Here is a 57,671-nt window from a genome sequence, read left to right on the forward strand (position 1 = left end):
GGCGGTGGCGCAGCGTTTCGCCGGGCTTGGCAGGGGCCGGAAGCCGTCCTCTGCGTCGCAACTCGGGGGCAATCAGCGTTGCGTAATCATCGAGCGTTTCCGAGCTGTGATACTGACGCAGATTGATGCCATCGATCCCGTCTTCATCGAGCCAGGTCTCGAGCGCATCGACAATTTGTTCAGGCGTGCCAACGGCAAAGAACCGTCCTTCATCAAAGCTTGCAATCTGTTCCAGCGCGGCGCCCACGGTCTGCTCCGTGCCGAAGCGACGGCCCATATTGCCGAGGCTGCGCCCGCTTTGTTCCAGAGCCTGACCGATCGTGATCGAGGGGTCGAATTGTCTCAGATCGAGCTCCGACTGAGCATGAACGAGCGCGCCTTCGACACTGTAATAAGCGCGATACCGGGCGAGTTTGGCCTGAGCTTCTTCCTCGGTTCGTCCCACAATCAATCCGGCCATGACGTAGAATTTCAGCTCGGCAGGATCACGACCATGCGCTGCCGCTGCGTCTCGTGTCCGCGCTATGTGAGACCGGACTTCTTCCTGCGTGCGCCCGCCGATGAAAACCGCTTCGGCATGGCGGGCCGCCGTCTGCAATCCGCGCGCGGAGCCGGTCGCCTGAAACAGGACGGGTGTGCGTTGGGGGGTGGGCTGAACGAGATGCGGCCCTTCGACGCGGAAATGCGTCCCCTCATGGTTGATGTGCCGCACCCGGGCCGGATCGGTGAAGCGGTCTGAGTCTCGGTCCTGAATGATGGCGTCTTCGTGCCAGCTCCCTTCCCAAAGCTTGTAGAGCACGTCGAGATATTCATCGGCGCGGTCATAGCGGCTGTCATGTTCGAGCTCGCCATCGAGGCCGAAATTACGGGCCGCGTTGGGCAGATAGGAGGTGACGACATTCCACCCCACGCGCCCGTTTGTCAGCAGGTCGAGCGTGCTCATCCGGCGCGCAAAAGCGAAGGGAGGCTCGTAGGTGGTCGAAAAAGTCGCCGCAAAACCGAGCGTCTCGGTCACGGCGGCCATCGCCGGGATCAGCGAAAGAGGATCGAGATTGGGTATTTGCAGACCCAGACGCAGTGACGCGTCGAGGCCACCGAAACGGTCATAGATCCCGATCACGTCGGCCAGAAAAATAGCGTCGATCCCGGCATCTTCGGCCCGTCGGGCCAGATCCAGCCAGAAGCCCATTTCACCGAAACGATGGCGGGTATTGCCTTCCTCGCGCCACATGCCGTGCACGATATGGCTCACACAGGCCATCTCGAAGAGGTTCACGTGGAGTGTTTTTTTGCGGCTGTCGGGCGCGAGGAGAGGGTCATGCGGCTTGGTCCGTGTGGCGGGCCTCGGCCAGGCGGCGCAGTCCATCGCGATACGGCGTCCACAGACGGGTACCGTTCAGCGCGACATCGCCAAGTTCGCGCTGACGCTGGGCGGCGGGATTATGCGAGGCGAGCGTGCGGGCATTGCGCCAATGGCGGTCGAGATCCAGTGATTCCGAGGTGGCGGAGGCGCCTCCGACTTCGAAGAGCGTCGTTGCGGCTTCGAGTGTCTGTTGGGTAATGATCTGCTGCGCCTTGAAGATCTCCTCCTGCGCGCTTTCGATGGCGTCGTCGTCATGCGCTCCTGAGAGGAAGAGCGGCTCAATGGTCTCGAGCGCTCTTGCCCCCTGATCGGCCAGAACCGCTGTGGAATAGGCGAGGGACGACAGACGTCCGACGACGGTCTGAACAATCGGATCGTGTCTCTGGCTGACTTTCCCCGGGACGCCGAAGACTCGCTCACGCGGACGGACGAAGCTCAGCGCATCCTGCAGCACGGCTTGGGCAATCCCGGCCAGGGTCGTGTTATGGAATTGCTGGTAATAGGCCCCGAGGAAAGGCTGGCTCGGCGGGGTATCTCCGGGTGCACGCTCCACGATCTGTTCGGGTGAGAGGGCGACCTGCTCGAAGAGTGTCGTGCCGCTTCCGGTCAGGCGTTGGCCGAAACCATCCCAATCGTCCAGCCGTGTGACACCCGGCGCAGTGGCGGGAACGAGAACCCGAACCCGGTCGCTCCCGAAAATTGCCCAGACGATGATCCAGTCAGCATAGAGCGTCCCGGTGGAATAATATTTCCGCCCGTTTAGGACGAGTCCTTGAGCGCCTTGTGTCACTTCGGTGGTGACGCTCGTTTCATTGGCACGTTCCGCCATGGCGGCACCAAATACCGAGCCCTCGCGGATGAGCTTTTCCCAGCGAGCGGCCTCCGGCAGTCGCGCGCGCAGCGTTTCGACGAAAGCAAAATGAGCCCGGAAAATCTGCGGGATATTCGAGTCTGCGCTGGCCAGATTGCGTAGCAGGCGGAAGGCTTCCGTAAGACCGAGCCCGAGCCCCCCGGATTTTTGATCGAGCCGTAACCGGCCGAACCCGGCTCTGGCGAGACCCGAAACAGCCTCATGAGGAAGGCGTCTCTCGCGGTCGCGAAGCGCGGCGTCACGCGCAATTATGCTAAACGATTCTGTGAAATCCATGAGTCTAATTTCCATGAAGATTATGGACACAAGACGATTTCACATCGTCCGACTGTTGTTATTTTTTTATAACAGAACCATTGCGCTGATGTGTCAACAAAGAATGTCGTTGATTATAAATAACAACGAAAAATTATAGTTTAATACGGTCATGCGTCCCAACTGCTCTCGGCGTCTCCCGACCGTGCTGTTGGGTTAGGCAGTTTCCGGCTTTGCTGAGCAGGTCTAGAAGGAGCGGAGCATTCTGCGACGGGAAGAGGGAAGCGATATGGCGGGCGAGGCATATCTCGAAGGGTGGAAAGCCGCGATCAGTCGCGATACCGGCGCGCTTTATCTCGCAATTGTCGAGGCCATTGCTCATTCCATCCGCAAGGGAGAGGTGCAGGAAGGCGAGAAGCTTCCCCCGCAACGGGTGATTGCCGCCCGGCTGGGGACAAATCTGAGCACCGTGACCCGAGCGATTGCCGAAGCGCAGAAGCGTGGTCTGCTCGACGCAACGATTGGGCGCGGTACCTTCGTCAAGCTCAATGCCGGTGAGGGATCCTGGCGTCAGACCAGCGCGAGCGTCATCGACCTGACGATGAATTCCCCTCCCATGCCGCGCGATCCCGGCCTGCAGGAAATGATCCAGGGCGAGATCGCCTCCATCTTTCGTCAGCAGGACGCGCAATCGCTCATGTCTTACCGCGTGACCGGCGGGACGCAGCAGGATCGTCTTCTTGGTCTGCAATGGCTCATGCCGGTTCTGGGCAGAAGACGCGCGAGCGAGGTGCTGATCGTGCCCGGAGCTCAGGTGGCGCTGTCTGCGATCATGAGTTCTCTGGTGCGGCCGGGCGAGGCGATTGTGACCGATCAGCTCACTTATCCCGGCATGCGCGCGATCGCCGCACAGTTTGGATATGTTCTGCTCGGCGTGGATCAGGATCAGGAGGGAATGATCCCCGAAGCGCTGGACGAGATTTGTGCCCGACATCGCCCGAGAGTGCTGTACTGCACGCCGACCCTGCAGAACCCGACCACAGCGACCTGGTCTGTCGCGCGACGCGAGGCCATTCTGGCCATCGCGCGTCGCCATCAGATCCAGGTGGTTGAGGACGATCCTTATAGTCTGTTGCTTAAAACACCGCCGCCCACACTCGCCATGCTGGACCCGACACGGGTGATTTACGTCGCGACCCTGTCAAAGGTGCTGAGCCCCGGCTTGCGCACGGCCTATATCGTGCTGCCCGGAGCAGAAATGACCCGGCGGATTACGTCGGGGATACGGGCGATCTGTCTGGCCAAGGCAGGCATTCTCGACGCGTTGGTGTCACGCTGGATCGATACGGGTCTTGCGCAGCAATGTCTGCGGGATATTCGGGAGGAATTGACGCAGCGCCATCTCGTCTTGCGCCAGATCATGGGCGCAAGAGTGCCGGACAGCACTCCCAGCCCCCATGTCTGGCTGTCTTTGCCCGAATGGTGGAGCAGCGCCGATTTTGTGGCTTTCGCCCGCAAACAGGGTCTGGCTCTCGTACCGAGCTCAGTCTTCGCTGTCAGCGGCGACCCTCCAGCGGCGATCAGAATGGCATTGGGGAGTGCCCCCGATGTGACGGAGCTGAAGGACTCACTTATCAATCTGCGCTCTGTGCTCGATTACAGACCGGCAGAGGGATTTTCCGACATTGTCTGAAGGCGGAAGCATCGCGCCTCTGCAGGAGCGGTTAAAGCTCGGCACGTCAGCGAGAAACGCATGAGGATATCATTCACGAAAACGAGAGGAGAAATCGAAGCCAGAACAAGGGATTAGAGGGGGGAACCCTTATTGTATGGTCTGAATAAATAAATTGTATGGCATAATATCTCAATTTCTGGGCGATCTTCTGATTATGAACTCATTGTATGGTTATTTATCCCAGACAATTTCTTGCAGTTTCGATCAAGACTTACCATAAAAGGCTCATAGTCCTTCCATGGCTCGATGAGAGGTCTGTTATCTGGCTTCGCGAGCGATTGGGCGGCACTGTATTTTTGATAGGGGCGAAGCGGCTTTTCGCGAGGCCGCTGATGCTTCTCTAACGGAGAGTCAGAATGAACGCAGAACTCGCCAGCCTGTCTTCGGCAGCGCAGGAACAAGCGGCACAGCGACGTTTGCGTTATCGCATGATCGCAATGGTTGTGGGCGTCCTGATGTTCCATGTCTGTCTGGCCTGGGCAGTCGCCGGAACGTCGATCGATCTGGATGACCATTTTCACACGAATTACTGGGCTCTTGGGGGCACCCTGTTCTGGGCAATGTACGCTGTCTACAATATGAGCGTCTCCTGAAAGAAGCTCAGCCCGTTCGGATCAGGATATCGAACGGGATCGTCCCGTTCAGATGAGCGAGTGAGAACGGGCTTCCTTCGACCGAGATGTTTTTATGGACGAGGCTCTTCCACGATCCAAAAGCGGAGAGCGTCGTTTCCGTCCATCCCAAATGGGTTGTGATGAGGGCATCGTCTGGTGCCAGGCTCAGCGTCAAACGGGGCGCGACGATCAGACAGGAGCCGTTGAGGCTCCTCCGCTCGAAGGCCACCACATGCTCTGCAAGAGGGCCTTGAGTCTTGCAGGGAACATAACGCCCGGCGTCGAACAATTCGGGGTTGGACAGACGGAACGTCAACACGCGCTCAATCAGCGCCTGTCTGCCGCGCCCTGATTTCCAGTCACCAATGCTCTCCAGAATGGATTGCCGTGCTTCAGAGTGCTCGCCCTTCGTTGAGTGCTGAGCGGCTGGGTCGAAAATCCTCCTTGCGTCTTGTTGAGAGAGATCCGGGGCACCTGGCTGGTCATCCACAAGAGCGCCTGTGCCAGGCTGTTCAACGCCGCAGCGTTGTCGAGGCGCGTGACATAGGCAGAAAGATCGCTCTGGAGCGGGCCCGTGATGAATTTTCCGGCAAAGCCGAGACAGGCCGCCTCATAGCTTTCGTCCGGACTGGCCCAGTTCGTGTGCTGATCAGCATCGCGCAATGCGCTGAGAAGAGACCTGTTGAAGCGTTCAGCGTAGCCGGTCCTACCGCTCTCCTCGAGCGACCAGGAAGCAATCAGGCTTTGGAAAATGCGATACGCATCAGCCGAAACAGGTGAAGGCCCGTGCGATGTGATCGTCAGGAACGTTCTTGTCTGCTCTAGCCATTGCTGTGCCTTGAGAGGCCATTCCGCTTCGGGCTCGCTGAGCACCATGAGGCGGCCCCGCTCGGTCTCCCCCCACTCCGTATCCGGCGTAGCGATGCGGAGAAGCGCCTGCGGATGGGTGGCCTGACGCGCTTCATTCGACTTGTGAAAATCAGCAATCCCTGCCGAGAAGCGACCGGGGTGACCTCCAGTCCCGTTATGCGACAGAAGGCGGCTGTACCGCGCGAGGGCCGTTTCCGCTTCTTCGGCGAGCTGCGTGGTCAGGCTCTCGAAGCGTTCCAAAATATTCTGTCGCTCGGGCGTGTCGATGCGTGCGTCGGCCAGATACTGACAGATACGGCCCATGGCGGCGAGTTGGTCACCCCTCAAAAGAGGCTGGGCGGCAAGGTGGGCCCGGTCGATGGCACGGAAATCGGCACCTGAATCGCCACCATCGGCAAAATAGCTGCGCGTCACCGGAAACACGGCCAGAATGGCACGCAGCGCCGGATCGAGATCGCGATCGGCCGCCCTCCCATTCGATTTGAAGTCGGATGCGAGCAAAGTCCTGAGAGTCTCAAATTCCTTAGCGAACCGCGTATCGAGCGCCTCCAGTCGCGTGGCACGCTCGATTTCCCCAAACGTAGCCTGTCCGAGGCTAGACCAAAGGGCCGAAACTGGCGCCTCACCGTCCGGATGGTGCAGCACAAGGCTGACCTGCTCCAGAAAGTCATGCCCCGTCGTGCCTGTAACTGGCCATTCGAGCGGCAGAATCTCGTCCTGCGCGAGAGACTTCTCAATGAAGAGAGGCGCCTGACTTTGAAGGTGGGAAGGCCGCTCGCGTCGCAGAGAGTCGAGTTTGGCCCGCATACGGGTGCAATATTCAGCAGGCCGTGTCAGGCGATCGATCCTGTCGACCTGCGTCCCGTCGATCAGTCCCTCGCGATAAAGCTCGAAGATAAAACCATGCACATCGTCAAAGACCGGACGACGGTCCATCTTCAGGGTGACCAGAGCAGACGCACCGGAATGGTCCAGTCGCCTTCGATGAGCTGATAATGCTGTGCAGCGAGAAAGGTCTCGAGATGTGACCGTCCCTCCGTTGTTCCGGGGTCCAGAAGCGTTACGTCAGGAGCAATCGAGGCACGGTCTGTCGCAGATGACTCACAATTTGAATCGGTCTGCGGAGGGGAGGGGCAATTCAGCTCTCCCCAAAGCGCCTCTTCGCTCTCAGATGAAACGGGGTAACGTTGGTCGCCATAGCGAATTTCTACATGACCGGTCTCGTCGAGACCGAGCTTGAGGGCGCCACAACGGATGGCGGCATCAAGCGGGCTTGTGAGAACGGGCAGGAGGACCTTCTCGGACTGGCCCGGCGTGGCGGCGCTCCAGACGATATCGAAATATTGGGCATAGGCACTGCGTTTTCCCTGCCGCAAAACGTTCCTCCACCAGCCATTTCCGGGACTGATGTTCATGGCGTCAGGCGCGACAGTGAGGATCAGCCCCATTCTCTCTTGTCTGAGGGCGTGCACAAAACGACGCAGCCCGTCCAAACCGCCGAGATCAGGATCGATATGGGTGAAATCGACGATGCCTCGGCTTTTGTGAGAGTCGGAAGCAGATGGCAGAAGGGAGGACGCGATGACATGGCTGATGCCCAGCTTCCTCAGGTGAGGAATATAAGGAATTGCCTGATCCAGAGTGAAGCCGCGGTGAAACTGCAAGCGAAGCGTGGCTGACAGGGGGAGGGGATTCATGCGCAAAACTCCAGACCGGCGGCAGGACTGCCAGAGGGAGTTTTTTCTAGAGCGCAGCGTGCTTCAGGGCCATAGCAAGGTCGGTCCGTTTTCATGATCCTGCCTGCATTGTGATCGAAGGAGTTTTACGTGGATCGAGGGACGTAAGGGCTTGTGCTGCTTGTGTCGAAGCCGCCCGGATCAGACCGGCATGTCCCTGTTATTCGCGATGGCTTCCATCGAGAGATAGGAGGTCACGGTGTCGAGTTCGACCTTGCTGATCAGAGTCTGATAAATGCCATCGAAGGCATTCATGTCCTTGGCGACAATCTTGAGCATGTAGTCGTAATCGCCCGCCAGGCGGTGAAAATCGACAATGTGCGGAATCGAGAGCACGGCCTCACGGAACTGGCTCAGCCAGTCATGGGAGTGAAAGCGCGTACGCACCATCACAAAGACGGTCACGCCCAACCCCACAGCCTCGTGCGAGAGGCGCAGCGTTTCGCCAAGAATGACACCATTGGCCCGGAGGATCGTCAGGCGTCTCCAGCAGGCGTTCTGGGAGAGCCCGACCTTGTCTGCCAGCTCGCGCTGCGAAAGCGAGGCATCGTTTTGCAGAGCACGGAGAATGGCTTTATCGATATGATCCATAAAATTCATAAAAACAGATCACATGATAGAACGATAGCACATTTTGTGCAGGAAATAGGAGAAGTTTTCCCAGATTGATCGCTCTATCCTGATGTCAGCATCACGAGGAGACGCATACGATGATCGATCCTGATACCTGTCTGGCCGATTTTGCCCGTACTCTGGGCGGACCCGGGGGGATCGAGGCGCTTCGTAAGGGGGTCATCGGGGAGGGCGTGCCCGTATCCGGGCCCTTTGGCGATCACCCTCTGCTCTACGCCGATTATGTCGCGTCAGGGCGGGCTCTACAGCAGATCGAGAGCTTCATGCTCACTCAGGTTCTGCCCTATTACGCCAATAGCCATACTCAGGCTTCTTTTTGCGGACGGATGATGACGCGACTGCGTGCGTCAGCACGCGCGCAGATCGCAAGGCTTTGTCAGGCTCCGGCTGGGTACAGCGTTGTTTTCACAGGGTCAGGGGCGACAGCCGGGATCAACAGGCTGGTCAGCCTCATGGGCGTTACGAAGGCGGTTGAAGACGGTCAGACACCGCTTGTCGTCATCGGGCCGTATGAACATCATTCCAACATTCTGCCCTGGCGCGAGAGCGGTGCAGAAATCATCGAGATCGACGAGGGGCCAGAAGGCGGACCCGATCTCGCGATGCTGGAGCGCGTGCTGAACGAGGTCGAGCCGGGCCGACTGGTCGTCGGGGCGTTCTCGGCTGCGTCCAACGTCACCGGCATTCTGAGTGATGTCGATGCAGTTTCCCGCCTGCTCAATGCCCATGGGGCGCGCTCGGTATGGGATTATGCCGGGGGCGGTCCCTATCTCGCCATCGAAATGGCAGCTGGCACACCAGAGCAGAAAGACGCTGTTGTGATCTCGTCGCACAAGTTTCTGGGTGGTCCCGGAGCATCGGGTGTGATGATCGTGCGCGACGCCGCGGTCGCCATTACCCGACCCAGCCAGCCGGGCGGCGGTACCGTGCGCTTTGTCTCGCCCTGGGGACATGATTATTCTGATCGTCTGAGTGATCGTGAAGAAGCCGGCACACCCAATGTCGTTGGCGATATACGGGCGGCGCTGGTTTTTCTGGTTAAAGAGGCGATCGGGCAGGACTTCATGGATCAGCGCCATGCAACGCTGCGTCAGCGTGCGCTTTCTGCGTGGCGGGACGTGCCTGAAATCGACCTGATCGGTGCGTCCGGCAAGAGTCCGGCTTTGCCGATATTTTCCATGCGTATTCGCGATCGCCAGCGCGGCGGCTATCTGCACCAGCAGCTCTTCACCCGTCTGCTTTCCGATTGCTATGGCATTCAGGCGCGTGGCGGATGTGCGTGCGCAGGGCCTTACGCCCATCGTCTGCTCTCGATCGACGCGCCCGCTTCGGCCCTGATGCGTCAGGCGATCCTCTCAGGCAATGAGATCGAAAAGCCGGGATGGACGCGGCTCAATTTCAGCGTTCTCATGGATGACGAAAAAGTCGGACGGGTGATCGACGCCGTCTCGACCTTGCGCGTCAGCCTTACCCGATGGCCGATTTCTACCGTTGCGATGAACAGACGGCGCGCTTCGAGGCTCTCTCGGCCTGAGGCGTCGTTAGGCGTCCTCTTCTGTCTCGTTCTGCGCGATCTGAAAGGCGCCTGCATTGAGTTTCGATGCCGCCTGATGGCCGAGCGAGACAGCGCCAAGGCAAAGAAGAGCCGAGAGCGCGATATTCAGCGCCGCCCGTCCCCACGCATCCGCCCGAAGCAGATCGAGCGTTTGCAGGCTGAAGGACGAGAAGGTGGTGTACCCGCCGCAGATGCCGACCATCACGAACAGGCGTGTATTCTCCGAAACCGGAAAGCGCCCGTGAGCAAGGGTCAGCGTGCCGAAGAACCCGATGACGAAAGATCCCAGCGTGTTGATGGCCAGGATCGTGCCCCACGGCATGGTGCGGCTGTAAGGCGCGGTCGCGACAGTCACGAGATAGCGCGCCAGAGTGCCCAGGGCGCCGCCGAGCATGACGACAAGACAGGTAGCAAAAGACATCGAAAGAGGGCACTCCAGCCGGTTCAGAGATAGTCCGGACTTATAGCAAGGCGGTTTCGCGCGGCATAACCTTCTTGAGGCGATAAAGCGCCAGTGTCTCGATCGTGGCACCGGCTCCGGTCGCCTCGAGCTTGAGGAAGGTGAGCGGGTTGGCGGGGAAGATCAGTGCTGTCCCGACCGACAGGCCGTTATTGGCAAATACTTCGAGCGTGCAGGCATCGAGAACGAGCCTGAGATCGAAATGCCGGTCTTCCGGGTTGAGCACCGTGGAGAATTGACCGGTGAAGAAGGGCTGCTTGAAGCCGTTCAGATCACCCCGATCAATCCAGAGCTGACCGCTAAAGGCATCGAACCCGATCGTGAGACTCTCACCCTGATCATTGCCGAACACGATTACAAAACGCCCCGTACGCCCCTTGTCGCCCAAAGGAAGGTCCGGGTTCATCTGATCGACGGTGACGCTCAGGGCGAGCTCAAAAGCTGTGCCCATCGGCAGCTGGACAGTGGCACTGGCCCCGGCCGCCAGTTTTGGACAGGTGAACGCAATGGGGGCCTCGCGCAGGGTTTCGAGCCCTCTCGGTGCCTGTGCAAGACGCAGCCAGCCCGCAGCGTCATGACGCAAGGTCATGTTTCGTGGCAGCGTCATGCAGCCGCGCCAGCTTTGAGTGGGCAGCTCCTGACAATATTGCCAGTTGCTAAGCCAGGAGATGGCGACGGCTTCCTTGCCCGGCATGTTCTCGAAGCACTGCAACGCGTACGCATCTTTGGCAAAATCGATCAGGCCGATCACAGTGTCGTCCGGCGTAAAACGGCTGCCATCGAAACTGCCGACAAAATATTGCGTCGTGCTGCCGCCCGTCGGGCTGCCGGGATTGACTGAGATGAAGAGGACCCAGCGTGACCCGCCGCCTTCGACGGGAATCTCGATCAGATTGGGGCACTCATAATCGACACCGAAAATTCCTGAGGGGCCGAAATCGCTGAGATGGGTCCAGCGTTGCAGATCGATCGAGGCATAAAAGGCGATCTTGTGCAGGCGCGCCTTGGCCACGACCATGACCCATTGCCCGGTTGGTTCGTGGAAAATGACCTTCGGATCGCGGAAAGAATTGCTGCTGATATCCAGCACTGGATTATGCGCGACATCCTTGAAGCTTTTGCCGCCGTCATTGCTGATCGCAAGATGCTGGGTCTGCTTCTTGGGCGTGGCACGTGTGTAAAGCGCAGCAAGTCCGCCTTTGTCGGAGGGGAACAGCCCTGAGCTGTTTCGACCATCCATGACGGCGCACCCGGTATAGACCTCGCCTTCCGTCGTCTCGTTGATGGCGATGGGCTGGTCTTCCCATGTGAGCAGATCCTGGCTTGTCGCGTGCCCCCAATGCACATGACCTGCGTAAGGCGCGAAGGGGTCGTACTGATAATAAAGGTGGAAGGTTTTACCGTCATAAACGAGTCCGCAAGGGTCGTTCATGAAGCCATGTTCGGGCGTGTAGTGAAGGATCGGGCGATAAAACGCATCGGCACGCGTGCGGATAACCGCATGGGCTGTGGCACCCGGCTGATCGGCAGGGGAGGGGTGGGAGGCATTCGGCTCGGCTTTACGGTCCGGCTCTGGAGCACGCGGCGCCACCACAGGGCCGGGCTCGGATGCACGGGCGGCCGCCAGGCTCGCGATGCCACCGCCTGTGACGATGAACGAGGCAAGCGCCTTGCGTCGGCTTAGACCTGGGACGGCACTTGGTTTCTCTGCCATGGGGCGCTTCCTCTTTGTCTCTGACGATTGATGCGAGAACCGCATTGTCAGAGGCAGGTATGACGAATCTCAACAGTTAACCCAACCTGAGTATGTGACGAGGGAGCCTGATGAAGGCTTTCGCACAGGTCGGATTATTCCTGGGGGTCTAAACCCGCATCGATAGGGCAAGGTTCAACTCAAGCGATAAAGTCGGGTCGATCCGTCAAACTGGGATGGCCGGGCGGCCGTCCCGCTGCCATGAGCTCTAAGGCAATGAGACGAATAGTCCGTTGATGAGACGTGAGGTGCAGGAAGGGGCCGCTTATGCGGCACGACGCATCTCATAGCCGTGTCCACCGATAAGAAGATCTCTCAATATTGTTAAGCTGGACTCATAAAACGTTATGTTATCAAGGATTTTGTTATAATTCAGGAGGAGTGATCAGGCTTTTTCTGGATTGAAAGAGAAAATTTTCTGGATGAGATGCACGACTAGAGCGTCAGGGCGAGTAATACGCCTGACAATTCCCGAGGATTTTAAAGAAAAGGACTGACATCTTCCATGACGGCTCTCCCGGAACGCTTTTCTCTTGTCGGCAAATGCGCGGTTGTCACTGGTGCGTCGCGCGGGCTCGGTGTGACACTCTGTGAGGTCCTGAGTCAGGCGGGTGCCGATATCGTGGCTGTCGCGCGAGATGAGTCCTTGTTGACCGAAACGCAGGCCATCGTGACGAAGAACGGTCGACGCTGTCTGCCCATTGCCGCCGATCTTCTGGATGCTGCGGCCGCTGACCGGGTGAAAGAACGGATCCAGAGTGAAGTTGGATCGCCGACCATCCTCGTCAATAATGCGGGGATGACCATCCCGAAATTGCTGGTCGATCAAACTGTCGAGGAATGGGACGCAATCCTTAATCTCAATTTGCGTGCTCCCTGGCTCATGGCGCGTGCGCTCGCGCCGGGCATGATGGCAGCCGGTGGCGGCAAAATTATCAATATCAGTTCCATGACAAGCTCAGTGGCATTGACCGAACATGGGGCCTATCTGGCCTCCAAAGCAGGGCTCAATGGGCTGACCAAAGTCATGACCGCGGAATGGGGCCCCATAATATTCAGGCCAATGCCGTCTGCCCCACGATTGTCTGGACTCCGATGGGCGAACGCGTCTGGAGCGAGGGAGACAAGCTCAAGCGCTTTGTCGAAAAAATCCCTGCCGGGCGCGTCGCGACGCCCGAAGAGGTTGTCGATCTGGTGCTTTATCTCGCTTCTCCTGCCTCCGGCATGGTCAATGGACAGGAGATCTTCGTCGATGGTGGTTACACGGCTCTCTAAACGACGCAGTCGAGGTTTCTAAAACCGGGCGGCTGAAGCTCTCGATCGAGAGCGTCAGTCCGTTTCGGTACTGCTCATAATTTTTTGCCCGGTAGAAAACTTGCCAGCATCTCCTTCGCTGAACCACGAATGACGTTCAGCAACTCTGGTTCGGTCGGCAGGGAAGAGAGAAAAGCCTTCGCCTGTTGTAGGGTGATATGAGGCGGCAGGGGCGGCACATCGGGATCGGTGCGCGCTTCCAGAATGACCGGACGATCCGCGCTAAGGGCTTCGTCCCACGCTCCGGCAACCTGATCGGGTTGGTCGACCAGAATACCTTTCAGATCGAGCAACTCAGCATATTTGTGATACGGAAAATCAGGGATGGATTGGGTTGCCGTTGTTTTGCCCTTGCCCAGCTGCACGCGCTCTTCCCATGTCACCTGATTCAGATCCTGATTATTCAGGACAAGCACGATCAGCCTGGGGTTTTCCCATTGCTTCCAGTATTTGGAGATCGTGATCATGACGTTCAGCCCGTTCATCTGCATCGCGCCATCGCCCATGCAGGCAATGACCGTGCGTTCGGGAAACGCCATCTTGGCAGCAACAGCATAAGGTGTTCCCGCACCGAGCGAGGCCAGACCGCCCGAAAGCGACGCTTTCATACCGCGACGGATTTTCAGATCACGGGCAAACCAGTTGGCGACCGAGCCTGAATCGGCGGTGATGATCGCGTTGTCAGGCAGGCGGGAGGAGAGCTCCCAGAAAACGCGTTGTGGGTTGACCGGGTTGGCGTCTGTCATGGCGCGTGCTTCCAGCACTTTCCACCAGGCCGCGACTTCCTTCTCGATTTTCTGCTGCCAGCTGCGATCGCTTTTGCGTTCGATCAGCGGAATGAGGGCGCGCAGGGTCGCCGCGCTATCCCCTTGCAGGCACAGCTCCATCGGGTATCGAAGGGACAGACTGGCCGGATCGATATCGATCTGTATGCCGCGCGCCTGGCCCGGTTCGGGCAGGAATTCGCTATAGGGAAAAGCCGAACCGACCATCAGAAACGTGTCGCAGCCCTTCATCAGGTCCCAGGATGGCTTGGTGCCCAGCAGACCGAGCGAACCTGTGACGAAAGGCAGATCGTCAGGCACGGCAGCCTTGCCAAGAAGGGCTTTGGCAATGCCAGCGCCAAGCAGATCGGCAAGTTCAATCAGGTCGTCAGTAGCTTCGAGAGCGCCAGCTCCGGCGAGGATAGCGATTTTCTTGCCCGAGTTCAGGATATCAGCGGCGGCTTGCAGACCGTCTTTTTCGGGTATCTTGCTGATGAGCGTCTCGCCGATACCGGTATGGGTATAGCCGTGGGCCACAGGCCCGTCCTTATAGGGAAGAAGTTGCAGGTCGTTGGGCACGATCACAATGGTTGGTGCGCGCTTGTCGCGTGCAATCCGAACCGCACGATCGATGGCATGCCGTATTTGCGAGGGTTCGGAGACGGTGACGATATACTCCGAACCGACATCCTTGCAGAGCGACTGTAAATCGACTTCCTGCTGATAATTTGCGCCGATACTGCTCCGCGCCTGCTGACCCATGATGGCAACCACGCCAACATGATCCAGCTTGGCGTCGTAAAGCCCGTTCAGGAGATGAATGGCACCCGGTCCCGATGTGGCGAAACACAGACCGACCTGACCAGTGAATTTAGCATGGGCAGACGCCATGAACGCCGCCATTTCTTCATGACGGACCTGCACATATTCGAGACGTCCCGCATCGATCTCGCGTTGAAGCGCCACATCGATCCCGCCCGCGCCGTCTCCGGGATAGCCATAGGCCCGTTTCAGACCCCATTCCTGAAGGCGTTTCCACATGAACTCGCTGACATTCATGGACATGGCGTCAATGCTCCGATGTGTGACGATCTGATGCGGAAACGCCTCACCGGCCGGGAATGTTCGATTCCAGCGGCGGTAAAATTATCTTTTGTCCATGAAGTGGCATGAGCACTGGCGCTTCAGCTAGGCTCTGTCTGCGCTCGAAGCTCTGACCGGGCCGCGTGTGCAGCTTCACCTTAACGTGACTTAATCGGGAGCAGGCAAAGCCATCGGAAGGCCGTTCTGATCGCGATGGCAAGTGCCTTGCACAATTCTTACGTGGAGCTTCCTGATGTCCATGACGGCCAAGCGGCGTCTGCACGACGTTTATCAACTGACCGATTTCGAAACTGCCGTTAGGCGTTATCTGCCCAAGGCGGTCTTCGAATATATCCGCAACGGTGCGGGTAACGAGTTCAGTCTGCGTCGGAACCGGACGATCTTCGAGCGCTTTCTCTGGCGGCCTTACCGGTTGCGTGACGTGTCTCCCATCAGGACGAAGGTGACGCTGTTCGGCGAGGAATATGACCAACCTTTGGGTTTGCGCCAACGGGTGGCGCAGCCATGGCCCGTTTCGATGCCGACCGCCTCGAAGCGGCTGCTGCCCGCCGTCATAATCTGTTTTACGCTCTCTCGGCCAATTCACTGACGCCGCTCGAAGACGTTATCAGGATCAATCCCCGCACCTGGTTTGCAGCCTATTTGCCGAGCGATCTCGACGTGATCGACGGCATGATTGATCGCGTCCAGAAGGCTGGATATCCGGTGTTTCTGATAACATGCGATGTGCCGGTTCCTGCGCAGCGTCTTGCGGAGACGCGTGCCGGATATTCCATGCCCATTCGTCCCAACTTGCGCTCGATCATGGGGGCCATACGTCACCCTGGTTGGACTCTGGGCACGTTGGGACGCACCGTTTTGCGCGACCGCAATCCAAAGATCGTGAATATTCGGCCAAAGGGAGGGCCGGGCCTGTTTTCCAGTGAGATCGCCTCAGTTGGAGGATCTCCTCATTTCACCTGGGACCATATCCGTCATATCCGCGCGCGGTGGAAGGGCAAGCTGGTCCTGAAGGGCATTTTGCGTCCTGAAGATGCGGCTGAAGCGGCGCGCATCGGTGTGGACGGTATTGTCGTCTCCGATCATGGCGCACGCCTGCTTGAGTCTTCTGTCACACCGCTTGAGACATTGAAGGAGATCAAGCAAAGCTCGGGCGCGATGAGTGTCATGATCGATAGCGGGTTCCGTTGTGGCGGTGACGTGCTCAAGGCCATTGCATTGGGCGCTGACGCGGTGATGCTGGGCCGTCCTTTTCTGCAAGCCTGTGCCCTTGCAGGAAGAGCCGGGCTCGACAGAGCCGTCGCTATTCTCAAGACGGAAATCGGTCGCGATCTGGGGTTGCTGGGCGTGACGGATCTCAATGAACTCGATCTTTCTTTCCTCAAAGATCTGCGCGCTCCGGATCTTGCGGAATGATGTTCTGATCAGATCTGTTCGATGTGAGACATCCGTCTCATGTCCTGCGGCAGCGTCATGCTGCTGACCTCTGAACGAAAGGATGGCTGATGAACGCAACCGAACGCGGAATCCGGGAACAGTTCTCTTTCTGGAGGGCTTTATCCAGTCCCCGCATCTCGCCCCGTACAGGCGAGATGCATGTCGTCATTGGATGTGGGACATCGATGCATGTCGGTGAAAGTATCGCCTGTGCCCTGAATGAAGCCGGGTTCGCGGCACGGGCCGTGCCCGGGAACGAATGGACGAGGCGCTCGAGCTCCTATGTGCCGTCAGACATGAAGACGCGGCTTATTGCCCTCTCACGCAGCGGAGAATCTTCCGAAACGGTCGCTGCCTCTGTGCTTCGCCGGCACTCGGATCAGGAAGTGCTGGCAATCACCTGCTCTCCGGGGAGCACGCTGACGCGCCTCGTCTCCGAAGTGATTGCGGCAGAGACTCATCCTGAGGAAGGAATCATCCTTACAGCGTCAGCCAGTCTCATGCTCATGGCGGGGTTGCGTTACGCGGGCGTTGAGATCGGTCCTGCCAGCATCACGGCGGCGGAAATCCTGCTTGACGCTGCGGAGACGGCGCTTGTTGCCCTTTACCGCGGACAGTCTCACTTCGTTTTTCTGGGCGGCGGCGCATTTCACGGGGTTGCACGCGAAGGGGCTCTGAAAATGAAGGAGATGAGCCTGTGTCAGAGCGAGGCCCATCATCCGCTCGAATATCGCCACGGGCCGGTCAGCATCATCGACGAGCACTCCTTCGTGGTCATGCTTTACCATCCGGATACACGTGAAGAAGAGGCACAGCTTTCTCAGGAACTCATGGATAAAGGCGCTGTCGTCCTTGGGCTCGGTGGCCCCGGGACGGTTTCCCTCGCCGTAGAGGGAGAGGTAGGAGCCGGTCCGCTGATCTGTCTGCCGGTGCTTCAGCTTCTGGGAGAGCATGTGGCTCGCGCCAAGGGGATCGATACGCAGACTCCCCGTCATCTGGCGAAGGTCGTCACGTTCAGTCATTGAGCAGTGAGGACGCGTATTGGTCCTTACGCTGGGCAGGATATCGCCGTCAGCTCGTCATAAAAGCTGTGTCATCGCAAGATATGCCTGTCTGAAAGGGAGCTCTTTGCGTGGGTTTGCGTTGCTCACGAGGGCTTCTGGATCCTGCAGAAACTCGGCCCTTGGAGAAATGTATCATGACGATCGAATTCTACGTCCTTGCGGGCCTCGTTCTTCTCGCGCTCTTTAATATCCTGTGGGCCGGAGCTGCCAAGACGCAGCAATATGGAAAGGGCTGGAATGTCGGTGCGCGTGACGGCCAGATGCCAGAGCTCAAGCCATTTCCGGCGCGACTGGCCCGGGCGCAGACCAATCTTTTCGAGACACTTCCCCTCTTTGTTGCGGCTCTTCTGGGCGCGCTCGTGGCTGGGCATCAGGGATGGAAGACAGAATGGGGCAGCAGCATCTATCTCGCTGCCCGCGTTATCTATCTCCCGCTTTATGCCGCGGGTATTCCTGTCATTCGCTCTGTCGTCTTCATGATCTCTCTTATTGGGCTCCTCCTCACGACCTGGGCTCTCGTTGCTGCGTGAGAGGCTGAATTGGTCTTTTCACTTTCTCTCTGAAACGCCGTCTGAAAAGGGACGCCGCGATAGTGCTCAGCTTTCGTGGCTCTCTGCTCCCGTCACCGCCTCAACGGGACCGGTTTTGCGCGTGCACGGCGTCACCCAGAACTGTTTTTCATTGTCCGACCAAAATACTGTGATGATATCGGGCATGGTTGAGCGGTGTTCTTTGGATAATGGTCTCTGTTCGATCAAGAGCAGAAGCTTTTGTCATAAAACGTTATGTGATTGATTTAACAGGTCGTTTATAGCTGCCCGCAGTCCGTTCAGTTCAGAGATTTATCGAACCAATGCGCGTGCGCCAGCTTACGACCTTGATGCTGCTCTGCAGCGTCACGATTCCTGTTTCCGCTCTTGCAGCAGGCCAGTCGGATGATATTGCGGCATTGAGGCGCGAGATGCTGGAAATGCGCGCGCAGATGCAGGGTCAGATCACCGATCTGAAGCGTGAGCTCGGCAAGGAACGCGCGATGCGTCGCAAGTTCGAGCTGGCACAGGCGCATCCGACCGGGACTGAACCAGCTCGAAATGGACACGCCTCTCGTCGATCTGCCACACAGTCTCAGGATATTTCGGCGTTGCGAGCGGGATCGAAAACGCCTCCCGCAAGGGAGGGCAGTATTCCGGCTCTCCCAAGACTGAGCTTGCCAGTGCGTCGACTAGGCCGGACACGGGGCGTGTTTCTGACCAGGGAAAGGCATCGCCTCGAACACCGTCAGAGCCGTCTTCCTCTGCACCGGTCCAGCTCGCCTCGGCATCGCCGTCGCATGAGGGCAAGCCATCGAACCCACAGGTGGGCTACGACACGCAGTCAATCCCGCCCCCCGATCACGGTCTCAACCTCTCCTTTGCGGATTTCAAAAGGGCGACACGGACGGCAGAAACTGTCGATGTCGGGGGTATCAGGATCGGCTTTCCGGCAGGGCGCCCAACCATCGCATCGAGTGATGGGCTCTACGCTTTTTCAGTCGGCCTCGTCATGCATCTCGATATCGGCGGATTTCCCTCCTCCGGGGGCAGTGCCGAGGGACAAACGGGCCGTTTTCCGAAAATGAACGAAAATGCCCGCCGTCTTCGCCTGCCGCTGACCTGGCGCTACGGCAATCTATTGGCGAACCTGACCCCGGAATGGGGAAGTACGGTCGATGGGACGGCCGGACTCTATGAAGCCAATATCGTCTATAGCGGTATCCATAATTCACAGTTCACCGTTGGGTATTACCAGCCTCGCGTGACCATGCAGGATTCTGAATCGTCGAACGGTTTCATTCTCATGGAGCGTGCCTCGATCTCCGAAGTCGTGCGTCAGATCGCGGCAGGGGATACGAGGCTGAGTCTCGGTGGTCGAACGCATCAGAATCGTTGGTATCTGGGTGCCTATCTGACGGGGCAGACCTATGGTGATCGCACCAACAATCCGACGGTATCGGATAGTCAGCTGGGCGGGTTGATCCGTGTGGCCGGGCGACCGGTTGCAACCAAAGATGTCGATCTGCATGTCGGCGTCTCGTCCACAATGTCGTTCAAGCGTAACCAAACCTCGCAGGGCCGGGTGCTCTCGCTCTCTGATCGTCCAGAGACGCGTCTGACCAATGAGCGACTGGTGTCCAGCGGGACGCTGTTGAATATAGGCAAGGTCTGGGCTGTCGGGCCGGAACTTGCGCTGCGTTACGACAAGGCGCTGCTTCAGGCGGAATATTATCATATCGGGGTCGACCGGAACGATGATGCGCGCAGCACGGGCCCGGCCCCCAATCTGGGCTTCGATGGCTATTACGTTGCCGGTAGCTACACGCTGTTTGGTCAGGCTCGTCGGTATAGCCCCAAGGACGCCGCTTTTCAGCGCCGGCGCCGAAAGAGAATTTCGATTTCTGGAATAATCAGTGGGGTGCGCTTGAAATCGTCGGACGCTGGAGCGTCATGGATTTCAACAGCAACATCATCAAGGACACATCAGCCACTGTGACCGGCGGTGTACGGGGTGGCGTCCAGACGGTGTGGTCTGGCGGTCTGAACTGGTACATCAACCGTCACTTCCGCATGCAGCTGGAATATAGCCACATCAACGCCACCCGCTCTCAAACTGTCGGCAGCGTCAATTCGAAAGGTCGATCGGTGAACGCGCTTGGCAGCCGTATTCAGGCTGCGTTCTAGGGCGAGGAATTACGCAGCCGGGTTTGTGTCGCTGCCTCTTGGCCTAGTCTGTGGCGAGGGTAGGGGAGATCCGGTCAGCTAGCTGCTCAAAAAGTTTTTGCAGCAGGGCTGTCTTGGCTGCGTCATCGGTCACGCTGCCCTTCACGCTGATCTGGGTGCGCCCCTGACGTGCAGGGTGGGATTCCTCGCGTGGCAAGTCGGTCCATGAGGCGACAAGGGCCGCCTCTCCCTGCTGTGTCAGATCCATGCGCTCGATCGTGACGCTCAGTCGCGAGGCTGGTGTGTCCAGAGGCAGATAGCCTGTGATCATGCGGTGGGGATTGTCTTGCGACAGCCGCGCCACAATGAGGTCTGTCGCTGATTGCGACAGGCGGCTGGCCCATCGACTATTGCTGCTGCGTGTCAGGGCACTGCCATCGCGGGTAAGAATATCCTGAGTGTCGAGATAATCCGGCAACGACAGGCGCGGCACATAGGTGACTGGCGCATCCTGCTGAGATGCCGTGATCTCGGTCGCTGACGGAGCGAGAGTATAAAAGCGCACAGGGGCGGAGGCACAGGCTGAGAGCAGTCCCAGAGGTATTCCCAGAGCGAGCGCAGAAAAGAGCGGGCGCGTTCTCATTGGCGGCGTCCTGTCAGCAGAAGTTGCGGATTGCGTTCGATGTCATTGGCAAAACCGCGCATGGCCGCGGCGGCTGCGGCGATATCGCGCAAGCTGGCATCGAGATTGGCCCGATCGATCGAGCGTGATGACGTCATGCCTTGCAGGTTGACCATCGTCTTGTTGGCACTCGCCATGGTCTCGCGGCTGGTCAGCAGCAGCGAGCGGAGCTCTTCTCCGCGTGTCGAAAGCTGGTTCGTCCCGGTGATGGCGAGCTGATCGATGCTTTGCAACGTGTGCAGAAGCTGAGGCTGAAGCGCGGTGATCATCTCATGAGCAGCGTCGATGGCGGCACGGCTGTGATCCGACGTCTGTTGCAGACTATCTGCCAGCATGGGCAGTCGCTGATCGAGCGTCTCGGATAAATGGCGGACGACAGCCAGGGTCTCCGCGGCGTTGTCGCTGATCTGGCGCAAAGGCAGATGGGTGAGCGTATTCGTCATGGCCTGGATGGACGATTGTCGTGTCGGGATTTCCAGCCGGTCGGTCAGCGTCGGGTGAAGCATCGCGGGGGAGCCGGGGGACATATCGAGATCGATCTGTGAGGTCCCGGTGACGAAGCTCTTGAGATTGATTTCCCCACGAAGCCCATGCGCAACCAGTTCACCCAGTTCGGGGACGTGGCCATGCTTTTCGCCCGCAACGAGAATATCGTTCTGCCGCACTGTGACATAGACAGGGATATAGGCTTCCCGGTCTTTCGGGTCGTATTCGATGGCAATGCGATCGACCGCGCCAACCTGCACGCCACGAAAATTGACGGGTGCTCCGACAGACAGGCCGTTCGTCGAGCCACGAAAGATCAGGACGGCTTTTTCGGTCTGGGTGAAGGGATGAAAATTGCCAAAAAAGACGAAGGCACTCACCAGGAGCGCGAGCCCTCCCAGAACGAACGCACCGACAAGCGCCTGTCTGTTCATGATGCCTGTCCTTCTTCGTTGCGTTGTCTGTTCATAAAGGCGCGAACCTGTGGGTCGGTACTGTGATCGCGCAAAGCGCGGGGTGAGCCATGAGCGATGGGGCGTTTGGTGATGGCGTCGAGAAAGATACCGTCATCAGCGATTGAAAACAGGCTGGGAAGCTCATGGCTGACAATGACGATGGTTGCTCCCAGACCGTCGCGCAGGTTGAGGATCAAATCGTCCAGACGCGCTGACGTGATCGGATCGAGACCTGCTGAAGGCTCGTCGAAGAACAGGATGTCGGGGTCGAGGGCAAGGGCCCGCGCCAGTCCGGCACGTTTGCGCATCCCGCCGCTGATCTCCGAAGGCGTGAGATTGATTGCGTCACTCAGCCCGACAAGAGCGAGCTTGAGTTCCACCAGACGCTGAATCGCGCGGGCATCGAGCTTTGTGAACATCTGCAGCGGTAACGCGACATTCTCGCCGACAGTCATCGAGCTCCACAACGCGCCGCTCTGAAACAGCACGCCAAAGCGGTGATTGATCTCGGTACGCTCGGCATCTGTACCCGCCCAGTAATCGTCTCTGCCGACATGGAAGCTGCCCCGACTGGGGCGGAGCAACCCGATCATGCTCTTGAGCAATGTCGATTTGCCGCAGCCCGATCCACCCATGACGGCAAAGATGCTGCCGCGTTTTACCGAAAGAGAGATGTCGGACTGAATCACTTTGGGCCCGAAGGCCAGGGTCACGTCCGTCATGCTCATGATGGGACCGTCTGTCATGAGGTCAGATCCCGATACTATTGGCGATGATGGCGAAAATCGCGTCGAGCGCGATTACCCCGACGATGCCGATGACGACGGCGCGGGTGGCTGCAATGCCGACATCGGCGGCAGAACGGCCTGCCCTGAGGCCGATGCGACAACTCGTCAATCCGATGAAGGCTCCGAAAACAAGGCTCTTGATAAAGCCGAAAATGAACTGACTGATTCCGAAGGCAATGACGGTCTGGTGAAAATAGCCCAGGCTCGTGATGTCGAGCATCGAGATGGCGACGATATAGCCGCCCAGCATGCCGATTAGACACCCATACAGGTAGAGAAACGGCATGGTGATGACGAGGGAGAGGACAGCGGGCAGGATGAGGTAAGACGACACCGAAATGCCGAAAACCTTCAGGGCGTCGATCTCCTCATTGCCCTGCATGGTCGAGATGCGGGCTGCATAAGCGCCTCCCGTGCGACCGGCCATGATGATAGCCGTCATGACAGGAGCCATTTCCCGCACGGTCGCGATGCCGACAAGGCTCGCGACATAGATGCCAGCGGCGAATTTCTGAAGCTGGACAGCGCCGACGAAGGCAAGAATGGCGCCGATCAGAAAATTGACGACGCCGACAATGAGAAGGGCAGAAGGCCCGGCATTGAAAAGGTCAGAAAAGAGATCGCTGCTGCGAAGACCTCCCCTGCGAAAGATTGCCTGGTAGCAGGCACGCGCCGTGTGCCCGGCCAGCTCTGCGATGGTGCCGATCTCGGCGAGGGTGGCGATGGATTTAATGCCCACACGCTCGAGAAAAGAGTGGCGTGTTCCCTTCATAGGCGCAGTCGGCGCTTGCCTGTCCGGAAGCAGGTCGAGCAGCTGCTGCATCGGATGAGGGAGCGCATGCGCCTCGAATTCTCTGCCTTCGCGATCGCACCAGCGTCTGACATCCCAGAGAAACCCGATCAGCCCTGTGTCCCATCGTGTCACGTCAGCAGCGTTGCATGTCACGTTGTCGAAAGACCCGGCGTGAAGAAGGGCATCTCCGGAGAAAACAGGAAGCGCGGTATTCTGCCCAAGCCATACGCCTGTGAGGACCAGACAGGCCGTATTTCCCTCCGAGACCACCTCCCATTGGGGCGACGCGTCGATTTCCGCGCTGCCCGCCGAGGCTTTCGTCTCTGTCAGGACCACGGGGCGTTCCTTGGTTTTAATGCCATCATGACGCGGCATTCTGGTCGCAACGGCGCCCTGTTGCAAGGAGACGCGCTTTCACCTCTGTGCACAAAGCGGGTTTCGCCCGGCGGAGAGGACCACAAAGGAGGCTTCTTGCCTGCAGGCCGCTTGTCCAGAGCGAAGGTCACAACCGCTTCATGACGTCGTTACACGCTGGGCGTCAGCGACCATCCAGATAGAATTCGATTGGCACCGTCAGTGTCAGAGTGGCGCCGGCGATCGTGTCGGGTGGCTCGGGCAGGGGCTCGGCACGATGGATCAGCGCCAGCGTTTCATCGTCAAGCAGCGCGTATCCTGTTGGACGCACGAGCTTGGCGGAAAGCACATGGCCTTTGCGGTCCATGGTAAAGCGCAGCATCACCGTGCCCTCCTGATGATCGGCCTGGGCAGCGGACGGGTAACGCTTGAATCGCTCCAGTCGGGCAAGAAGTGTGCCCTGCCAGCTCGCCTTGGCTTCCGACGCTTCACGCGCCGAGGGAGCGCCCTTGGCGGAAGTTGCCGACACGGCTGATGGCGGCGCGTCCGACGGGGGCGGTGCCGTATTGGCTGTCGACTGTGTCGGCACGGGCGGTGGCGGATGCTTTTCCACGGGAGGCGTTGGCGCAACCTTGCGATGCACCGGCGTGATCTTGATTTTTTTCGGCACGGGGATCGGTGGCAATGCCGCCGGGGAGGGGGGCGCCATCACCTCGGGTGGTTTTTCCGGTGCGGGAAGTTCAGGGGGCGAAATCTGCGGGGGGCCGGGAGGCCGCTCCTGAGGGGAGGACGCGATGCTCGCAGGCTCTGGTGCCAGATCGATGGCAATGGCGGCAGGAGGAGGCGAGTAGGGAGGGGGCGAGCTCGCTGGCATTTTGGCCACCAGCCAAAGGCCACCAGCGGCGAGGAGCGCAATGAACGCGGACGACCATCCGCCCAGCCGCAGACGCCGCCTGGCCTCCAGCTGCAGATGCAGCTGATAGGCTTCTCTAAACGAGAGAGCTTCGCTTTGTAGCGTTGCTCCCTGAGCAGGAGGCCGGGCAGAAATGGCGGTGGAGCGGAGGTCTCTGGCGGTCACGGTGCGTCGCCCTCCTCCTGCCCCTGCAGATTGACCAGAGCGACCTTCAGAAAACCGGCTTTGCGCAGGAGATCCATGGTCTTCATCAACGTCTCGTAATCGACCGTCTTATCCGCACGGAGAAAGAGACGTTCGTCCTTGTGCCCGTTGGTCAGGGTCATCAGCCGTGCCGGAAGCGCGTCATTGCTGACATCGTCTTCGCCAAGCGCGAGAGAATGATCGGCTTTCACGGTGACAAAGATCGGATTGGCCGGGCGCGGTGCGGGCTTCTCGGTCGAAGAGGGCAGATCGACCGGCACGTTCACGGTGCTTAGCGGTGCCGTGACCATGAAGATGACCAGCAGAACGAGCATCACGTCGATGAGCGGCGTGACGTTCAGCTCGTGGGCGTCGAGTGCGGTTTCATCCGCATGGCGCATGCGTAGTGCCATGGTCAGCGTCCGGTCTGATCGGCGCGATGGGTGGCAAAACGCAGGACCTGACCGCTATTGCCCTGCACATGCAGGCGGCTCAGATCGCGTGAGACGAGGCGCAGGATCAGCGCGGTAAGATCACCGACCTGAGCCTTGCATCCAAGGCACTGACGGGACAGGTAATTATAGATGACGACGGCCGGAATGGCGGCGACGAGACCCAGGGCAGTCGCCAGAAGCGCTTCGGCAATACCGGGGGCAACGACGGCCAGACTCGTGGCTTTGGTTGCGGCGATCCCGGTGAAGGAGGTCATGATTCCCCAGACCGTGCCGAACAGACCGACGAAGGGAGACGTTGCTCCGATCGTGGCCAGAATGCCGGTGCCCCGCATCAGATGACGACCTTCGGCGGCTTCAAGCCGCTCGAGATGCAGCATGATGCGCTCTTTGAGACCCTCCCGGTCTTCAAGAATTTCGGCAGAGCGTGTCCACTCATTAGAGGCCGCCAGCAACAATGCCTTGACGATACCGATATCCGGGCAGAGCTCATGTGCAGCCGAGAGAGAGGGTGCGTCTTCGAGCGTGAGCTCCGTTTTGGCCAGAGCGCGTTTCACGCGCTGCATCTCCACAACCTTGGCGATGAAGAGAACCCAGCTGATGACGCAGGCGATGATCAGAATCATCATCACAAAGCGCACGACGGGACCGGCGCCGAGGAACATTTCCCAAGGCGTAAAGGGAAGGGAGGCGAGATCGCCAGCCGGCGTGGCCATGGGGCTCTCCTGTTTCGCAATAAGGCGAGGCTAAGGCGGCCGTTTTGAGGGCGCCTGGTTCTTTGTTACGGGGTGTAACGACACGATCAGAGTGTGTTAATCAGATTCATTCTCAATTACAAGAAAACGATTCCTGAGGAGAACGCCGATGCTGGTCCACATTCCCAACGTTCTGACGCCCGAGGAGCTGCGCTACTGTCGGGAGACGCTCGAAAGGGCGGCGTGGCTCGATGGCAAGGTGACCGCCGGGCAGCAGTCGGCCAAGGCCAAAAACAACCTTCAGGTTCCGCAGGACTCGGAGACGTCACGAGAGCTCGGTGAAATTGTCCTGCGCGCGCTGGGCAGAAACCCTGTCTTTAACAGTGCAGCCCTGCCGCTTCGGGTCTTCCCCCCGCTGTTCAACAGATATGACGTCGGAATGGGGTTTGGCGCGCATGTCGATAATGCGATCCGTCCCATTCCCGAAAGCGGCTTTCGGATCAGGACCGATGTGTCTTCAACACTCTTCATCACGGGTCCTGACGAATATGATGGCGGTGAGCTGGTCATTCAGGACACTTATGGCGAGCAGAGAGTGAAGCTGCCCGCAGGCGATATGGTAGTCTATCCGTCCACCAGCCTTCATCGCGTAAGCGACGTGACGCGCGGCAGTCGCTGGGCCTCGTTTTTCTGGACCCAGTCGATGGTGCGTGACGACACCAGACGCGCCCTGCTCTATGATTTCGATCTCTCGATCATAGAGACACGCAAATCCCTGCCGGACGACCATCCGGGCGTGTTGGGTCTGACGTCGACCTACCACAACCTGCTTCGTCAATGGGCCGAGCTCTGATCGAGATGGACCTAATGGATTAGGTGCTGGCCCCGGGGAGGGGGTTGCCTGTAGATCGTGGCGTTGAGTTCAGGATTACAGGGTGCGCGCCATGTCTGCTTCTTCGCCACGCACGCGTTTGCGGTTCGGTCTGCTGGCCTTGCCCTTCGGCGCCGTCTTGCTGCCGATGCCATTTCTTTATGGACTGTCGTTCCGCCTTCTAGGGGTGCCTGTCGCGCTGGTGTGGCTTTTTCTTTGCCTTCCGCTCACGACACTCTGTCTGGCTTGGTCCTCTGCGCCTCTCGGTCGCGGGCACACGCAATGAGGCTCGGTGGTTTTCTGTTCATTCTCGTGCTGGCGCTGGGCCTTTCGTTTATCCCGGTTAAAAGCGGCGCATCGCAGGATCCCAAAGCGTTTTTTGCCGCACGGGGGCAGTTCGGCGCGCTCCTGTTTTTCCTGCTTGCTGCGGGAGAAACCTATTCGATCGGGTCCGTGCTTGGGTTTCCCGGAGGCATCGCGGCCACCGGGTCCATCGATGTCGCACTCTGGTTCATCGGCTATATCCTGCTGGCCTTCCCCATTGGGATGCTGCTCTATCCCCGCTTATGGCAGGTGGGCCAGAAATACGGTGCGATTACGCTCCCTGACCTGCTCGGCGGGTATTTCGAGAGCCGACTAGTCGCCTCCCTGACCGGCTGCCTGCTGGTTGTCCTGATGCTGCCTCTGGGGACGATGCAGTTCATGGGGTTGAGCGCTGTTTTCTCCCAACTGGCTCTGCCCTTGCCGACATGCGTTCTCTCCGCCTGCGCAGCAGTTCTGGCCTTTTTGTTTGTTGCCAGCGCAGGGCTGCGCGGTGCGGCCTGGGCAGCGGCTCTAAAGGATATTTCGGTTCTTGGAGCCATTTTATGTGTCGCGCTTGTCGCGTTGACGCAGTGGTCGCACGGCTCAGCGGTTCCGCTCGCAGACGTATTGCACGGGGCGAGTACGACTCCGGGCGCATCCTGTGTCATGATTTTGAGCACGATTATCGTGCAGGCCTTGGGGTTTTGTATTGCGCCACAAACTGCGGCGGCAATTTTCTCGGCACGAAGCTCCGAGACGATCAGGCGCGCCCAGATCTGGATGCCGCTCTATATGGTTCTGTTTCCTCTTCTTTTTGTCGTCGCAGCCTATGGGCTTACCCATCATGCGTGATGACACGGCCTGACGGGGTGTTCCTCTCTGTTGCCTCGGCGCTTTTACCGGACTGGTTGACGGGATTGGTGGCGGGGGCCGTTGCCCTGACAGCGCTTGTCTGGCTCGGCGCTGTCTGTCTCAGCCTTGCGGCGATTGTGACCCGCACGATCGTGCCGCATGTTCGGCCCGAGGCCCAAAAGCGCATGGGTCTGTTCGTCATCGCCTTCTATCTCGGGCTGTCCGTTCTGACCTCTGCCGGACACAGCACCCTGATCGTCACCCTGAACCGGCTTTTCTACGTCGGTTTGGTCCAGCTCTTACCGGCCGTCTTTCTCTGCGTGTCGGGATATCGCGTGTCCCCGGTGCGTCTGCTGGCCGCGCTGGCAGGCGGTCTGGTCTCGGGGATCGGGTTGTTCATTTCCGGTGCGGTGCTCGGGGGGCTCAGTCCCGCTTTGCCGGGTCTTTTGGTCAATCTGCTGATCCTGCTGCAGGGAGGGAGACCTTCACCCTCAGGGCAAGGTCCCAAACGGCGCAACGACGTTTGATCCCTGCCTGAGCAGCGGGGGGTAAGTAAACCGGGCATCATTTTTGTGCCCCGAAGAGACGTTGCCCCCCGAAAAGATGACGCAATGAGAAAAGTGTTCACGTTCCTTGCCGCAAGAGAGTCAGAGCGTGGACCGTGGGCAGGATAAGGGGGCTCTGCCAGACGCTGTCATGATCCGCAAAGGGTGATCGTGACGCTGTAACATCACTTCGGGTGTTATTTCCTGCGGAGCGACGGTTTTGGTCTCTTTCGGTGAGACAATCACCAATGGATAACGTCCTGTTATAAAGAGATATTCAGGTTTTTCGTCTTCACGTAAGCGGAAAATTCTGGTGGAAAACTGCTCAAAAATAACAAAAACAGTCACATAATAACTCTCATTAGTGTGATTATGTGAAATTGATGTGTGATGGTTAAGACGGTTCGGCACATAAGGGTGCTTTCCCGGCACTGAGTATTGGGGCCCATCATGGATCATTCTTCCCAGCACAGAGCGCAATCCGACCACAGCGCTTCTTTCCAGTCCTTCGCAGCGCGGCCCAAGCTGGACCGTATTTTCAACGACCCGGATGGCGTGATCGAAGACGGTGCGCGCGGTGCGCTTCTTGCGCATCCGGACATCATTGCCAGAACGTCCAATCCGCGGGTCGTCAAGCGCGCCCAGACTACAGGGCGTCGTAAAGTGGGTGTGATAACCGGGGGCGGTTCAGGACATGAGCCAGCCTTCCTTGGATATGTCGGCAAGGGTCTGCTCGACTCAGTCGCGATTGGCGAAATCTTCTCGTCGCCGACCGCCGTCAGCTTTCTCGATGCGATGCGTGAGGCCGACAAGGGTGCGGGCGTGGCGTGCCTTTTCGGCAATTATGCCGGTGATACGATGAATGTCCGCATGGCTGTCCGGGACGCCCAGCAGGCGGGGATCAAGGTCGAGACAGTCGTTGCGACCGATGATGTGGCCTCGGCTCCCGCCAGCGAAGCGGATCGCCGTCGCGGCGTTGCTGGCGAGATCCTGATGTGGAAAGCGGCAGGTGCGCGCGCTGAGGAAGGGGGCGCGCTCGACGAGGTGATCGCTGTCGCCCGCAAGGCCATTGCCAATACGCGCTCCATAGGTGTGGGTCTCACGCCATGCACCATCGTTGCCAATGGTCATCCGAACTTCGCCATTGAGCTTGGCAAGATGGAGGTCGGCATCGGCCATCACGGCGAACCGGGTGTTTCGGTGCAGGAGCTCGGTCGCTCACGCGACATCGCGAAGCTGATGCTGGACTATGTCCTGCCAGACCTGCCTTTCACTAAGGGCGACCGCGTGACGGTACTGCTCTCGGGTCTCGGCGCGACGCCGGTCATCGAGCTTTACGTGCTTTACGCCGACGTTGCCGACATCCTGAGAGACAAGGGCATCGAAGTCGCTCATCGCTTCGTCGGTAATCTCTTCACCTCGCTGGAGATGAAGGGGGCGACGCTGACGTTGATGAAGACCGATGACGAACTCGACCGCCTTATGGGCGCACCCGCTGAATCGATCGGTCTGGTGCGCGTGGGGGCCGAGGCGCAGGGCGTATCAGCCGTCGAAGCGCCTGAAGTCAGAGCCGAGCCCGTTGAAGAACGGAGCGAGACGAGTGCTGGCGAGAGATACGTTCCCAAAAAAGGCGTGCCCGTTTCCGAGACGACGCCGGTCGTCCCGGCGCTGGTCGACGCGATCGTCAAGGCACGTGACTGGCTGAGCGAGATCGACGGCAGGATCGGTGATGGGGATCACGGGATCAACATGGCCAAGGGTTTCGCTCGATGCGGCGAGGCTCTCGGCGCCACGCCACCGGTCATGGAAAAGGGACTCGCCATGCTGTCTGACTCCCTGATGGCCGGGATCGGCGGCTCGATGGGCCCGCTTTACGGTCGCTTCTTCGAGGGCATGGCCGCCCCATTACAGGGCGTCGCATTCCTCGATGGCAAGCTTTTCGGCCAGATGCTCGATGGGGCTCTTGCCGGGATCAACAGTCTCGGTAACGCCCGTGTCGGCGACAAGACGCTCATCGATACCCTGCAGCCAGCTGTGGAGGCGTTTCATCAGGCCTTGAAGGACGGAAAGTCGTTCGACCAGGCGCTGGCGGCGATGTCGGAGGCCGCAGAGCGCGGTCGCGATTCAACAGTGGATTTGGTTGCCCGTATCGGCCGTGCCAGCCGTCTGGGTGAGCGCTCGCGTGGCGTGCTCGATGCCGGAGCGACGTCCTGCTGCCTGATTTTACAGACCCTTGCAAAAGAGCTTGAGGCCCCGGCGCGCAAGCACAGCGCCTGATCAGCCTCATTTCTGGAAAGACAAGACCATGAATAAAATCGTCACACCCGATATGGGCGCTCTGCAACAGGAAGCAGCGAGCGTGACCTTGCCGAGCCGCATGCAGGCCGTTGTTGCCTACGAGCCCGGAGATTATCGCTGGGAAGAGGTGGATGTCCCTCGCGCTGGCCCCGATGACATCATTATCGAAGTCGAGGCCGTTGGCATCTGCGCCGGTGACATCAAGTGCTTCCTCGGGGCGCCGTCCTTCTGGGGCGATAAGGAGCAGCCCCGCTACGTGAAGCCGCCGATGATCCCGGGTCATGAATTTGTCGGTCGCGCTGTCGAGATCGGAGAGAACTTGCGCAGCCAGTACACGCTCGGTGACCGGCTGATTAGCGAGCAGATCGTTCCCTGCGATGAGTGTCGCTATTGCAAGGGTGGTCAGTATTGGATGTGCGAGCGGCACGATCTTTATGGCTTCCAGAACAACACCAACGGCGCCATGGCAAAATACATGCGCTTCCCCAAAACATCGCGCACTCATCGTGTTCCCGAGAATATGCCGCTCGACGCTGCGGCTTTGATCGAGCCCTATGCCTGTTCCGTTCACGCAGTGAACCGCGCCAATATCCAGTTGGATGATGTTGTCGTTTTAGCTGGTGCTGGCACGCTGGGTCTCGGCATGGTAGGCGCGGCGCGTCTAAAAAACCCGAGCACGCTGATCGTGCTCGACACCAAGCAGGATCGTCTCGATCTGGCTCGAAAATTCGGGGCGGATCTCGTGATGAACCCGCTTGAGGAGGATGTTGTCGCCAAGGTGAAAGAGCTGACAGGCGGCTATGGATGCGATGTCTATATCGAGGCAACGGGGCACCCGTCGAGCGTGCGTCAGGGTTTGCATATGATCCGCAAGCTCGGTCGTTTTGTCGAGTTCAGTGTGTTCGGTGATGAAGTGACCTGTGACTGGTCCATCATTTCAGACCGGAAAGAGCTGGATGTCCTCGGCTCGCATCTCGGCCCGTATTGTTATCCCTTTACCATCGCGGCGATTGCCGATGGCCGTCTGCCGGTCGAGGGCGTGGTGACCCATACTTTGCCTTTGAGTCAGTGGAAGGAAGGGTTCGACCTGATGAAGAAGGGCGACAAATCGATCAAGACGGTTCTGATTCCGTAAGATTGCGTACGCTTCAGTGTCGAAAGGCGGCTTTGAAAAGGTCGCCTTTCTTTGTCAGATCGCGTCTTCGAGACGAGGTCTCGCCACGTCTTTGAGCCGGATGTCTTACTCGCGTCATCCGCCGGAAATCTGGTCATTAGGGTCGAGTACGGTGCATCCGCTGCGCCGCTGTCTCTCGCGGCGTTCTGGGGAAATGATTGTTCAATCGTAACAGACAAAGCGTTACAAGAAGATCGATCTCTGGAAAAGGCAACAAACCGGTGTCATAGCCCCGGCCTGTCATGGACCGAGGAGGCAGACCGATGACAGGAAGTGTCCGTGGTGTTCTGACAATGGCACCGGTTTTTTTCTTGATGGTGTTTGTCTCGGCCTGCCGTCCTGCCCTTGCCGGTACAGGCAAGGTTCTGCCGGTTCTCTCCGCCTTGCGCGATAAAGGTGTTACGCTCCACCTGCAGAACACGAACGAGATGCAGGCTATGCTTTCTGATCCCGACCCATCTCTGAAAAAGGGCGTCGGCAATGTTGGGATTGTCACTTATGGCGCGGACATAGACTGGGAGCGTCTGGCGGGAATGTCAGGCGTCACAACCCATATCGTTCTCGCCAGCGGTTATGGTGCCACGACAAGCCGCAAATTCGGCGATCATCTGACGCCGAGCCAGGCGACCTATGGCGGTGTCGGCAATGTCGTCATTCATCTTGTCTCGGCCTATATCGAGCGATCCCTTTTCTATGACCGCGTTAATGCAGCGGTCGGGCGTATGACGTTTCTATCCGACTTCTCTGCGAACCCGCTTTACTGCAACTTCATGAGTGCAGCGTTCTGCGGTAATCCTCGGGCGGCGAGCGATAACACGGCTCATGCAGCGTTTCCGACGGCGACATGGGGCGCGCGGTTCAAAGTCGAGATCGCCGAGGCGCTCAAGCTCCAGTCCGGCGTCTATCTCACACAGGCAGGAACCCAGTATGCGCTGTCGCAGATGCGCAGCGGCTTCAAATTCAATGGCGCGACGATCGATGGGGCCGCCATACCGCTCGAACTCGCCTGGGAGCCGCGGGCAGGGAGAGGGGGCACCCTGCCGGGGCATTATAAAATCGGGTTCGTTTATGACACAGCGCCCCATACCAGCTTGTTCGAGGATCATGACGGTGAGATCCTTGGGGTGACCGATGCGCCAGCCCGCGTCGTCAACGGCTCATGGGCAACATGGATACTGGCTGACCAGCAGGTGATCCGTTTCCCGGGGCGTGGCCCCGATGCCGGGGTGACGGTGCTTGTCAGTGCCTACTGGAACAACCCACGCACGGCGCTTCGCGCGACCCAGTATTCATTCGGCGTGATGGTCCAGGGGCTTTTCCGGCAACGCCCTCGGGACAGGTTCGCAGTCAATCTGGCTTACACACGTATCGCTCATCATGTGACGCGAGCACAGCGTCATCATGCAAGGCTGCACAGGGGCGGGAGTGGCCTGCCCCCGATCGTGCAGGAAGACGGACTGATTCTCGAAATCCTCTATCAGATTCATGTGATGCACGGCATGACGCTGGCCCCGGACCTGCAATATTATGTCAATCCCAACGCGCAAAAATCGTTGCCCGATCAGCTCATGCTCGGCGTCAAAACCCAGATCGAGTTCATCTGATCCTGTCGCAGTCTCCGTATTTTCAGGCGGAACACAGACGCGGTGCGTGTCATAAAAGGCACAGTTTCGGTCCGAGTTAAGAAAGATTTTAAGAATCGTTTGCATCTGAGCGTAACATGACGGTAACACCGCCGGCGAAGACAATCTTGGTGCATGCCATGTAATTCTTTGTCTCTATCTTCATGATTTGGAGAGGAGGTGGAATGATTACAAAACATTTCCGAGTTATAGTTGAATTGTTTTCGGATTTGAAACCAGAACAGTGGTGAAATCTATGCCAGAAGATTACGGATCTCGTCTCGTGCCTCAATCTCGTCATGAAGAAACAGGGTCTTCATCTCGTGATACATCGAGAAAGCAGAAACGGCTTCTTCTTCTGGCCTTGACCGCGGGTGTTGGCCTAGGCAGCGCAGAAGAGGCTGAGGCTCAGGAAGCGGCCTCAACCGAGACAAAGGCCTCTGAGAGCAGCTCGATGCAGTTGCCTGCCGTGAAGGTGCATGGCGCAACGCCCACCAACACGATGAACACCAATACGACGTCGCTCGATATCGGTCGTATGCCTGCTACGGTGCGTGAAACTCCGCAGACGGTCAGCGTCGTGCCGAAAAAGCTGATCGAGGAGCAGCGTGTGTTCACGCTCGATCAGGCGCTCTCCAACGTGCCGGGGATCACCATGTCTGCCGGTGAGGGGAATGGTGGCATGAGCGGTGACCAGTTTCGTATTCGTGGCCAGCAGGCCCGTGGCGATATTTACGAAGACGGTCTGCGCGACTTTGGCAATTACACGCGCGACGTGTTCAACGTCGAAAGCGTCGAGGTCGTCAAAGGCCCCTCGGGTCAGTATTTCGGTGCGGGCAATGTGGGTGGTGTGATCAATCAGACTCTTAAAAAAGCCCATCTCGGCAAGTCTTTTGACGCCGATCAGTCAGTCGGCAGCGGGATGCTTTACCGTGGGACGGCTGACGCAAACTATGAGATCAACTCCCATACCGCGCTGCGTGTGAACGGTATGTATAACAAGCAAATGATGGCCGATCGCAATAACGTCCGCACCGATCGCTACGGCGCAGCTGCAGATCTTGGTGTTGGTCTTGGCACCAAAAATGTCTGGCATCTGAATTATCAGTGGTTGGGCAGCCGTGGTCGCCCCGATTATGGTGTGCCGATGATCCAGATCGGGGGTATTTCCCGTCCGATCACTGAATACGGTCTTCCCCGCGACACAAACTATTCGCGCAACTTCGATCGTGACCGTGGAAATGTCCACATGGTGACGTCCAAGTTCTCGTCAGAGATCGCCAAATGGCTGACCTTGTCGAACGATACGCGCTACTCACATTATACGCGTGATTTCGCTGCGACGAACCCGGCCGGCTGCACCGGCGCCTGTGCAACCGCGTTCTTGGCCGGGAAAAACCCGCCTCTGACTTATGGCGCCGGCGGTGGCATGGCCTATGAGCAGGCTGGCTGGGGCGTTCAGAACGTCACCATGGGCCATTCCCGATTCAAGACAGGCTTCCTGCGTCACGATGTCCGCGCCGGTGTGGATATCAATTACACCAAAGACAATCGCGCCTACGGTACCTACGTCAACCGGAGCAACAACCAGTCGATCCGGACGCCGCAATTCGAGTACCCGGGCACCGACATCACCTATCCGACCTCAGGCAACCGCACGTCCGATTTCCGGGACGTAGGACTGTTCCTCGCGGACAAGATCAATCTGACGAAGCAACTCTCCGTTTACGGCACGGTACGCTGGGATAGCTATCATTCGACTTATTGGAGCGCATTGACACCGGCACAGGGCGTTCAGAAGCAGGACACGAACAAGTTCAGTCCCTCTGCCAGCATCATGTATGAGCCGTTCGAAAATACGACGTTCTACTTCACCTATGCGCAGTCCTATAAGCCTGTCGGTACGGATGTGTCCTCTCAGACTGCGAGCAATGCGTCGATTGGCGACGTGCCGCTCAACGGACGCGATCTCAAGCCGCAGCGCAGTGATCTGTATGAGCTTGGGGGCAAGGCTGACTTCCTGAACAAGAAACTCGGTGTTACGGCAGCGATCTTCCAGATCGAGCAGAATAACTCTTTCACCGTGGACGATTTCGGACAGATCATCACAGGCTTCCAAGATGCCGGTTCGGGCCGACGGACGCGCGGTCTTGAGGTGAGTGCGACCGGCAAGATCACTAATGAATGGGAGATCTATGGATCCTACGCCTATATGGGCGGCAAGGTGACGCATAGCGCCAATTATGGAGGTAACAAGGCACCTCAGCTGCCGCATAACAGCCTGTCAGTCTGGAGCACCTATAATCTTTCGCGTCTGATCCTGAAGCCCAGCCAAGGCAAGCTGCAAGCCGGTGGTGGTGTGCAGTATTCGTCCGGTTACTGGACGAATGAAGCCAATACAGCGCGTATGCCGGACAATGTCTCTTTGAACATGATGGCATCCTATGACTATGATCGCTACCATGTGCAGTTTAATGCCAATAATCTGACCAATAATCTGAACTACGCGTCTGCGTTCTCCGGATCGCGCGCTGTGCCGCTCTCGGGCCGTACCTTCATGGGAACGATCGGGTTGCGCTTCTAAGATCCGATTTAAAGAGGCGGAGGAGAGCCTGAACTTTCCTTTGCCTCAAAAGGGTACCTTGATACGCCCTTTAGTCCAGCCGGCACATTCGCAGGGTCTGGCCTTGGGCGTATTTTTTTGAGGCTCTTGCCGATCAATGTCACCTCCTTCCTCGCTTCCTGCCTTGGATGAGCGTCTTCAAGCCGAGCTGTATCTTGCACAGTGGCATCTAGATCGCGGTGCATTGCGGGAAGCCTACGCTCTTTTTCTAAAGGCAGCCCAGTCGCAGCATCCTGTTGCGCTCAATATGCTGGGGCGTGCTTATGAGCGAGGTTGGGGCGTCGTGCGAGATGTCACCCTTGCGCGGAACCTGTTCGAAGCAGCTTCAGAAGGCGGGGAGGGCTGGGCCTTTTATAATCTCGCCGATCTCTATCTGACTGGTGACGGCGTCGTCCGTGACAGAGTCCAAGCTCATGCTCTTTATGTCGAGGCGGCACGACGGGGTATCGGCAAGGCGTTCAATATGCTTGGCCTGCTCAGCGAAGAGGGATTTGGCTCTCTTCTACCCAGCCAAAACGACGCCCGCGCCTATTTCGAAGCGGGGAGTGCTTGCGGTGACAAGGCTGCGAAGGTCAATCTTGAGAGAATGAGAGTGCGAGCGCTGCTCTGAGCAACAGTGCAGCGCTCAGTTGACCGAAGCTTCCTTGCGTTCGCCCATGGCGAAGGCTTTCAGGATCGATTCAGCCAAAAGCTTGGCCGCCTTAGGTGTCAGTCTGAGATGGGCTGTCGGCGCGATAACGATTTCGTTGCCGTGAGGTCGTTCTGCAGCGAGGGTGACTGTGATGATGCCGCCAACATGCCCGTAGACCGGGACATTATCTGCGAAAATAATTGGAGCAGATTCGGCGTTAAGTGAAGCGATACCTTGCGCGATCTGGTGCAGGATCTTGTCTGAATTGTTGTCTGCCATTTGCAGAATGCCTTTGGATAGTGAGGTAGATGCTGCCGGATCACAATGAGAATGTCACAATGAGAAGCGGCTCACAAGTTTCGTGCATGAATGGCGGATGTGAACGAACATCCTTGGCCCTGCGCGGTAGTCCATACGTGACCTGTTCGGCATTCGACAAGGCCGAGTTTGTTGGATATCTTTAATGTTATGTTAACGAATGATGTCAAGCATGCTTTTTGCACGGTAGGAAGTCGGCATTTTACCCTGGATCGAGCAAGCCTTTCCTGCCCCCCTGCTAGATCATCTGATCAAGTCCGGTCGCGACCGGAGAGCGCGTGTCGCCCGTCTTCAGAATGGAAGATTTCTCTGCAAGAATGTTCTCCAGAGTGAGATCTGCCCGGATTTTTCCGCTCGGTGTGCGAATCACATAGCCCCGCCGGATGACATAATAAGTAAATTCTGTGATCCCGTAACGTTTCATTGTTTCGAACAGAATGGGCCTGATCGCAGTTGCATCGTTCGCGGAGTCGTGTTCGACAATCAGGCAGGGTGCATTTCGTTCGGGAAGGAGAGGCGGCACGACCACACATAATGCGCCGTTGCAAGCCTGACCAAGTGAAAGGCTGATGTCGTTCGTATAATATGTGCTTCCATTGAAAGAGAATTTCTCACTCATCCGGCCCACATGAAAGAGATCTCCTTCGTACTCGAAACCGAAATCCTGCGTGCGGAGATAACGTATCCCGTTGCGTTCGATGAAGGACTGTGCGGTACGATTTTCATCGTTCAAGTAGCCCACGCCCACGCTAGGGCTGGAAATCCAGATCTCACCGATCAGGCCTTGTGACAGGAAGCGCTGTGTTTCAGGATCCACGATATGGATTTTCTGATCTTCGTGGGGTGCGCCGCAGCTGGCGAGAAAAATGGCCGCGTCGTTTTCGGGCTGCCGGGCGCATTCTGCGCGACCGCGACTCAGGGCGGTGCGATCGAAGGCAACCAGCCGGACACCCTCTCCTTTGAGCCCTGACGTCACGAGCAGGGCATTCTCTGCTAGACCATAACAAGGAAAGAACGCGGTTTTGCAAAAGCCTTGCGCCTCAAACTTGCTGTGGAAGTGTTCCAGCGTGTTGGGGCTGATGCTCTCGGACCCATTGAACGCGATGGTCCAACGCGAGAAATCCCAGTGCGGAGAGATTTCATGCGGGGGGAGGCGCGCGCAATAGCGGTAAGCAAAATCGGGGCCGCCGGAAATGGTCGCGCCGTAACGACTGATGGCTTCAAGCCAGCGTGATGGCTTTTCGATAAATTTGTCAGGGGCCATAAAATAGAACGGATTTCCTGCTGCGAGCGCGGGAAGAACGGCACCGACAAGACCCATGTCGTGCGTAAAGGGAAGCCAACTCAATCCAGTGTCATCATCCTGATATTGGAAGGAAATCAGCTGCGCATGGATATTGTGGCAGATATTGCGATGAGTGAGACAGACGCCTTTGGGATTTTCCGTCGAGCCCGATGTGTACTGGATCAATGCCAGATGCTCTGAACCTGTTTCCACTGGGTCTATCGAGCGCGCTGATTTCAGGGCGCTTTCGAGGGGGATCCATTTCAATGCCGAGGGGCTTTCCGCCTCCTGGTGGAACAGGTGAAGCGTCGCCTTGAGCCCGAGAACGGCGTCTGCGTTGCTGTCACGCAGAATGAAGGCAAAGCGCTCTGCCGCGCCGATGGCGCTGGGGTAAAGTCCCGAAATCGGCGTGAGACCTGCATATAGGCAGGAAAAAAAACCAACAATGTAGTCAATCCCGTTCTCGAAGAGCAGGAGAACCCTCGATTGGGGTGAGAGAGTGCGCGCGAGATGTGCTGATGCTCTTGAAGCCTGACGATGGAGCTCCGCAGCACTCAAGGTCTGAGTGACGGTTTCGCCATCTCCGAGAAAGAGGAAGATGGGGCTCTCACCTTTGGTCAGGTGCCGAAACCGAACCAGATCGACAAGGGTGCGCTCTTTCCACGCGTGAGGACCGACAAGTGCCTGCTCGTCATCGTACATTCTGAAGGACCTGCAAAAGTTAGTCGAGCGACAAGGGAGCCGCCGCCCCGCTCTCGCTTGTGCGCTTAGAGCTCAGCTGGTGATGGAGATCATCGCAATAGGCAATAACATGCTCGGCCATGATGAGGCGTGTGCATTCGAAGTGTCTCGGCGTGTTCTCGTGACGGGGACAGAAGAGCAGGTTGCCGTGCTCGAAAGGGGTGCGCACGTCATGCCAGCAACTATTGCAGACATGGGGATTGAACACGCGATAAGGCGTGTTGAACTCGTTGATGGGGTGCGTGAAGCCGCTGATCATCACAACGGGCGTTCCTGCGGCCCAGGCCAGCCAAGAGAGACCGCTCGATAATCCCACGAAAAAAGCCGCGTGCCGTAGCCAGTATGCACGCTCTGCGAGCGGACGATCTCCTGTCTCGTCTCGCGTCCCGTGCGGAATATGGTTCCAGTGATTGCGGTGCCCGCTCACAGAGGCTTTGTCGATGCAAACGACCTCGTAGCCCAGTGATTTCAGGTGGCTGATGACACGAGACCAGCCATGGGGATTATTCCATATCTTGCATTGGCTCGAAGCTTGGGTCGCAATCACCACGTAAGGGTTTTCGATCGGTCGACGCGGCTCTGGCCAGGAGGCAATGCGAGGGGGTTTTTCCTCCGGATCTACCCCCAAAATGTGTGCGGCAGTTCGATGGAGGCCGACCAGGCGGAAATCGGAGGGCTGCCAGTCGTGATTCTCATCATGAAAATAAAGACCGATATGATACGTCGCATAGGTCCGGTGCTTGATTTCCTCGTATTCCGCAAAGCTGCAGCATTTAATGCCGGGGTATTGTCCGACGAAGAGCTTGCAGGCCTCCGGATTCATAGCAACTGTCAGCCGACAACGGTGTTTCTTCTGGAATTGCACAGCGTACGAAAACCAGCCGATCGCGTCTCCCAGGGTCTCACCCGGGAGTAGAATGGCGACCTCGCGATCTTCGCAATTAAAATCATGGGTGAAGACTGTCTCTCCGGTCTCCAAAGATCGAACTTCAATACGGGTTCGAATGAAATACTTCTTCGAGCCGATCACCATGCAATTTCCAGCATCCGAACTGTAAAGGCAGACAGTGCGGTCGAGATCAGTGAAGGTAACATGCCATCTACCTTCAGGCAGGCTTACTCGCGCCCCATGATTGAAGTCGAAAGCGATGCCATCGACTGTAGTTCTTTGGGTTGCAACGCCACAAGGCTCGGGAAATGCGCTGGTATCTGATGGTGGCTTGGTATTTTTAGGTCGAGGACTTGCCTTGGACGCGGTGGCTTCTCTCTTTTCCTCCATGCTTTTGGGCGAAGCGATGTCGCTTTCGGAGCCAGTCTTCGTTGTTCCCGAATAGTTCAATATCGAGTCGATGATCGCATTTACATCGCTCATACTATGCTTGCCTCTGAAGATCGTCGATTAGCTGATCGATTACCTGCTCTACATGAGAGGACGTAATCATCTTGGTGCACTCGAAGTCACGTTCGGTATTTGCATGTCGAGGGCACCACATATAATTGGTGCGTTCGAATTCAATTGTCACGTCGTTAGAACAGCTATTGCAGACATTGCGGTTGATCACACGGTACGGCGTGGCAAACTCATTATAGGGCTCGGTAAAGCCGCTAATCATGACGACAGGACAATTTGCAGCCCAAGCTAACCAGGATAGGCCACTTGAGAGGCCAATGAAAAACGAGGCATGTTTCAGCCACCGAGCTCGCTCACTTAGCGGGATCGTGCCGGTCAGATCTTCTACACCGTGCGGGATGTGATGCCAGATCGTCCCGCTTCCACCGACACGGTCACGATCAATGCAAATGACCCGGTAGCCTTTCTTTTTAAGAAAAGGAATGATGCTGGCCCAACCCGTGGGGTTGTTCCAGTATTTGTTGTGACCTGTCGCCTGAGTGGCAAGGCATACATAGTCTTCAGATATCGGCCGACCGCCTTCGGCAATTCTAATTTCTGGTTGGCGATTGACGGCGCTCAGCCCTAAAATATAAGCCCCGGAGACGCCCAATCCTACCTGTCTGTAATCAGTCGGTTGATAATCGCGGGCAAAATCGTTGAAAAATATGAGAACCTTGTAGCGTGCGTAGAACGACTTCTCCAGAAGGCCTGTATCGTCACTGACGGTCAGGTTCGGAACGTTCGTGTCGAAGAGTTCAGCGAGGCCCTGACGAACAACGCAGGTGAGTCTGCAGCCATGCTGTGTGGCAAATCTCTCCACGTGCCCCATCCAGGCAATATGGTCACCGATGCCGCCCAGATGCATGTCGATCAAAACGTCTCGATCCTGTAAATTCAGATCGTGCTCAAATACAATCCGATCAGAATGCCGGACCGTGATCGAAAAAGGGACGAAGTACTTTTTCGTGCTGGCGACTGTACCGCCCTTGCTCTCGCCTGCGTAAAGGAGGGTCTGGGTTAGACGGTCCCGAATCTCCAGATGCCAGTCTCCTTGAGGCAGGCTGACGCGGCAACCATCCTGAAAATCATATCTGATCCCATCGGGTCCGGTCTGGCTCGGCGTGCTATCCATGGGCTCCTGCTCTGCAAATGTCCTGAGGGCAGGCCATCAGCCTGACTGCGCGAGAATATCGCCATAGACCCGAACTACGGCTTGATAGGTCGCGTTGATTGAATATTGCTTGGCTGTCTTCTCTGCTTCGTCCAGCATTCTGTCAATCCTAGGCTCTCCACGGCTCAAGCCATCAATCAGATACGCAATAGAATCGACGATTTCTTCGCATTGTTCGGGGGAAAACCAGTGTCCGTTAAGGTCAGTTGCGTAATCCTTTCCTCCGGTTCCTCTGAGTCCGACGAGGGCGCAGCGCGAAGCCATGGCCTCCAGAGGCGTCAAAGGAAAAGCCTCCTGTCGTGACAGAGCCACAAAAATGGGTGCCATCCCCATGACGTCAGCAACATCACGTTGGGACATATTTGTCAGCGCTATCCAGGGGACTTCAGCGGTGTGAGGGTATTTGAGATGCAGCATCGTTTTAAGTAGTTGCGCCATGGCAGAATTCGTTCCTTCTGCTGGCCACTTTGCCGGGTTGGTAGCGATGCAAAGCCGTTTTTGTCTTGGGTAGAAGAGACCTGAATCGACGGAGTTGGGAATGATATGCACGTTACCTACCCCGAGCATCGACGTGAGCGATCGCGCCGTTTCCCGACCCGGCACGATGAAATGACTGAATCCGAGCTCAGCCAGGGTCTGTCCGCTCAATCCATAACTGTAGAGATAGAACTGATTCTGACAGAAGATGATTTTGGTGGCCGGAGTGGGGATTCGGACATAGTCCAGCATCCCTTCACTCAAGGTTTCCGGGAATACGACGAGCGCAGCATCCTCTGGCGAAAACCGATCACTCACAGTGATGCGGCTTGAAACATCCAGCCACGTCGGCCGACCGGCCGGTTGATATACCAAAACCTCGTAGCCTTGCTTTGCGAGGATGCCAGCATGTTGATATGTCACTTTGATGCCGCCAGAGACGACATCTGGGCCGAAGGGATTGAAAAATATGATTTTTTTCAACGCATCATCACCTTTTAAAGCGCAGGTTTCATCTTTGCAGCCCTCATCTGAAACAGCAATGAGTGCGCAAGAACATGAGGGTGTGTGCCAAGCGAGCTTTTTTCTCGTCTCTCTTTGCGAATAAATAGAACTTGACCAAATAGGGTGTGCACACAAGGTGATGTGGTGCGGAAATTTTCACTATGATATAAAGAATAAATATTTACTCGTTAATATTTTTTTCTGAAAGTAATTTATTCGATTTTCATCATTGGATCAGGTGAGTCCAATTGGCTGTGTATTCGTGCATGGACTTTTATCTTTGTAAAAAGGACAGCGTAGACACGGAAAAGACAATCGTTTCTGAAGTGCTTATTTAAGATAGGTTGATAAAATATCGTCAAAATTAATGATATTGTAGTTAATGTGCTTTATGCCAAAGATTTGATGGGTTTTTACAAACAATTTAACATTGTCTTGAGTAGGTGGTTGTGTCTAAAATGTTAGCATAAAGACAACATGGACCCGAGTGGCCCGGTAGGGTGCTGAGAAAGTTCGTCTCAGTAGTTCGCGCGGAGCCAGAGTCGTCTTCACTTAATGCTCTAAGGCCGATGAGATCAGCATCGTATCGCGCCGAACTTTCTTGGGAATTCACGCATGGGTATTACATCCAACACCGGGACCGCAGGCGCTAAGATCACCAAAAACGGCTCGAAATATAGCGTTCTGAGTGGGGCGACTCTCACAGTCGAAGGCGCCGGAACCACTGTAACCGGGGCTCTTGTCTCTGGTTTCGGGAGGGGAAGCGAAAACCAGCCTGGGGCTGTTCCTGGCGTATCCGGCGGTACGGATCACCCGGCCCTCGTGTTGCTATCGGCTGGTGGCGTCGCGTCGGGAGCGACGGTTGGCTTCGGTGGCGTCGTGATGGCCGTCAACAAGGGATCGGCTGTTGGTGGATCGGCGTTTAATAGTGGCTCGTTCGCTGCTGCAAACGGCGGCATTGTGGACGGCGCGACGATTGGCTCTGGTGGTGGCGTGTTGGCTCCATGGTCTCCGGTTATGACGGCGGAGCTGGCGTCGTTACGAATACCCATGTTCAAACTGGTGGTTACGGTTTGGCCGGAGGTGGTTTCACCATCAAAGGGCAGAAATTCGAGGGATCGGGCGTTATCTCCAACGGTCGGTTCGACGTGGGTTCCACGGAAATCCTCGATTCTGCAGGAACTGACATAGGAAGTACCATAGGTGGAACACAGCTCGTTTCATCCGGGGGTGTATCCCAGAGATCGATTTTCAGTGCTGGGACGCAGATCGTATTGGGTGATGGCGTGTCAATCGGAGCGACAGCCAGTGCGGGAGGGCGGATCGAAGTTCGCAATGGCGGAGTAGGCTCGTCCATCGTACTCGGTTCTGGAGGAAGTTTGCAGGTCGGCGCTGGTGGGCGTGTCAATGGACTTCAGGTTCAGGCTGCTGCAGCGGCGACCGCAAATCAGGCGGCTGTCGTGTCGGGGGTCGTTGTGTCGGGAGGGGGGACGTTTACTCTTAATTCCGGTGCGACACTCATCAACGCAGTGATCTCGGGCACTTCGACGGATGGTGGTCCCGGTGGGTTGCTGGTCCTTCAATCCGGGGCCGTACTCAGCGGTGTGACCTCGATGGGTTGGAAAAGCCGCCTCGATATCGACAGTGTGCAATACTCGTCGGGATCCAAGGTCACCTATAGCGGTAATACGCTTACGGTACGAGACGCCAACGGCAATGTTGTCTGGTCGGGGCCGGTAGCTGGCTTGCCGAGCGGTGCAGCGAAGGATTTCCATCTGGAGCGTGATGCTGCTGATGGAAGCATGGTTGTCGTCTTCGACAAGTGCTTCCTCAAAGGGACAATGATCCGCACCGATCAAGGTGAGCGTGCCGTAGAAGAGCTTGCTGTTGGAGATCGGGTTGCAGCATTTGTCGATGGCAAGGAGGTTTTCCGAGAGATCATCTGGATCGGTCGCCGGACCGCTTCGGTACGTTCAGGGCAGTATGATGATGAGGTCGGTTACCCCGTGCGTATTCTGCGTGGGGCACTGGGGGATAACGTGCCTCATAAGGATCTTCTGGTAACGCCCGAACATGCGCTTTTCATGAATGGCGCCTTCGTGCCTGCGCGCATGCTTACTAACGGCCGTAGCATCTTCTATGATCGGACGATTGCAAATTTTGATTACTACCATGTCGAAACCGACGAGCACTCGATCCTTTGGTCGGATGGAGCGCTGAGTGAGAGTTACCTCGACACAGGTGATCGTGATACTTTCTCTCGGGGTGGTCCTGTTGTTCGCCTGCTTAATGCGCCAGTCAAAGAATGGGCGAAGGATGCTGCGGTTCCGTTGCGTACCGACCGAGACTTTGTAGAGCCTTTACATGCAGGTCTGAATGCAAGGGCAGATGGACTCGAACTTGGTCTGGAACGTGCCGGGTTGGTGCAAACGGAAGATGCAGATCTGCATCTCGTTGATGATCAGGGCAGGGAAATCCGCTCGCTCCGTACAGTCAACAAGGCTCACATCTTTACGATCCCGGCCGATGTGCGGAGCTTGAAGCTTGTCTCGCGTGTTGCTCGCCCCGTCGACACGGAAGGGCCGTTTGTTGACGATCGACGTCGTCTCGGAGTGCTGGTGGGAGACATTCAGGTGTGGGAGGCCGGTCAGACCCGTCAGATCAGTGCGCATCTGACAACGCCAGCCTTAGCAGGGTGGTCGAGTGTCGAAGACGAGGGTCATCGGTGGACGACCGGTAATGCTGAACTGCCTTTGGATGATCTGGTGCAAAACAGTATTTCGATGCTTTCGATCGAAATTCTTGCAGGCGGCCCCTACACGAGTGAATCAAGCGAGCCAGCGGTTCTGCCGGTGGCGATATAAGGGCACTGGGGTTGTTGAACTGGTCGACCTCCTAAGGGATGTCGACCAGTTTACTCTTGATTTGTTATATCAGCGAACCTTTCAAAATCAGGTCGAATAAGGTTGATGTACGAAAACATACTTCCGTGGAACCTTATTTAAGAAGCGCTCGTACGAGATTAAAATCAGGAATGATTTTTACAGCATCAGTAATATGCTTCATGATTTCTGGAGGTTGGTAATTTAGAAACCAATGCCAGGTGATCTATATAGTTATATTCTATATATCAGAACGTTGCTTGAGTCATTCTTATGTGTCAGGTGCAGGATAGTTAACTAAATATGAACGACTATAGTGTGTTCGCGATAATAAGATTCTCAATGATGGGGTAATGGATCTCATATTCTCATTATAGACAGTCTTTTTTGTGGGCACTCACTCGTTTATCCTTGCGAGGGCTGGCATATGGGTATCACTTCCACTGGAATAAGCGGCGGCGCATCGGTCACGAAGCGGGGTATTATGGATATCGGGTCATAAGTGGCGCGACCTTGATCACGACGGGCAAGGATGGCGCAACGGTTAACGCTTATGTTGAAGGATTGGGCGGAGGTGGCACAGATAATCCGGCCATGCTGATTGCTTCGGCAGCAGCAGTCGCGTCCGGTGCTACCGCCGTCTCAGGGGGCGTGGTGTTGGCTGGCGGTGATGGGAGAGCGATCGGCGGCACCGCTTATGCAAGCGGTGGGTTTGCCGCCATCAATGATGGTATTGTCAGCGGTGTCACAGTTGGATCGATGGGGGGAGTTCTCGCCAGCAAGATGCCCGATTATGGAGGTGGGGCGGGTCTTGTTATCGATGCCCATGTGCAGGCAGGGGGTGGTAGGCCTGGCGGGGGGGGGATTTACGCTTAAGGGCCAACATTTCAACGGACCAGGGGTCATTTCGGCGAGTAAGTTCGATGTCGGATCGACGGAGATGCTGGCCAGCGGCGGAACGGATTTGGGGAGCACGATTGGGGGAACTCAGGTGGTTTCCTCTGGAGGCACGGCGTTGAGAAGCATCTTCAGTGCAGGCACGCAGTTGCTGAGCGCTGGAGCTGTAGCGGACCAGAATATTGTCTCTGCCGGCGGTCGGATAGCGGTTGGTCGCGGTGCAGTCACGAAAAACGTGACTGTTGGCGCTGGTGGCAGTCTCCATGCAGAGAGGGGGGGCAAATTAACGTAGCGAGTATCGCAGCCCATGGCGCTGCGACGATCGAGGCAGAGGCTGTTGCCAGCGCTGTCAAGATCGAGCGTGGTGGGACCATGACGGTCAATTCGGGGGCAACACTGACCAATGTCACGATCTCGGGTATCGCTTCTGAGGGCGAAGGCGCCGGCGGTCTGCTCATTGTTCAATCCGGAGCCGTTTTGAGCGGCGTCACCATCGGTTGGAAAGGGCGGATCGATGTCGATACGCTTGGCTGGGATGAGGGACAACGCATCGTTTATAGCAATTCGCAGATCAGTGTTGTCGACCGATCGGGAAGGGTGCTCTGGTCTGCTCCGGTGAGAGGTGCGCGATCCGTCTCGACAGCTGATTACCATCTCGAGCGCGATCCCGCCGATGGCAGCACGGTTATTGTCTACGATAAGTGTTTTCTAAGGGGCACCTTGATCCGCACCGAACGAGGTGAGGTAGCGGTGGAAGATCTTGCCGTTGGAGATCAGATTGCTGCCTTAGTCGATGGAAACGAAGTTTTCCGTGATGTCGTCTGGATCGGCCAGCGTTCGACCATTGTACGCACCTGGCTCGATGACGACGAGGCTGGCTATCCTGTTCGTATCCTGCGGAACGCGCTGGGCGATAACATGCCGCATAAAGACCTTCTTGTGACACCAGAGCATGCGATGTTCCTTAATGGAGCGTTCGTGCCAGCGCGCATGCTCGTCAACGGACGAAGCATTTTCTATGATCGCTCGATCACGCATTTCGATTATTATCATATCGAGACGGATACTCATTCGATCATCTGGTCTGACGGCGCGCTGAGTGAGAGCTATCTCGACACGGGTGATCGCAAGCGCTTTGCTCAGGCTAACTCGGTCGTTCATCTCTTAAATTCGCCGGATCGGGACTGGGAAAACGACGGTGCAGCACCGTTGCGTATCGATCGAAGCTTCGTTGAACCGCTTCATGCGTCCCTGTCCTATCGTGCCAGCGCCCTGGGATTGGGCCGTGTCGTACGCGAGCCAGAGGTCACAGAAGATCCCGACCTGCATCTTATCGATGAGAAAGGGCGTATTCTGCGCAAGATGCGTGTGGTGAACAAATCGAGCGTGTTCATGTTGCCGCCGGATGCACAGATGGTGCGTATTGTTTCGCGTGTTTCGCGTCCGGCAGATGCAATCGGGCCGTTCCACGATGATCGTCGCCATCTCGGTGTGCTCGTCGGCGATATCCAGCTCTGGGAGTCTGATCAGACGCGCTATCTCGGCAAGCACCTGACGGATGAAGCACTGGACGGATGGGCCAATATCGAAGACGGACGACAGCGCTGGACGACGGGGTCCGCCGTTCTCGATCTCAGCGACCGCCAGTCGGACGCAGTCTGCATCCTGGCAATCGAAGTTCTGGCTGGTGGTCCCTATCTGGCCAAATCCTCGGAATTATTTCGAGGTGCTCAGGCTGGCTAGCTCCAATAAATTTTTTACTTCCCGCTTTCTTGGGGTAAACAGGGTGGCTGTCATGGCCACCCCATTTTTGTTTTGGGATTGAACTCGATGTTTCATGTTATCGCCTTGCGACACGCCAGGCAGAATCCTCAATCCCTGGCGTTCGATAGCCTGTCACAGGATTGGACATTTGCGCAGCTGGACCGGGATGTGAAGGCAGTTGCATCCGCCCTTGGTAAGCTCCGCGAGGCAGATCCACGCCTGATCGGTATCCACTGTGGCAACCTCTACTGGCATTGGGTTTTCATTTTCGCGCTCGCATCTCTTGGCTTGGCAAGTGCGTCGCTACCAGAAAGTTCAAGCCCGTCCTTCTTGCGCGATGTTCAGCTTCTTGAGCCCGACATTGTGTTGTCACTAGGTGGATTGTCTCTACTGGATACGCAGGTGCTCGAGGTGAGTGAAGGCTGGCTCACCCGTGTCCGCGAGGCCGAACCGCAAGAGCTTGATGTGGTGATCGATTGCGACAAGATCTGTCGCTATGCGATTGCGGCAGGCACGGATGCTGAGCGTCGCGCTCTGTCCATGACGTTTCGTCAGGCTGAAACAGCAATCATGCATATGATTTTCCAGGATCAGATTTTGGGAAAATCGAGTGCTGAGCGTCCCCATGTCTTGTCGACTATCGGTGTCATCTCCCTGACCGGGTTTATTGTTGGGTGCGCCAGTTTGTGCGGCGGCTCACCACTGAATTTTGTCAGCCATACTGATATCGGCATTCTGATTGCACGTAGAATCCCAACCGTGGCGGTTGTGACGCCAAGTCATCTTGCTCACATTATCGAGGTTCTTCCTCCCGGCATGAGCCCGCTTGAGACGCTGAAACTGATCGTGACTGGAGGCAGGTTGAGCCGCCTCTTGCGGGACCAGACGCTCTCAAAACTGACGCCAACGTTGATTACGGCTTATGGCACCGATGAGGTCGGCGCGGTCGCACTCGGTGACGCCTCTGGTTTCGAAGCGGACGAGATGGTTGGCACGCCTTTGCCTTGGGTAACTCTTCAGATCGTGAGTCAAGAGGGAGAAATTCTTCCGATGGGGCAGGAAGGGATCGTCCGCGTCAAAAGCTCGGGCCTGCTCGATGGGTATGTCGATGTGCAAGAGGACCAATCACGACATTTCGCAGACGGCTGGTTCTACCCCGGGGACCGAGGCAAACTTGCTGCTGATGGAAGTCTTCGTCTCCTGGGACGCGTAGATGATCTGGTCTCTATTGGCGGTGAAAAGTTCGACCTCGGCGTGATCGACGATATCGCCCGCGATATTCTTGGGCAGCGCGATCTGGGAAGTTTCCTCTCACTCGATGAGACGGGTCGCGACCGGATCAATATCGCACTGGCCTCAGATAAAGGATTTGATGCGGATAGATTGGCGCAGGCGCTGCGCGCCTTCTATCCATCTCTGCCTCCAGTCCGAGTGATGTCGGTCGATCACATCCCGTGTTCTTTGGACGGTCAGGTGGATCGCGAGCGGCTTGGGCATGCCTTTAAGCGCTCAGACGCGGCAAATGCCTGATCATGACGGCACTCTCTTAACATCGGTCAAGTGAAACACACCGGGACTGGCCAATTTGGGCCGTCTCGATACGGAAAACAGGGTTCGGTTCTCGTTATGTCGCGCAAGAAAAATGCTGATATTGCCATCGTTGGAATAGGGTGCCGCCTTGCACCCAACATAACGAATGTCGATGAACTCTGGTCCTTCCTCTGTAATGAGGGCGAAGCGGTCACGGATGTGCCGCAAGAGCGATGGAGCGTAAAACGTTTCTACGCTGAGGAAATCGAGTCGCCGTCGAAAACCTATATGCGACGAGGCAGTTTTTTAAAAAGGAACATCCACGAATTCGAGCCGCTCTTCTTCGGAATCTCTCCAAGAGAGGCACAGATCCTCGATCCTCAACAAAAGCTGTTGCTCGAAGTGACGTGGGAAGCGATGGAGATGGCGCGCATCGTGCCGTCGCGATTGTCGGGTCATCGGACCGGTGTGTTCATCGGTATTTTTGCCGTCGATGCCCACGCTCATACATCCAGTCCGTATAACCTGCCGACGGTGCGCGACCATTTTGCGGCGACTGCCACTCCTTCGACCATGCTCTCGGCACGCCTTGCTCATGTCTACGATCTGCAGGGGCCTTGCATGTCGATCGACACGGCTTGCTCGTCATCGCTCGTTGCCTTGCATCAGGCCTGTCGGAGCCTGAATGAAGGTGAGACTGACGTCGCCATAACAGGCGGTGTCAGTCTCATGATTGCGCCGCAAACGTCGATTTTCATGTCTAAAGGGCACTTCATTGCGCGTGACGGGCGCTCGAAAAGCTTCGACGCTGCTGCAGACGGTTATGGTCGTGGCGAAGGGAGTGTCGTCTTCGTCCTCAAGCGGCTGGAGGATGCCGAGCGCGACGGAGACACGGTTCATGCGATTGTAAGCGCTACGGGCGTCAATTCCGACGGTCGTACGCAGTTCCTGACCTCGCCTGATGCTGGAGCGCAGTCGCGCCTCATGACCGAGGTTCTCAATGTTGCTCAGGTTGAGCCGGGCGATGTCGCTTACGTGGAAACGCACGGCACGGGCACCCCGGCGGGCGATCCAATCGAGACTTATGCTCTCTCGCAATCCATCGCGCGCTTCAAGGAAGAGAAGCTCGTGATCGGCGCGATCAAGGCCAATCTGGGCCATACGGAAGCCTCAGCGGGAGTTCTGGGAACACTCAAGGCCGCTCTCTGTTTGCGTCATCAGGAGGTGCCGCCCCAGCCAGGACTGCAAAAGATCAATCCGTCCATCCATCTGGATGACTGGAATCTCGATATCGCGCGGGGAGAAAAGCGTTCTTTTACGCCGGAAAAACCGGCTCGTTATGCCGGGGTGAATTCCTTCGGCTACGGGGGGACAAACGCGATCGCGCTGCTGCGTCGTCCTGAACCGGCAAAGAAAAAGGCTGAGCACAAACAGCCAGCACGTCGGATCAATGGGAAAATTCCCTTCCTTTTGACGGCGTTTTCTAAAACCTCGCTGCCGCTTATGGCATCGGCGTATTGCGAAAAGCTCGGTGCCGAACCTGACCTGATACTCGGCGATCTCTCTTTCAGCCTTGCCACGTCCCGCACCCTGTTTCGCCATCGTCTTCTGGTGTTGGCGCAGGACGAGACAGAGCTCAGGTCGAGACTGGAGGCCTATCTTCAGAACAAGCCCGAAGAGGGTCTCTTCCAGACAGTGGTGGAGGCACAATCCGGCCGGGGGATCGTCTTCGTCTATTCCGGTGTCGGGCCGCAATGGTGGGGCATGGGGCGCTATCTTCTGCACCATGCGCCTGAGCCCGTTCTGGCCAAGGCGCGCCGCTGCGATACGCTTTTCAAGGCGCTTGCAGGGTTCTCGATCTGCGATGAAATCCTCAAAGAAGAAGAGGTCTCGCGGATCCATAATACGGCGATCCTGCAGCCTGCGATTTTTGTCATCCAGATCCTCGTCACAGAATATCTGGCTCATCAGGGCATTCTGCCCGATGCTGTTCTCGGTCACAGCATGGGTGAGGTCGCGGCTGCCCATATCTCGGGAGCTCTGACGCTGGACGACGCCGTGGCGGTCATTTTCCATCGGAGCACCCTGCAAGCGTCTGGATGGAACCGGTCGCATGCTTGCCGTCGGGCTCTCAGCTGAGGCCGCACAGGAACTTCTGGACAAGGAAGCGCCAGAGCTCTGTGTTGCCGCTATCAACGCGCCCAGCACCTGCACGCTTGCCGGGCCTGAAACAGCGATCAAGGCGCTTGCGGCCCATCTGACGCAAAAGGGTCTTTTCAACCGCATTCTGAGCGTGGACGTTCCCTTCCACAGCCCCGTGATGGATCGCATTGAGACCGATCTGACATCGGCATTGTCGGCTCTTTCTCCCCACGCGGCGACCATACCTTTCTATTCGACTGTTCATGGTGCCGTGACGGATGAAGATCATCGCGTCGATGCCGCGTACTGGTTCAAAAACGCCCGACAGCCTGTTCTCTTCTCAGCTGCTGTCGAAGCCTGTCTGAGCGACGGATTTACCCAGTTTGTTGAAATTGGGCCGCATCCGGTTATCGGCAGATCCCTGAAATCGGTTGCGGACAAGCAGCAGGCCAAGCTGAGTGTCATCAGTACGCTCAATCGTCAGGAAGACGAGGCGAAATGTCTCGAAAACGCGGTCGCCAATATAATTCTGCAAACCGCGCGTCTCGACTGGCAGGGGATTACGGGCGGATCGCTGATCGACCTTCCGACCTATCGCTGGTCCAGAGAGGAATGCTGGATCGAGAACGAGCGCGAGCGCCGTTTCCGCCAGGGGGGAGAGGCTCATCCGCTCATCGGCTTCGGCGCGATGACACCGGGAAAATCCTGGGTGGTCGACCTTACCGAGCTTGGCGTGCCCTGGCTGAAAGATCATTGCATCGACACTGTGATCCTCCTGCCGGCTGCCGGGTTTGTCGAGGCGGCTCTGGCCGTCGGGCACGAGGTTGAGGGTCAGACGGGTGTTGTGCTCGAAAACTTCGAGATTATCGCACCGCTCGTCGTACAGACCGGCGATAACCCTGTGATGCACCTCGTTTACGACGAGGTTAAAAAGACGCTGCGGTTCTTTAGTGCCAAGGAAGAATTCAGCGAGATGTGGCTCGACCACGGCAAGGTCGATGTCCTCTCTTCGGCGCCTTGGCCGATGGCGGTGATCGATCAGAATGAGGCGCGCGACTGGCTTGCACAGGGGCCAGAAGGGGCACTGCTCTATGACAGGATACGCGATCACGGTTTTCATTACGGTCCAAGCTTCCGGACCCTTCAGCGTCTGGCTGTGCAAGGGCGTGTCGCCTATGCGCAAATCGCCTTGAATGAAGCAGAGAGAGAGGCAGGGGATCAGTATTTCCTGCATCCAGCGCTTCTTGACGGTGCAATGCATGCGCTGATCGGTCTCGTGCCGGAGAGCTTCTCCGACCATATGTATGTGCCTGTCGGTTTCGAGCGCCTGAGCTGTTTCGGCAAGGGCTACACTGAGATCCTTGCGCGCGCCGAAATCACGTCGATCTCGCAGAGAGAAATTGACGCGATTTTGCGTCTCTACACTCCCGAAGGCGTGCCGGTCGCCGAAATCAAGGGATTGCGCTTCGCCGAAGTGCCTCGCTCCCGCAAGGAAGCAGCGAAAGCTGTTGCGGCAGAACAATATTTCACCAAATGGACCGAAACCGAGGCGTCCATTCTCTTCGCCGAACCCAAGACGATCCTCGTTGCTGGGCATAAGAGCGCGGCTCAGAAGAAGCTTTGCGCTTTGCTGGAAGAGAATGGCGTCACGCTTCTTACGGTGCCCCGTCAAGGCGCGATCACAGCCGAGACGATCGGCCTGGAGGCCGGTCTCGCTCTGGACGCCGTTCTCTATCTTGCAGGTGGGTCAGGTGAGGGTGCTTTCGAGGCACTTGTCGAGCAGGTGAGTGCTCTGGTCAAATTCGACAAGCGCCTGTCGCTGGAAGCGTCCAACCAGCAGCCAAAATTCATTTTGGTGTCGGAGAATGCAGCATTTTTCGACCCCGAAGACCTGCTGGCGTCACCGTCGACTGTGACCCCCGATGGGGCTGCTCTGGTCGGCTTCTTCAAAGGCCTCGTCGATGAGCGACCCGAGTTCCGAGGGAAGGTCATCGACGTCGCCACGTTCTCGACGGAAGAAACCCGGATCGCGCTTGCTGCTGAAATCCTGCATGACGATCAGGAAGCCGAGGTGGCGTTGCGTGAGGGACGGCGTTTCGTGCCTCGTTTCATGCCGGTCGAGGGGCAGCCAGACAGGCCACTCGCTCAGCTGCCTGGGAACCCGGCCATCAAGCTGCAAAAGAGCCGCACGGGAACGCTCGATGGCCTGAGCTATCAGGCTTTCGATGTCCGGCCGCCGGGGCGTGGCGAAATCACGATCCGCATCCTGGCCACGTCACTCAACTTCAAAGACATGCTCAAGGGTATCTCTGTCCTGCCCGAAAAATTCCTGCTCGACACCTATCATACGGTGGAGATGGGCATGGAATGCTGTTTTGAGGTCGTGGCAGTCGGCAAAGGCGTGAAGCGATTCAAGGTCGGCGAGCGCTATCTTACCTGCCATCCGGGTTGTTTTGCTTCGCATATGACGCTCCCCATCAAGGGATTCCGTGTCATGCCGCTCAACCTTTTCGAGACCGGGGGGCGCCCCCTGACAGTCGCCGAGGCAACGGGGCTCCCGATCGCGATTGCGACGGCACTTTATTGCCTGCACGATCTGGCTCATCTGAAGAAGGGCGAAATCCTGCTCGTTCACTCTGCGGCAGGCGGTGTTGGACTTGCTGCCATCGAAATTGCCAAGATCATCGGCGCACGTATTTTCGCGACGGCGAGTAATGACGAAAAGCGTCAGATCCTGCTCGATCGTGGCTGTGAGGCGGTCTGGGATTCACGCAGCCTTGCGTTCTACGATGGTATCCTTGAGGTCACTGGTGGCAAGGGCGTCGATGTGGTGCTCAACAGCCTTCCCGGTGAGATGCAGGCTCATAGCCTTGCGCTTTTATGCAATACGGGTCGCTTCGTAGAGATCGGGAAGAAGGATATCTGGGAGAAGCGCGATCTCTCGCAGTTCAGCTTTAACGGAAACGTATCGTTCCATAGCTTCGATCTCGACCTGATGATGGCAAATGACCATCGCAAGGCCGTCTCGATCTTCGATCGTATCCCTTACCTGTCGCGTAAATTCGATACGGTCATCCTGCCGCACAAGGTCTACCCGGCCTCCGAGGTGCGCGATGCGTTCAAGTTTATGTCGTCGGCAAAACATATCGGCAAAATTCTCGTCTCCTACGAGGATCTCTCGAATGTTCGAGCCCAGAGACAGCCCGTTCGCCCGATCGATCCTCAGGCAGCCTATCTCATTACTGGCGGTCAGGGTGGTCTTGGCCTGGCAACGGCCAAATGGCTTGTCGAGCAGGGCGCGCGTCATCTGCATCTCATGGGGCGCAGCAAGCGTGACGACGTGGAGACGCTGGCCAAAATCAAGGCGTTGAAAAAGACGGGTGCGCGGGTGACGTTGCATTACGGCGATGTCAGCGTCCATGACGATGTCGCGCGGATCAAGACGGAAATTCACGGTAAGGGAAAGCCGTTAAAGGGAGTTTTCCACGCAGCAGGTGTGCTGGATGATCGGTTGGTCTCCAATTATGCCGAAGACAGCTTGCGCCGGGTGCTGGCTCCCAAGGTCTTGGGGGCACATCATCTCGACCAGCTGACGCGAGACTGTCCGCTCGATTATTTCGTCCTCTACTCCTCGATCGTGACGGTCACGGGCAATGTCGGTCAGAGCAGCTATCTTGCTGCCAATTCCTGGCTCGATGCACTGGCGAGCGCGCGCCGCAAGGCAGGCTACCCAGCCGTTGCGGTTCAGTGGGGGCCGATTGCGAGGTGGGGATGCTTTCGCAAGAGGGCAGCGTCGTGCAGTTTTTCGAGAATGCGGGCTTCCGTCTCTTGCAGGCTGAAGAGGCGCTGTCGCATCTCCCCGATCTGATCGACCGGGATCGGGATACAGTTGCGGCGTTGGCGATCGACTGGGAGACGTGCTTCGCCAATCATGGAGCCTTGGAGCGAAATCCGAAATTCGCTCTTATCCGTCGTGAGAAGAACGTCCGAAACTCTTCGGCACAGAAACTGGCGCATCTTCAGGCCCTGACGCCGGAGGCGCGGTACGAGTTCGTGCTTGAGAATGTGAAAACCATCCTGGGAAGTGTTCTCAAGATGGAGCCTGACAGCATCGATCCCGGCGCACGTCCCAACGAGCTCGGGGTGGACTCCCTCGCTGGTGTAGAGATTCAGACGGCAATTAAGACAGAGTTCAATGTCGAGATTTCGCTTCTCGTTCTGTCACGTAACGAGCCCATTCGTGAGATCGCTAAGAACGTCTTGCGTCAGATCAGTCTGAATGCGATGGCGTCTGCCTGAGCGTTCCGAACATCAGATATCAAAAAACCCGGGAGCACAGGCTTCCCGGGTTTTTCTTTTGGCGAATGGCCTCGTCGTCAGTGGTGCTCGATTTCCATGGTTTCGCCAGGAAGCTCCTTGGGCTTGATGAGCGCAATGGCGCCGACGATGACGCTGGAACCCACGACGAAGATCTGCGCAGAAAGCGGCAGGCCCAGCGGGCGACCGCAAAGCGGCACCAGCTTTCCGGCAAGACCTTGTCCAAGCGAACCTATCGCGTAGCTCAGGCCCATGCCAAAGCTCCTCGTGTCGGAAGGAAAGCGCTTGGCGAGATAATGGGGCACCAGCGCAAAGACGCCTGAAGCAGCGAGCCCCATGATCACGGCAGCGATCAGGAGCAGGGGATAGTTCGTGGCGCTCAGGAACGGATAGATCGTCAGCACGACGACGATCAGCGTCCCGATGATCACGCGCAGATCGCCGAAGCGGCTCGCCAAAGCACCGCAGCCGAGCTTGCCGACTAGCGACCCGATGCAGAAACAGCCGATCGGCCAGAAGACGAGAGCCGGTGTCAGATGGTGCACACTGCGTAAAATCGTCGGATAGAGGCTGTAGATGGCCGCTTTCTGGAATTCCAGAAAGGACATCAGCGCAATAGCCTGAATGGCGGCGATGGTCAGAACGAATTTGGCCTTGGAGGCAGGGGCGTCCGCTGGGGCATTACGGCGTTCTTCCTGCTTCAGCTTCCATACCGGGCTCTCCTGCACACCGATCCGGATGAAGAGGGCAAGCAGGGCGGGTGCGAGGCCGATGAAGAAAAGGAGGCGCCACGAATAATGAGGGAGAATGATGGCCTGGGCAGCCGTGGCCGCCAGAAAGCCGAGCTCATACCCTGACATCATGATGGCCGAGGCCATGGCGCGGCTCCGGCCGGGCACGCTCTCCATGAGCAGGGCAGCAGACGCGGTCCATTCTCCCCCGAAGCCGATCCCGAACAGGAACTGGATGATGATCATGCTGATGATCCCCGTCGACAGACCTGTCGCTGCGGAGAAAACACCAAACCACAAGACCCCGAGCAAAAACGCGAGGCGGCGGCCATAGTGATCCGCCAGCCATCCCCAGCCGGTATTGCCAATCGCACGTCCAACGCTTTGTGCAAGCAGGACGGTTCCCATGGCGCTGATCGTGACGCCGAAATCATGAGAGATATCGGGGAGCGTCAGAAGAAGCGAAGTCTGGTCGAACGCGTCGAGGAACCAGCCAAGAAAGGCGGCCACGGTGACACGCCAGTAGGGTTTCAGGGCCACAAGCGGGGGGTAGGAGATAAGCTGTGACAGGAGCG

At 57.4% G+C, this 57,671-nt stretch carries 46 protein-coding genes and 3 pseudogenes (1 of these 49 running past the window's edge); 26 read left to right on the plus strand and 23 right to left on the minus strand.

Annotated elements, in window-relative coordinates:
* Both JCM15831_RS07130 and JCM15831_RS07135 read right to left on the minus strand, forming a co-directional pair.
* Positions 1-1,261: NtaA/DmoA family FMN-dependent monooxygenase (locus JCM15831_RS07130; protein ID WP_084490608.1), on the minus strand; the 1,261-nt coding region annotated here is incomplete at its 3' end.
* 55 nt (positions 1,262-1,316) lie between these two features.
* Positions 1,317-2,510, minus strand: a complete 1,194-nt coding sequence (locus tag JCM15831_RS07135) for an acyl-CoA dehydrogenase family protein (RefSeq protein ID WP_025823755.1) — start codon at positions 2,508-2,510, stop codon at positions 1,317-1,319.
* Positions 2,511-2,778: 268 nt separating this feature from the next.
* On the opposite strand from JCM15831_RS07135, the gene JCM15831_RS07140 reads away from it, so the two are divergent.
* Both JCM15831_RS07140 and JCM15831_RS07150 read left to right on the plus strand, forming a co-directional pair.
* Positions 2,779-4,182, plus strand: coding sequence for an aminotransferase-like domain-containing protein (locus JCM15831_RS07140; RefSeq protein WP_025823757.1), 1,404 nt, complete (start codon positions 2,779-2,781; stop codon positions 4,180-4,182).
* Positions 4,183-4,580: 398 nt separating this feature from the next.
* Positions 4,581-4,817: a hypothetical protein gene (locus tag JCM15831_RS07150; protein WP_025823758.1), complete on the plus strand. Its 237-nt coding sequence runs from the start codon at positions 4,581-4,583 to the stop codon at positions 4,815-4,817.
* A gap of 7 nt (positions 4,818-4,824) precedes the next feature.
* Here JCM15831_RS07150 and JCM15831_RS07155 read toward each other — a convergent pair whose 3' ends face one another.
* The 4 genes from JCM15831_RS07155 to JCM15831_RS07170 all read right to left on the minus strand — a co-directional run bounded on the left by JCM15831_RS07155 (position 4,825) and on the right by JCM15831_RS07170 (position 8,035).
* Complete coding sequence (locus tag JCM15831_RS07155; protein WP_156938781.1) at positions 4,825-5,154, minus strand: hypothetical protein; 330 nt, start codon at positions 5,152-5,154, stop codon at positions 4,825-4,827.
* Positions 5,155-5,165: 11 nt separating this feature from the next.
* A complete protein-coding gene (locus JCM15831_RS07160) occupies positions 5,166-6,644 on the minus strand; it encodes a malto-oligosyltrehalose synthase (RefSeq protein WP_025823761.1) in 1,479 nt (492 codons plus the stop codon).
* 2 nt (positions 6,645-6,646) lie between these two features.
* Complete coding sequence (locus tag JCM15831_RS07165) at positions 6,647-7,405, minus strand: malto-oligosyltrehalose synthase (RefSeq protein WP_156938782.1); 759 nt, start codon at positions 7,403-7,405, stop codon at positions 6,647-6,649.
* Between the two features lie 180 nt (positions 7,406-7,585).
* Positions 7,586-8,035: an Lrp/AsnC family transcriptional regulator gene (locus JCM15831_RS07170; RefSeq protein WP_084490609.1), complete on the minus strand. Its 450-nt coding sequence runs from the start codon at positions 8,033-8,035 to the stop codon at positions 7,586-7,588.
* A 119-nt stretch (positions 8,036-8,154) separates the two neighbouring features.
* Between JCM15831_RS07170 and JCM15831_RS17325 the strand changes: the two are divergent.
* Positions 8,155-9,611 (plus strand): annotated as a pseudogene (locus JCM15831_RS17325) (aminotransferase class V-fold PLP-dependent enzyme).
* Positions 9,612-9,618: 7 nt separating this feature from the next.
* Here the strand turns inward: JCM15831_RS17325 and crcB are convergent.
* Positions 9,619-10,053 carry a fluoride efflux transporter CrcB gene (gene crcB, locus JCM15831_RS07180; protein ID WP_025823764.1) on the minus strand — a complete coding sequence of 145 codons (435 nt, stop codon included), beginning with the start codon at positions 10,051-10,053 and terminating at the stop codon, positions 9,619-9,621.
* Positions 10,054-10,093: 40 nt separating this feature from the next.
* Positions 10,094-11,806, minus strand: a complete 1,713-nt coding sequence (locus JCM15831_RS07185) for a glycoside hydrolase family 32 protein (protein WP_025823765.1) — start codon at positions 11,804-11,806, stop codon at positions 10,094-10,096.
* 544 nt (positions 11,807-12,350) lie between these two features.
* Between JCM15831_RS07185 and JCM15831_RS17330 the strand changes: the two genes are divergently transcribed.
* Positions 12,351-13,142, plus strand: a complete 792-nt coding sequence (locus JCM15831_RS17330) for an SDR family NAD(P)-dependent oxidoreductase (RefSeq protein WP_456303429.1) — start codon at positions 12,351-12,353, stop codon at positions 13,140-13,142.
* Positions 13,143-13,194: 52 nt separating this feature from the next.
* Here JCM15831_RS17330 and JCM15831_RS07200 read toward each other — a convergent pair whose 3' ends face one another.
* Positions 13,195-14,982, minus strand: coding sequence for a thiamine pyrophosphate-requiring protein (locus tag JCM15831_RS07200; RefSeq protein ID WP_025823769.1), 1,788 nt, complete (start codon positions 14,980-14,982; stop codon positions 13,195-13,197).
* Positions 14,983-15,265: 283 nt separating this feature from the next.
* On the opposite strand from JCM15831_RS07200, the pseudogene JCM15831_RS17335 reads away from it, so the two are divergent.
* The 3 genes and pseudogenes from JCM15831_RS17335 to JCM15831_RS07215 all read left to right on the plus strand — a co-directional run bounded on the left by JCM15831_RS17335 (position 15,266) and on the right by JCM15831_RS07215 (position 18,058).
* Positions 15,266-16,443, plus strand: a pseudogene (locus tag JCM15831_RS17335) (alpha-hydroxy acid oxidase).
* 89 nt (positions 16,444-16,532) lie between these two features.
* Positions 16,533-17,489 (plus strand): SIS domain-containing protein, encoded by a 957-nt coding sequence (locus JCM15831_RS07210; RefSeq protein ID WP_025823770.1) that lies wholly within the window; start codon positions 16,533-16,535, stop codon positions 17,487-17,489.
* Between the two features lie 173 nt (positions 17,490-17,662).
* Complete coding sequence (locus JCM15831_RS07215; protein ID WP_025823771.1) at positions 17,663-18,058, plus strand: MAPEG family protein; 396 nt, start codon at positions 17,663-17,665, stop codon at positions 18,056-18,058.
* Positions 18,059-18,357: 299 nt separating this feature from the next.
* Here JCM15831_RS07215 and JCM15831_RS17340 read toward each other — a convergent pair whose 3' ends face one another.
* Positions 18,358-18,627 carry a hypothetical protein gene (locus tag JCM15831_RS17340; protein WP_156938783.1) on the minus strand — a complete coding sequence of 90 codons (270 nt, stop codon included), beginning with the start codon at positions 18,625-18,627 and terminating at the stop codon, positions 18,358-18,360.
* Between the two features lie 257 nt (positions 18,628-18,884).
* Between JCM15831_RS17340 and JCM15831_RS17345 the strand changes: the two genes are divergently transcribed.
* On the plus strand, positions 18,885-20,057 hold the full coding sequence (locus JCM15831_RS17345) for an OprO/OprP family phosphate-selective porin (protein WP_051528372.1): 1,173 nt from the start codon (positions 18,885-18,887) through the stop codon (positions 20,055-20,057).
* Positions 19,991-20,245: a porin gene (locus JCM15831_RS23325; protein ID WP_304488818.1), complete on the plus strand. Its 255-nt coding sequence runs from the start codon at positions 19,991-19,993 to the stop codon at positions 20,243-20,245. The genes JCM15831_RS17345 and JCM15831_RS23325 overlap by 67 nt, the downstream gene beginning before the upstream one ends.
* A 43-nt stretch (positions 20,246-20,288) precedes the next feature.
* Here the strand turns inward: JCM15831_RS23325 and JCM15831_RS07230 are convergent, their stop codons facing one another.
* From JCM15831_RS07230 to exbB, 7 genes are all read right to left on the minus strand, one after another.
* On the minus strand, positions 20,289-20,867 hold the full coding sequence (locus JCM15831_RS07230) for a PqiC family protein (protein WP_025823772.1): 579 nt from the start codon (positions 20,865-20,867) through the stop codon (positions 20,289-20,291).
* Entirely contained in the window at positions 20,864-21,826 is a 963-nt protein-coding gene (locus JCM15831_RS07235) for an MlaD family protein (protein WP_025823773.1), read from the minus strand. Before JCM15831_RS07235 ends, JCM15831_RS07230 begins: the two co-directional genes overlap by 4 nt.
* The gene (locus JCM15831_RS07240; protein ID WP_025823775.1) at positions 21,823-22,593 is read right to left on the minus strand and encodes an ABC transporter ATP-binding protein; all 771 of its coding nucleotides are present in this window, start codon (positions 22,591-22,593) and stop codon (positions 21,823-21,825) included. The genes JCM15831_RS07235 and JCM15831_RS07240 overlap by 4 nt, the downstream gene beginning before the upstream one ends.
* A 4-nt stretch (positions 22,594-22,597) precedes the next feature.
* A complete protein-coding gene (locus JCM15831_RS07245; protein WP_232228044.1) occupies positions 22,598-23,764 on the minus strand; it encodes an MlaE family ABC transporter permease in 1,167 nt (388 codons plus the stop codon).
* A 202-nt stretch (positions 23,765-23,966) separates the two neighbouring features.
* A complete protein-coding gene (locus JCM15831_RS07250) occupies positions 23,967-24,860 on the minus strand; it encodes an energy transducer TonB (RefSeq protein ID WP_025823777.1) in 894 nt (297 codons plus the stop codon).
* Positions 24,857-25,291, minus strand: a complete 435-nt coding sequence (gene exbD, locus JCM15831_RS07255; protein ID WP_025823778.1) for a TonB system transport protein ExbD — start codon at positions 25,289-25,291, stop codon at positions 24,857-24,859. Before exbD ends, JCM15831_RS07250 begins: the two co-directional genes overlap by 4 nt.
* Before the next feature lie 2 nt (positions 25,292-25,293).
* Positions 25,294-26,046 carry a tonB-system energizer ExbB gene (gene exbB, locus JCM15831_RS07260; protein ID WP_025823779.1) on the minus strand — a complete coding sequence of 251 codons (753 nt, stop codon included), beginning with the start codon at positions 26,044-26,046 and terminating at the stop codon, positions 25,294-25,296.
* Between the two features lie 148 nt (positions 26,047-26,194).
* On the opposite strand from exbB, the gene JCM15831_RS07265 reads away from it, so the two are divergent.
* The 9 genes from JCM15831_RS07265 to JCM15831_RS07305 all read left to right on the plus strand — a co-directional run bounded on the left by JCM15831_RS07265 (position 26,195) and on the right by JCM15831_RS07305 (position 36,923).
* Positions 26,195-26,878: a Fe2+-dependent dioxygenase gene (locus tag JCM15831_RS07265; protein WP_025823780.1), complete on the plus strand. Its 684-nt coding sequence runs from the start codon at positions 26,195-26,197 to the stop codon at positions 26,876-26,878.
* A 91-nt stretch (positions 26,879-26,969) separates the two neighbouring features.
* A complete protein-coding gene (locus JCM15831_RS07270) occupies positions 26,970-27,182 on the plus strand; it encodes a hypothetical protein (RefSeq protein ID WP_025823781.1) in 213 nt (70 codons plus the stop codon).
* Complete coding sequence (locus JCM15831_RS07275) at positions 27,179-28,051, plus strand: sodium:solute symporter family transporter (protein WP_025823782.1); 873 nt, start codon at positions 27,179-27,181, stop codon at positions 28,049-28,051. The genes JCM15831_RS07270 and JCM15831_RS07275 overlap by 4 nt, the downstream gene beginning before the upstream one ends.
* Positions 28,051-28,578 carry an SLC5/6 family protein gene (locus tag JCM15831_RS07280; RefSeq protein ID WP_025823783.1) on the plus strand — a complete coding sequence of 176 codons (528 nt, stop codon included), beginning with the start codon at positions 28,051-28,053 and terminating at the stop codon, positions 28,576-28,578. Before JCM15831_RS07275 ends, JCM15831_RS07280 begins: the two co-directional genes overlap by 1 nt.
* 468 nt (positions 28,579-29,046) lie before the next feature.
* A complete protein-coding gene (dhaL, locus tag JCM15831_RS07285) occupies positions 29,047-30,873 on the plus strand; it encodes a dihydroxyacetone kinase subunit DhaL (RefSeq protein ID WP_084490599.1) in 1,827 nt (608 codons plus the stop codon).
* A 28-nt stretch (positions 30,874-30,901) separates the two neighbouring features.
* The gene (locus JCM15831_RS07290) at positions 30,902-32,029 is read left to right on the plus strand and encodes an MDR/zinc-dependent alcohol dehydrogenase-like family protein (protein WP_025823785.1); all 1,128 of its coding nucleotides are present in this window, start codon (positions 30,902-30,904) and stop codon (positions 32,027-32,029) included.
* 302 nt (positions 32,030-32,331) lie between these two features.
* Positions 32,332-33,672, plus strand: a complete 1,341-nt coding sequence (locus tag JCM15831_RS07295) for a carbohydrate porin (RefSeq protein WP_025823786.1) — start codon at positions 32,332-32,334, stop codon at positions 33,670-33,672.
* A 301-nt stretch (positions 33,673-33,973) separates the two neighbouring features.
* Positions 33,974-36,274, plus strand: a complete 2,301-nt coding sequence (locus JCM15831_RS07300; RefSeq protein ID WP_035774047.1) for a TonB-dependent receptor — start codon at positions 33,974-33,976, stop codon at positions 36,272-36,274.
* Positions 36,275-36,410: 136 nt separating this feature from the next.
* Positions 36,411-36,923 carry a tetratricopeptide repeat protein gene (locus JCM15831_RS07305; protein WP_084490601.1) on the plus strand — a complete coding sequence of 171 codons (513 nt, stop codon included), beginning with the start codon at positions 36,411-36,413 and terminating at the stop codon, positions 36,921-36,923.
* A gap of 15 nt (positions 36,924-36,938) precedes the next feature.
* Here JCM15831_RS07305 and JCM15831_RS07310 read toward each other — a convergent pair whose 3' ends face one another.
* The 5 genes from JCM15831_RS07310 to JCM15831_RS07330 all read right to left on the minus strand — a co-directional run bounded on the left by JCM15831_RS07310 (position 36,939) and on the right by JCM15831_RS07330 (position 42,812).
* Entirely contained in the window at positions 36,939-37,223 is a 285-nt protein-coding gene (locus tag JCM15831_RS07310; protein WP_025823789.1) for a hypothetical protein, read from the minus strand.
* A gap of 277 nt (positions 37,224-37,500) precedes the next feature.
* The gene (locus JCM15831_RS07315; RefSeq protein ID WP_025823790.1) at positions 37,501-39,249 is read right to left on the minus strand and encodes an AMP-binding protein; all 1,749 of its coding nucleotides are present in this window, start codon (positions 39,247-39,249) and stop codon (positions 37,501-37,503) included.
* A 19-nt stretch (positions 39,250-39,268) separates the two neighbouring features.
* Positions 39,269-40,660: an autotransporter strand-loop-strand O-heptosyltransferase gene (locus JCM15831_RS07320; protein WP_084490602.1), complete on the minus strand. Its 1,392-nt coding sequence runs from the start codon at positions 40,658-40,660 to the stop codon at positions 39,269-39,271.
* A gap of 1 nt (position 40,661) precedes the next feature.
* Entirely contained in the window at positions 40,662-41,813 is a 1,152-nt protein-coding gene (locus JCM15831_RS07325) for an autotransporter strand-loop-strand O-heptosyltransferase (RefSeq protein ID WP_025823792.1), read from the minus strand.
* A 36-nt stretch (positions 41,814-41,849) separates the two neighbouring features.
* Positions 41,850-42,812 (minus strand): glycosyltransferase family 4 protein, encoded by a 963-nt coding sequence (locus tag JCM15831_RS07330; protein ID WP_025823793.1) that lies wholly within the window; start codon positions 42,810-42,812, stop codon positions 41,850-41,852.
* A 636-nt stretch (positions 42,813-43,448) separates the two neighbouring features.
* Here JCM15831_RS07330 and JCM15831_RS21435 point away from each other — a divergent pair.
* The 8 genes and pseudogenes from JCM15831_RS21435 to JCM15831_RS20125 all read left to right on the plus strand — a co-directional run bounded on the left by JCM15831_RS21435 (position 43,449) and on the right by JCM15831_RS20125 (position 56,347).
* Positions 43,449-44,024: a hypothetical protein gene (locus JCM15831_RS21435; protein ID WP_156938784.1), complete on the plus strand. Its 576-nt coding sequence runs from the start codon at positions 43,449-43,451 to the stop codon at positions 44,022-44,024.
* Positions 44,025-44,119: 95 nt separating this feature from the next.
* Entirely contained in the window at positions 44,120-45,697 is a 1,578-nt protein-coding gene (locus JCM15831_RS07335; RefSeq protein ID WP_156938785.1) for a Hint domain-containing protein, read from the plus strand.
* A gap of 429 nt (positions 45,698-46,126) precedes the next feature.
* Positions 46,127-46,591 (plus strand): hypothetical protein, encoded by a 465-nt coding sequence (locus tag JCM15831_RS07340; RefSeq protein ID WP_156938786.1) that lies wholly within the window; start codon positions 46,127-46,129, stop codon positions 46,589-46,591.
* A 393-nt stretch (positions 46,592-46,984) separates the two neighbouring features.
* Complete coding sequence (locus tag JCM15831_RS17350) at positions 46,985-48,355, plus strand: Hint domain-containing protein (protein ID WP_051528374.1); 1,371 nt, start codon at positions 46,985-46,987, stop codon at positions 48,353-48,355.
* An 87-nt stretch (positions 48,356-48,442) separates the two neighbouring features.
* Positions 48,443-49,906 carry an AMP-binding protein gene (locus tag JCM15831_RS07350; RefSeq protein ID WP_025823796.1) on the plus strand — a complete coding sequence of 488 codons (1,464 nt, stop codon included), beginning with the start codon at positions 48,443-48,445 and terminating at the stop codon, positions 49,904-49,906.
* A 96-nt stretch (positions 49,907-50,002) separates the two neighbouring features.
* A pseudogene (locus JCM15831_RS23945) lies at positions 50,003-52,493 on the plus strand (type I polyketide synthase); the annotation flags it as partial.
* A complete protein-coding gene (locus JCM15831_RS23950; protein ID WP_373277620.1) occupies positions 52,470-55,916 on the plus strand; it encodes an SDR family NAD(P)-dependent oxidoreductase in 3,447 nt (1,148 codons plus the stop codon). The pseudogene JCM15831_RS23945 and the gene JCM15831_RS23950, both read left to right, overlap by 24 nt.
* Complete coding sequence (locus JCM15831_RS20125; protein ID WP_198024267.1) at positions 55,844-56,347, plus strand: acyl carrier protein; 504 nt, start codon at positions 55,844-55,846, stop codon at positions 56,345-56,347. The genes JCM15831_RS23950 and JCM15831_RS20125 overlap by 73 nt, the downstream gene beginning before the upstream one ends.
* A 77-nt stretch (positions 56,348-56,424) precedes the next feature.
* Here JCM15831_RS20125 and JCM15831_RS07360 read toward each other — a convergent pair whose 3' ends face one another.
* Positions 56,425-57,671 carry the 3' portion of an MFS transporter gene (locus tag JCM15831_RS07360; protein WP_025823797.1) on the minus strand. It continues 22 nt past the right edge of the window, so only the last 1,247 of its 1,269 coding nucleotides appear in the window; its start codon lies beyond the right edge, outside the window; its stop codon occupies positions 56,425-56,427.

The organism is Asaia astilbis JCM 15831, assembly GCF_000613845.1.
Taxonomy (GTDB): Bacteria; Pseudomonadota; Alphaproteobacteria; order Acetobacterales; family Acetobacteraceae; genus Asaia; species Asaia astilbis.

Bases quoted from the DNA above. Each gene is read 5' to 3' on its own strand.
- JCM15831_RS07135 (WP_025823755.1), bottom strand. From the start codon at position 2,510: ATGGATTTCACAGAATCGTTTAGCATAATTGCGCGTGACGCCGCGCTT.
- JCM15831_RS07140 (WP_025823757.1), top strand. From the start codon at position 2,779: ATGGCGGGCGAGGCATATCTCGAAGGGTGGAAAGCCGCGATCAGTCGC.
- JCM15831_RS07150 (WP_025823758.1), top strand. From the start codon at position 4,581: ATGAACGCAGAACTCGCCAGCCTGTCTTCGGCAGCGCAGGAACAAGCG.
- JCM15831_RS07160 (WP_025823761.1), bottom strand. From the start codon at position 6,644: ATGGACCGTCGTCCGGTCTTTGACGATGTGCATGGTTTTATCTTCGAG.
- JCM15831_RS07165 (WP_156938782.1), bottom strand. From the start codon at position 7,405: ATGAATCCCCTCCCCCTGTCAGCCACGCTTCGCTTGCAGTTTCACCGC.
- JCM15831_RS07170 (WP_084490609.1), bottom strand. From the start codon at position 8,035: ATGGATCATATCGATAAAGCCATTCTCCGTGCTCTGCAAAACGATGCC.
- crcB (WP_025823764.1), bottom strand. From the start codon at position 10,053: ATGTCTTTTGCTACCTGTCTTGTCGTCATGCTCGGCGGCGCCCTGGGC.
- JCM15831_RS07185 (WP_025823765.1), bottom strand. From the start codon at position 11,806: ATGGCAGAGAAACCAAGTGCCGTCCCAGGTCTAAGCCGACGCAAGGCG.
- JCM15831_RS17330 (WP_456303429.1), top strand. From the start codon at position 12,351: ATGACGGCTCTCCCGGAACGCTTTTCTCTTGTCGGCAAATGCGCGGTT.
- JCM15831_RS07200 (WP_025823769.1), bottom strand. From the start codon at position 14,982: ATGAATGTCAGCGAGTTCATGTGGAAACGCCTTCAGGAATGGGGTCTG.
- JCM15831_RS07210 (WP_025823770.1), top strand. From the start codon at position 16,533: ATGAACGCAACCGAACGCGGAATCCGGGAACAGTTCTCTTTCTGGAGG.
- JCM15831_RS07215 (WP_025823771.1), top strand. From the start codon at position 17,663: ATGACGATCGAATTCTACGTCCTTGCGGGCCTCGTTCTTCTCGCGCTC.
- JCM15831_RS07230 (WP_025823772.1), bottom strand. From the start codon at position 20,867: ATGAGAACGCGCCCGCTCTTTTCTGCGCTCGCTCTGGGAATACCTCTG.
- JCM15831_RS07235 (WP_025823773.1), bottom strand. From the start codon at position 21,826: ATGAACAGACAGGCGCTTGTCGGTGCGTTCGTTCTGGGAGGGCTCGCG.
- JCM15831_RS07240 (WP_025823775.1), bottom strand. From the start codon at position 22,593: ATGACAGACGGTCCCATCATGAGCATGACGGACGTGACCCTGGCCTTC.
- exbD (WP_025823778.1), bottom strand. From the start codon at position 25,291: ATGGCACTACGCATGCGCCATGCGGATGAAACCGCACTCGACGCCCAC.
- exbB (WP_025823779.1), bottom strand. From the start codon at position 26,046: ATGGCCACGCCGGCTGGCGATCTCGCCTCCCTTCCCTTTACGCCTTGG.
- JCM15831_RS07265 (WP_025823780.1), top strand. From the start codon at position 26,195: ATGCTGGTCCACATTCCCAACGTTCTGACGCCCGAGGAGCTGCGCTAC.
- JCM15831_RS07270 (WP_025823781.1), top strand. From the start codon at position 26,970: ATGTCTGCTTCTTCGCCACGCACGCGTTTGCGGTTCGGTCTGCTGGCC.
- JCM15831_RS07275 (WP_025823782.1), top strand. From the start codon at position 27,179: ATGAGGCTCGGTGGTTTTCTGTTCATTCTCGTGCTGGCGCTGGGCCTT.
- JCM15831_RS07280 (WP_025823783.1), top strand. From the start codon at position 28,051: ATGACACGGCCTGACGGGGTGTTCCTCTCTGTTGCCTCGGCGCTTTTA.
- dhaL (WP_084490599.1), top strand. From the start codon at position 29,047: ATGGATCATTCTTCCCAGCACAGAGCGCAATCCGACCACAGCGCTTCT.
- JCM15831_RS07290 (WP_025823785.1), top strand. From the start codon at position 30,902: ATGAATAAAATCGTCACACCCGATATGGGCGCTCTGCAACAGGAAGCA.
- JCM15831_RS07295 (WP_025823786.1), top strand. From the start codon at position 32,332: ATGACAGGAAGTGTCCGTGGTGTTCTGACAATGGCACCGGTTTTTTTC.
- JCM15831_RS07305 (WP_084490601.1), top strand. From the start codon at position 36,411: ATGTCACCTCCTTCCTCGCTTCCTGCCTTGGATGAGCGTCTTCAAGCC.
- JCM15831_RS07310 (WP_025823789.1), bottom strand. From the start codon at position 37,223: ATGGCAGACAACAATTCAGACAAGATCCTGCACCAGATCGCGCAAGGT.
- JCM15831_RS07315 (WP_025823790.1), bottom strand. From the start codon at position 39,249: ATGTACGATGACGAGCAGGCACTTGTCGGTCCTCACGCGTGGAAAGAG.
- JCM15831_RS07320 (WP_084490602.1), bottom strand. From the start codon at position 40,660: ATGAGCGATGTAAATGCGATCATCGACTCGATATTGAACTATTCGGGA.
- JCM15831_RS07325 (WP_025823792.1), bottom strand. From the start codon at position 41,813: ATGGATAGCACGCCGAGCCAGACCGGACCCGATGGGATCAGATATGAT.
- JCM15831_RS21435 (WP_156938784.1), top strand. From the start codon at position 43,449: ATGGGTATTACATCCAACACCGGGACCGCAGGCGCTAAGATCACCAAA.
- JCM15831_RS17350 (WP_051528374.1), top strand. From the start codon at position 46,985: ATGACGGTCAATTCGGGGGCAACACTGACCAATGTCACGATCTCGGGT.
- JCM15831_RS07350 (WP_025823796.1), top strand. From the start codon at position 48,443: ATGTTTCATGTTATCGCCTTGCGACACGCCAGGCAGAATCCTCAATCC.